We start from the raw sequence: 57,671 nt of genomic DNA, 5'->3' as shown, positions 1-57,671 counted from the left end.
AGTTCTCCATTTCAGAATTTTCATCCAACCTATCCTTTTCCAGCACCCAATTGTTGTGGGGTGTATATCCCCCACAAGCAGCTAAAACCAAAGCTGTGACAAAAAGAATTGTAACAATAAATGTTTTCTTCAATATTTTTTCCTTTCTTGCTGATTGTTACTTTATATAAACTAGGCCTTTTAAAGAACGTACACTATGAGCAAAACGCCCCTTATCTTCTACAAAGTCTTTAGTATTACAAGACATAATATAGTCTTACAAACGTTGATCTACGTTCCAGCCTTACGCTTTCCAGAGGGCGTGGCTTGAGCCGCTTCCTTCGCTTCGCTACGTCCAGGGTCTCAAGGCACACGCTAATCCTCCCGGAGTCGAAGGCTTGCACTCCAATCAACTAAGAGCGTAGTACCTAACAAAAGCCGCCGATTACGTTATAGTACAATCGCTTATGAAACAATTTTCGCGGTCAATTTAAACTTTTTAAAGAGTAGGAACTACTGTTTAGAGAGTTTTAATCTCCAAGTAAATGAAACTATGAAAGCTGATATTCCCCCAAAAACAAGAGCGTAAAATAATGAAAAGAATATAAAAGATCCATAATCTTCAAGTTCTAAAAAGGGATTATTAGATATATAAGGTTCGGAAATCACACCAATAGTAAAAATCGGTATAAATAAGATATAGAGTCTTTTCCAAAAGTACTTTTTGTAGTTAGGATCTTTATTCTGAAACACTTTTCAACATCTCCTTTTTTTATATTCAGGTGAAATTTGTGCAGATTGAAGCATAAACCATATGCATTAATAGCCTCCAATTATCTTATTAAACGAGTAATGTTGCGATATCTTTTTCAATTTCAAAAATCAAAAAATCATCATCTTCCTCAACTACTACTTTTTTTTATCTAACTTCTTTGTCAATTATCATTTCAAAGTAGTCCGTTTCATTATTCAAATCAAAAACTAGACATTGATCATATCTAACATCACCAATAAAAATTGCTCTTACTTTTTTCATTTTCTTTTCCTTTCAATGCGATATTATTCACCTAGCCATTTCAACTAATTGGTCTAATCCTAGTACAGCGTCGTCCGTCAAACGCCCCCGATTGCGGATTATCATTTACTATACATACGTCCTCGGCAACTGAATATACTGTTTAATTAAAACATCCCCAATTCAAATATAAACTTCAACTAACTTTTCTATAATAATTCCGGTGGTAAATCCTAGTATAATTATAAAAGCTCCAACCCATATAGGAACTTTCTTTTCATTCAGTCCGTATTTATGCAATAACCACAATACTCCAATTGCAATCATTGTTCCTATAACATACTTCCAAAATCCAAATCCCAATGCACCAAAAAAGTCAAATCCTGCAATAGATATAAACATCACACAAAGAATTAATGGATTCGACAGTCTCACCGGAAGTTCCATTTTCATTTTTGCATTTTCCTTTCTGTTGCTTTCTAATTAAAATTTCGCCTTTAAATGGCCCTGTTGCGGTATTGGTGAAAATTCACCAAAGTGGTGCTTCTTCGTTAGACAATTCAACAAACAAAGGAAAAACACATAAAAACAATGGAATTAAAACGATCGAAGAAATTACAGAGCTGTAAGAGGTACCAAAGAAAATATTAATAAGGCTTATTATTAACATAAGTGTGAAGGTAACTATCATACTTCTTTTTCTAAGGAAGCGGCTCAAGCCACGTCCTCCGGAAAGCGTGCACCGGAACAGAAAGCAACATTTAAAATACATCATAATGGCCTTATTTGCTGAACAAACAAACAAACAAACAAACAAACAATATTTAAACATCAAATCGCAACCTTTTCATTTATCTTATCACATAGTTATCTAAATTATTAAAACAAAATAATTTCGCATAATAGATCGATAAGGAATGCATATAAAACAGCAGTATAGCAATCCATAAAAAAAGGAGCCGCCATATCTTATACGAATGGCACTCCCAATAGTTTTGCTTATTAATATTTTATTTCCATCAAACACGTACTTATCCCCAGAAGTATTGTTTTCTCATATGAAAATCTCATACAAACCGATGATAATCAATAACAGTGCAGCGACACTATCGGCATTTTTCCCAAACCATGTCTTACCGATTCTATGACCTAGTTGAACGCCGATAATAATAGATATAATTGAGAAAGCACCGATGGAAAAAGCGGTTAATATGGGAGGGGCTCCTGTAATACCTGCACTAAAACCGATTGTCAGGCAGTTTAACGCAAGTACAAATCCGAGTAGTATAGCTTCCTTATAATCGATAGCGACCAACTCTTTGCTTGTTTGCGACTGTGCAAAGAATAACGTTTTAACTACAAGCCAAATTCCAATTGTAATTAAAAGAGAACCTCCAATCCAATTGGCAGTCTGCAATGAAAAAATATCTGCAAAATAATCTCCTGCTTTTAAAGAAAAGAATGCAAAGATAAATGAAATAATTGAGATGATCAAATTATATTTAAAAGGTATGCGATTAAAACGCAATCCATATGAAATACTAATGCCCACATTGTCTAAATTTGCTACAATGCCAATTAATAATACGGTAATAAATGTCATATAATCCCTCCGCACACATGACTATCATCATTTACTATATGTCATCTTGAAAGCTACTGTGCACATTGAGAATGAGTGTGATTTATTATCATGGAAAAAAATCAGCGAGGATTTTTACTTTTTAATGAGGTATACTGTAAAAGAAACTTAAGGAGAAGATGAGTATGGCAGAACACAAATTCCGTTTGCATGCCAATTGGCCAGGCTTGAGAAATGATATCGGGTCGATCGAGATGGAAAACTTGAAGACAAAAGTTTCAATCCCTCAAGAAATGGACGGTCCAGGAATCGGTACAAATCCCGATGAAATGTTGCTTGGTGCAGCGGCAACTTGTTATATTATTACGCTCGCTGCTATGATGGAACGAAGCAGCCTTGAAAAAACTAACTTACAAATGGAGTCAATTGGTATTGTGGATGTAACTAATGGAGTCATCACTTATAAAGAGATTATACATAAACCGACAATTACATTATTGGCGAACGCGGGTGAAAAAGAGTACTCTCTTGCCAAAAAATTAGCTGAAAAAGCAGAGTCTTCTTGCATGATTAGCCGTGCTCTACAGGGGAATGTTGGAGTAAAAGTTAAAGCAACTGTAATTTCACATTCCAAATAAAACTCGTCTATCACAATAACAGAACATAAAAAACATGCCACTGATTCAGAAATACTGATCTGTGGCATGTTTTTTCAAGTCCTCTGCCATTTTTGAATGAAATAAGATACGCCTGAGCGTAACTTAGGAGCAGACTGACTTTTTGTTAAAGCAAAGTATAACGTTTTCATAAATTGTAAAATATTTGTCCGTGCATGCAAGAATGAATGCGACTGACCGTGATGGTGCACTTCCCGGTCCATGCGGTCAAAGATCTGTTCCACCCACTCGAGTAATACATCTTCCGGATATCCTTCAGCAACTAACTTCGATATGATAGCGACTAATCTTTCATCTTCATCATCCTTATACACGCCGCCTTTATAGAAACAAGAAGAAATGCTACCTAACATAAGCGGAATCAACCGTTTTTCAACTGATGGATGACTAGCAATCATCATATATAAATCAGCCCCATGAGCAATTGCATGAGCCCATCCGTTTTCGGTAAACCCTCTAGTATCATTCTCTTTATATAAGTAATTTGCACATCTTTCCATTGCAAAATCCCTTAGCTCAGGTTCCAAATAGGGCTTTTCTGTATCGACCCAAAATAAGCCCGTCAACCATAGCGCAGAAAAAGATCGTATAAAAACACTATTTGTATCTCTTTCGCCAATCGAAGCAAAAAGGTAACGATCACTAATCAGCTCTTCAGTTGCATGCTTCATTTGAGCAGTTGTTACATGATTACCCGATAACAGCTTGACGAGTAGACGATATATGATTTCATCTCGAAGTTCACTGTCTGGAGTTCCTATATTTTCGAGCATATAAGTAAAAACGGCTTCCCCGCTAAGTTGCATGTGCAGTTGGATTTGCTCATCATCCATCGCTAACAAGTCCATCAATTGCTGTCTCATGATATACCTCTTTCTGTTGAATTGAACATACTACTTATTCTGATTCGTTGAACTCCGGTTCCAGTCGCTTCATGAACTCCTCAACCGCGCTGTATCCTTGTTGCTTTAAATACCAGTTATTCGCTGCAGCTTCTATCAAACCTGCTACATCTCTACCAGGTTGCAACTGGATTTGAATATGAGGAATTGGAACATCCAAATACGTTTTAAACTTTGAATCTAGTTCAAGTTCATTATTTAAGGCGTTATCCTTCCATTCCGTCAATTCAATATCAAGCGCGATTCTGCTTTCTTCTTGAAAAGCAGCCCTTCCGTACAGACGAACGACATTCAGTAATCCAATGCTCCGCAACGCAAGAAATTCTTTGTTCTTTTCGTCATGTGTTCCAAGTAGTGTTTGTGGGCTCAATTTCTTCAAAACGACAATATCATCAGCAATCAATCGATGTCCTCGGCCAATCAATGTATGGGCCGTTTCACTTTTCCCAACCCCCGATTTTCCGCGTAAAAGGATACCGATACCAGCCACATTGACGCATACACCATGAACTGCAATTTCAGGTGCCATTGCTTTTGTAACATACGCATCCAGTTTCGCACTCATTTCACTAGTTGAATCTTTTGTCCTCAACACAGGGATATGCTCTTCTGTACAATATTGACGTAACCCTAAAGGTTCTTCCTGATTGGATGTAATAACAATGCAAGGCGGATCGTATTGAACAATATTTGCTATCCGCATTTTACATTCTTCATCAGACAAAGTATGTAAATAATTAATTTCATTTTTACCGAGAATTTGCACATGTTCAGTTGCAATGAAATCAAATTTATCCATGAACTCAAGACCTGGTCTACGAACTTTTGTCTTTTTTAAAATACGATCCAATTGATCCTTGCCTATCAATACTTCCATATTGAAACGTTTTACGACTTCTTCTATTGTCACTGTCTTCAAAGCGACACCTCCTGCGACTTTTCCTACCTAATCATTACTTAAGTATAGCACGCTTAGGAACTCCTTCATCCATCCATAATCTAAAACGAGAACGTACCATTCATGGGAGCATGCTTTTTCTAATCGTCATTTTTTCATAAAGTACTTCTTTCCTAGCTTCTCGATTATACTCGGAGCGAGTGCATATAACTTACTCGTAATACCCATGATTCCAGGTAAATTCACTTCTCTCGCTGGCTTGTCAATAAGCCGTACAACAGCATTTGCGACCGTATCGACACTTAACAAGTGCCTGCCAAGAGAGTTTCGATAGTTTCCTGTCTGATCCGCTTCGTCGATAAATGGCGTGTCAATAGGTCCAGGATGCACGACAGACACGCTTATACCATATCCCGCAACTTCCATCCGTAATGCATTCGTATAGCCAATCAATGCATGTTTGGAAGCCGCATACACAGATGCTTTCGGAGTTGCCACTTTCCCAGCTTGCGAACCGATATAAATGAGTTGACCTTTATGCTTCTTCATCATTGCAGGAAGAATTCTTTTTGTCAGTTCAATTGGTACAATGACATTCAGATTCATCATACTTTGGACAGATTCGTCTGAAATTAGATGAGCTGATTCAAACAATCCAACGCCAGCTGAAACAATAACAATATCGGGAGATGGAATTTTCTCTAGCAACCTGTCCAATTCGCCTGGCACTGAAAAATCGGTACGAAGAGCTTCAGCTCCATCGTTTTGCAACTGCCAAATCTTATCGTGAGCCCTTCCAGTAGCATAGACCTTAAATCGATCAGTATCCGCCAACAGCCTCATGGCAACCGCATACCCGACACCGCTCGTCGCTCCTGTAATAAGAACGTTTTTAGGTTTGCTCATATTTCAAAATACCACCTTCACCAGCAGTTTGTTTGATGAGTCCTTTTGACAGTAGATAATCTGTCTGTCCGATTGTTTCTGACAATGTCAGACCTAACTCTTTCAAATAGACGGCCGGGAACAATTCCATCGTTAATTCGTAAATCGTTTTGCTTTCATTCACTAGCATACCGTGCACTTTCATTGCGCGCTCATGCTGTTTTTGAAGCCTTGATTCAATTAACGGATGAATATCAGTCACTTGATTGCCATGTCCACTATAAATTGTTTCAATTGGCAAACTTAACAACCGTTTCAATGAATCGTTGTATTGTAACAACGATTTTGGCCGTTCATCAGATGGATTGAATGGTGGTTCGATTAAAGGATTTGACGAAACTTTTTCGAGTACAAGGTCCCCGCCGATCATTTCTCCTGTCCGTTCATTGTATAGTGCTAGATGACTCTGTGCATGCCCAAGCGTCTCTAAAACTTTCCATCCTGGGTGGCCATGCCAGTCATCCCCTTCGTTCGTTTCTCGGTTTAAAGTCCTATCTCCCATTAGTTTAATGGGAAGTTTCATTTTTTCAATCCAGCTAAAATATTGTTCTGGGACCCCTTCTTCTTGCAAACGCTCTAAATAAAATCGATCATGAAACTTCATGAACTCCTCGTCTCTCTTTAACCAAAGATCTGTAAAAGGATGTCCGACTACTTCAGCTTTATCGAATGCATCCATCCAGCCCGCATGGTCAGGATGATGATGCGTCAAAAATACTTCTTCTATATCATTAAAAGAATAACCGAGCTCTTTCAAACCATTCTTCAATGCTTCGTAGGCAGCGGGTGTTTTTGGACCAGCATCTACAAGTGACAAACGATCACCTTTCACAACAAATGAATTTACATCACCGACTGCAAATGGCGTCGGGATTACAATTTTATGTATCATAGGAAAAACTCCTTTGGATTATCATCCTTTTTAAACAATGAATGAGTATTCAGTCCATTGTACCTTCTTTTCACGCTTTCGTCACCCTTTGAAAAAGACACTTTGCGAAACCTTTCCAAGAGATATCCGTATATATGTTATAATGACCATAACTTACGGGGGGGATGAATATGGGTATTTTTAACTTTTTTAAAGGTCAGTTCATTGAAGTCATTGAGTGGACAGATCAAAATTCAAACACAATGGTATACCGTTTTCCTGTTCAAAACAATGAAATTAAAATGGGTGCCAGTCTAATAGTACGTGAATCACAAGTAGCGATTTTTGTGAATGAAGGAGAAATTGCCGATGTGTTTCTTCCTGGACATCACATGTTGTATACACAAAATATGCCTATCCTAACGAAATTGAAGTCTTGGAAAACAGGATTCAACTCACCATTTAAGGCAGAAGTCTATTTTGTAAATACTAAACAATTTATCAATCAAAAGTGGGGAACCTCTAATCCAATTATGATGAGAGATCCCGAATTTGGAATGATTCGACTACGCGGTTACGGCATCTATTCGTATAAAGTGTCTGAGCCGGTTGTTTTCTTAAAAGAACTATTTGGAACGAACAGTTCCTTTGATACTTCAGACGTAGAAAGTCATTTGAAAAAGATGATTTTATCCGGCTTGACAGATTTGTTTGCAGAATCTCAAATACCAGCGCTAGATCTGGCTATGAACTATGACGAATTGAGTACGCAAGGTAAAGAGAAAATGAAAGAACGTTTTTCGAAATTCGGCTTTGAAATCACTTCTCTCTATATTGAAAATCTATCACTTCCTAAAGAAGTTGAACAAGCGATGGACAAGCGCACAACGATGGGTGTGCTTGGTGATATGAATACGTATACGCAGTACCAGGCTGCTGAAGCAATACGCGAAGCGGCTCGCAATGAAGGTGGCGGAATGGCCGCTACAGGTGCAGGGATCGGCGCAGGTGCAGCAATCGGTAATGCTATGGCTGGCGCATTCACAACCAATCAACAACAAGCCATTCCACCTGCATCCACGGAACCTGCGAAAATTTCATGTCCTCATTGTCAAGCACAAATTAGAGCAAATGCTAAATTCTGTCCGGAATGTGGCAAGACTGTCCAACAGCAAACCGTTCCATGCGTAAGTTGTAAAGTAGATATTAAAGAAGGCTCGAAGTTCTGTGGTGAATGTGGTGCACAACAATTGACAGAAAAAAAGTGTCAGTCTTGTGGCACTGTCAATGGACCAACAGCTAAATTCTGCGGAGATTGCGGAGAAACGCTTTAAGAAGTTAGCGAAGAGGTGAAAGCATGTCGAATGCAAATAATGAAATCGTTAGAGACCCGACTATTGAAGAGACGGAAGTGAACCAGTGTTCTTCATGTGGTGGAAACACAGTTTACGATCCATCCACAAAAGGATTGAAATGTCCTTTTTGCTCAACGGAAGTCGCTATTGAAGGTACACGTGAAAATACGACCGAGCATGATTACATCGAATCAGTAGATATGAAAAAGCACAGTTGGGATGATGAAAAAAGGGTTTTCCACTGTGATAACTGTGGCGCAGAGACACTATTGGATATGGATAAAGTAGCAGACTTCTGTACGTTTTGCGGATCTTCTCATATCGCCGTAACTGAACATGACGCAGGTATCAAGCCAGCTCTCGTACTTCCTTTTCAAGTGACAAAAGAGCAAGCTGTAGAGAAATTCAAAAAGTGGATCAAAAAACGGTATTTTGCTCCGAATAACTTAAAGAAAGACTATGAGTTACAAAAGATTACGGGTACTTATATCCCTTACTGGACATTCGATTCAAAGACACACTCAGCATATATCGTTAAAATCGGTACTTATTATTATGTTACAGAGACGAGAACGGTAACGCGAGACGGTAAGACTGAACAGATAACTGAGCAGGTTCGAAAAATTCGTTGGCGCACGGAGCGTGGTACATATAATAAATTCCATGACGATGTATTAGTAAAAGCGTCCAAAAATGTTGCTTCTGATTTGATTGGAAAAGTTGAACCTTTCCAGTTGTCAGGTTTGCTTGATTACCGTTCCGAATATTTGTCTGGTTTTCTTGCCGAACGCTATTCTATTCCCCTAAAAGAAGGATGGATGAATGCGAGAGCAATTATAGATAACAGAATACAGACAGGTATACTAAGACAGGAAACGGGAGATGAAGTGAGAATTGTAAGTGTAGATACTCAATATGATGCGATTACGTTCAAACATTTACTGCTTCCCATTTGGATTTCATCATTTCATTTCAATCAAAAGGTTTACCGTTTCCTTGTCAACGGACAAACGGGAAAAGTGAGTGGTAACGCGCCTGTCAGTGTTTGGAAAGTGGTGCTACTTAGTCTACTCGCAGTTATAGTGATCGGTATTATATTTTTATTTCAAGATGTGCTCTGATTATTGACTTTTATCAGATCACATGCAATAATCTTTTTAATATTTATGTAGCTATAATACAAAAATATATATAGTTAGAATATAGGAAATGCGGAGAAATGCGTTTTCGTTCTGAAATGTTCAGGATGAGAACGCTTTTTTATTTAATGTTGAAAGGATTGATTGTGATGGATAAAGTTATATTTGTAGGCGCAGGTTCAATGGCAGAAGCGATTATTGCCGGCATTGTAAACAAAAGTGTTATGAGAGCAAAAGATATCTATGTGATGAATAAATCAGATGAAGACAGACTTATCTACATGCAAAATACATATGGTGTATCTATTGTCAGCGCAGAACGTAACGAATTGAGTGATGCTGGCCTCTTTATTTTAGCGACCAAACCTAAAGATATCCACCAAGCAATGGCGGATATCGTTAATCATATGAATGACGATGCAGCAGCCCTCTCCGTCATTGCTGGCGTCTCGATTGCTACGATTGAATCAGGTCTTGGAGCTAGACCTATCGCTCGATCGATGCCGAATACGTCTGCCACTATCGGAAAGTCAGCTACTGGAGTATCGATGAACCAATCAGTCAATAATAATATGAATAAGAAAATCATTAGTCTGTTGTCTTCAATCGGAATTGTCAAAGAAGTGGTAGAAGATGAATTGCACTTAGTCACAGCGCTGTCAGGAAGCGGACCTGCATATGTCTATTATTTAGTAGAAGCACTCGAAGAAGCGGCAATTTCAAAAGGATTATGTGCGGACACTGCCAGGGAATTGATTATCCAGACTCTTGAAGGCGCAGCTTCCATGTTAAAAAAGACTGGTGAAGAGCCAAGTATATTGCGTAAGAATGTAACTAGCCCAGGTGGCACAACCGAAGCTGGATTGCGAGCGCTTGAAAAGAACTCCTTCAAGCAGACGATTTCACACTGTATAAATGATGCTGAAGCCCGTTCTCGTGAACTTGGAATTATGACAGATCCGAAAATCACATAAAATGAGCTTCAAAACAATTCATCTCTTTCATCTTTGTTATACTTTATATAGTTTCTAAAGGAGGTCATTCAATTGTCTATGTTATATTCTCCCTACACGATTCGTGGTGTAAAATTTAAAAACAGAATCGTCATGGCTCCTATGTGCATGTATTCAAGTCTTCATGCTGACGGATTCGTAGAAGATTGGCATAAAACCCATTATGCTACACGAGCTGTCGGCCAAGTAGGCTTGATTATTCTGGAAGCGACAGCTGTCCAACCGCAAGGAAGGATTTCAGCAGAAGATCTTGGAATATGGAGTGACGATCATATAGCTGGGCTGTCAGAAGTAGTTTCACTCATGAAACTACATGGTGCAAAAACAGGTATTCAACTGGCACACGCTGGCAGAAAAGCGACAGTAGATGGCGATATTCAAGCACCTAGCGCAATTCGCTTTAATGAACAATACAAACAACCGGTAGAAATGTCTCTAGCAGAAATCCAAGAGACTGTTAATGCATTCAAAGAAGCTACAATACGGACTAAAAAAGCAGGCTTTGATCTCATCGAATTGCATGGCGCTCATGGATATTTGATAAACGCGTTTTTGTCACCTTTATCAAATCATCGGAATGACTCATATGGAGGTTCTGCTGAAAATCGTTACCGTTTTCTAAGTGAAATTATTGATGCCGTTCGGTCTGAATGGGATGGTCCTTTATTCGTACGAATTTCAGCAGAAGACTATAGCGAAAATGGTATGACAACAACAGACTATGTTGAAATGGCTAAATGGATGAAAAAGCAAGGTGTTGACTTAATTGATGTCAGTTCTGGAGCACTCGTTCCCGCAAAAATAGATACCTATCCAGGCTATCAAGTACCTTACGCCGAACAAATCAAAAAAGAAGCTACTATCCCAACAGGCGCTGTCGGTCTTATAACATCTGGTTTGCAAGCGGAGGAAATCTTGAAAAACAATCGAGCGGATCTTGTATTTCTCGCACGCGAATTGTTAAGAAACCCCTATTGGCCATATACCGCTGCCAAAGAGCTTGGTGTTTCAATCGCAGCCCCGAAGCAATATGAACGTGGTTGGATATAAATGAAAAAGCTGACACAACAGAAAAAATCGTTGTGTCAGCTCTGTTTTTTTAGCAATTGTCCGTTTTTCCATTCGAATGAGGAGAAATCTTCAGCAATATGGAGTTCAGTGAAGAAGGTTCTGCCCTGCTCCTTCAGTCTCGAAATATCCCCCGGCATAAATCGCGCACTAATATGATTGGCAATCAATACTTTCACATTAGCTTTTTTTGCAGTCATTGCAGCATCTCCTATTGTGGAGTGGCCATAATCTTTCGCCAGCTCCCCAGTTTCCATATCAAATGTCGCCTCATGGACGAGAATATCAGCATGATCAGCTAAATCGACAGCTGACTTACAGATCCTCGTATCTCCCAAAATGGTTACTATAAAACCTTGTTGACTGTCACCTGTCATATTCGAGCTATAAACAATTGTCCCATCTTCTAGTGTCACGTCTTCGCCGTCTTTCAGCTTTTTCAACAAAGGTCCTTTTGGAACACCCGCTTCAAAAGCTTTATCTATGAGCAATTTTCCAGGTAACGGTTTTTGTTCAATTCTGTAACCGAAACACGGAATAACGTGTTGTAATTCTTTCGTCAATACTTTAAAACGGTCATTTTCGAAAACGACTCCTTCACTAATCTCTACAATAGTTAAAGGATACGTCAAATGGGTCTTTGTTAAGCGCAAAGTTGACAATATCCACTCTTTTAGGCCGGCCGGTCCATAAACGGTTAATTCTTCTTGACCACCTAAAAACGAGCGGGAACCGAGAAAACCCGGCAATCCGAATATATGATCTCCGTGAAGATGAGTAATGAAAATCCGATTGACTTTTCTTGGTTTTATAGATGTATGAAGCATTTGATGTTGTGTAGCTTCACCACAATCAAACATCCAATATCCTTCCTTTTCAGCGGAAAGGTTAAGAAGGAGTGAGGAGGTGTTTCGTTGTTTGGAAGGCATTCCTGCACCTGTCCCTAGAAATTCCAACTCCATTGTATGTGCCTACCTTTCATTAAGACCTCTCTTCACAGCATGAGGACCGAATTTTTTCTCAAGTTCCGAAACGAGTAAATCCATTTTTTCTTCTTTAGCATACTTCTCAAAATTATCAAAAGACAACTGCTCATATAATTCATGTATTGGGAAGACATTCGATACAGTAATACCTAATAGGCGTATCGGCTCCCCTTTCCAATGAAGTTTAAACAGACTAATCGCTTCTTTATAAATATCATCTTCTTTATAGACAGCGTTCATTACCGTTCTGCTTCTCGTTAAATTATGCCAGTCCGCCGTTCTAATTTGAATCATGACAACTTGACCTGCCAGTCCTTTATCATGAAGTCGCTTTGCTACTTTCTTCGCTAGAAATCGGAAAATCTTAAGACATGGCTCAAGCTCCGTCTCATCAATTGCTAACGTAGTCGAACTTCCAACACTTTTGCGTTCATCTGCAGCTTCAGGATCTACTGGTCGGTCATCAATTCCATTTGCCCTATTTCGCAGTCTAAGTCCATTTTTACCCAACTTAGCTTTAACAATTAATTCTTCAGCATTTGCAAGTTCTCCGATTGTTGAAATGCCTATTTCATGAAGACGTTTTTCAGTACTTTGTCCAATGCCATGCATTTCAATTACCGGAAGTGGCCAAAGCAAATTAGGAACTTGTCTTTTCCGCAAAATTGTAATTCCCATCGGTTTTTTCATATCTGAAGCGGTTTTTGCGAGAAACTTATTAGGGGCAATTCCAATTGAACATTGTAAGTCCAATTCATGGAGAATTCGTTGTTGCATATTAGTGGCAATCTGTACCGCATTTGTAAGTCCGCCTATATGTGTTATGTCAATATAAGCTTCATCTATTGAAACAGGCTCGACAAGATCAGTATACGTCCGCAAAATCGAAAATACCGCATTGGAAGCAATACGGTATTTTTCGAAATCCGGTGGAACAATTACAATGTCTGAACAAATTCGTTTCGCCTCACCGACAGACATCGTCGTGTAAATCCCTAAAGCCCTCGCTTCATATGAACAAGTGACAAGAATTCCTCTTCTCTCTTTCGGATTCCCTGCAACAGCCATCGGTATTCCTTTTAATGCCGGATTATAGGATTGCTCAACAGAAGCGAAAAAACTGTTCATATCCAGATGAAGGATGACTTTTACCGGCTTACGTTGGTCGTTTGTCATGAGAATCTCCTCCATGGCTTTAATGATTTGCACGGATAATATCAATCATTCGGTTTACTTTTCTTGCAGTTGTTGTGAAGAAACATACTCACCAATCTCATCCATACCCGCAAGAGTTTTGGAGAGAATTTCAGGGTCTACCACAGTGATCATCCGAGTTTCAAGATTGGCTATCGTTGTAAAATAGGGCGTTCTTGAATAGGCCATCAAGCCACTAGAAGTTAGTTTACTTTCAGGAATATCAATGATTTCTTTTGCATCAAGAACGAGTAATCCGATATGCAGACTTTCCGTTTTTAAGATGACAACTCGCGCGTTTTCATTATTTTTTGCAGAATTCCCATATAAAATCTGCTGGAAATCCAGAATCGGAACGAGCTCTCCCCTATTTTTCATTAGTCCTAACATATATTCGGGAAGGTGGGGAATTGGATTAACATGTTCCAATTTCTCAATTGTAATGACTGATTCTACAGGCAACGCATACTCTTCTTCACCACATTGTACAATAACCGCCTTCATATCACTCATCTGTCATGCTCCTTTCGATGCTGTTACCCGAACGATTTCAATTAACAGTTCAGTCAGCTTATCCAGTTCTTCTCTTGGCATACGCTCGTTTTTTGTATGTATTTCCTCATACCCTACGGAAAGCGTGACAGTCGGTACTCCATGTCCGTTAAAGACATTCCCGTCGCTTCCTCCACCACTCGTCATCAATTCAGGGTTTCTACCTATATTACGGATAGCAGTCATAGCTGTCTGAACGACTTCAGCGTCTTCATTGAAACTGAATCCGGGATACATCAGTTGTAGTTCTGTTTCTGCTGATCCACCCATAGCTTTTGCAGTTTTTTCGTATGTTTCAATCATATGTGTTGTTTGCTTATCTAACTTGTCTGGATTTATGGACCGCGCTTCTGCCAAAATCTTCACTTCATCACAAACAATATTCGTCGCCTGGCCACCTTCAAAACGGCCAATGTTTGCCGTCGTTTCCGTATCAATTCTACCAAGCGACATTGCAGAAATGCACTTCGCTGCGATATTGATAGCTGAAACGCCTTTTTCAGGCGCAACACCTGCGTGAGCTGTCTTTCCATGGATTGTTGTCCATAGCTTCGCCTGATATGGCGCTGCTGTCACGATTCCGCCGACTTTCCCGTCACTATCGACTGCATATCCGTATTTTGCTTTTAACAGAGATGCATCCATCGCTTTCGCGCCAACAAGGCCACTTTCTTCTCCAGCAGTAATGATGAACTGAATATCTCCGTGAGCAATATTTTCTTCTTTGAGAACTTTTGCCATTTCAAATAGTGCTGCAATACCCGCTTTGTCGTCTGCTCCAAGGATCGTCGTTCCATCTGAATAAATATAACCGTCTTCTTTTAGAACCGGTTTTATGCCTCGGCCTGGAACAACTGTATCCATATGACAAGTAAAGTAAATAGGATCTGCATGTTCAACTGTCCTTTTTATAGATGCAATAAGATTGCCTGCACCATGACCGGTTACTTTTTTTGAATCATCTTCCACAACAGTGAAGCCGAGCTTTTCCATTTTTTCTTTCAGAATGGACACAATACCGTCTTCATGTTTTGTTTCTGAGTCAATTTGTACTAATTCGAAAAACTCATCTAATAAGCGCTGTGAATTCATTACGTAGCTCCCCTTTGTTTGCGTTTTATTACAACGGAATATTTCCGTGTTTTTTTCGTGGTCTCGTTTCTTGTTTGTTGCGCATCATTTCAAGTGATTGAAGCAATTTAATACGCGTCTCACGTGGATCGATGACATCATCAACCATTCCGTGTGAAGCAGCAACATATGGATTTGCAAATTTCGTACGATACTCTTCGATTTTTTCGGAACGAGTAACTTCTGGCTTCTCACTGTTCTCAATTTCTCTAGCAAAGATAATATTCGCTGCACCTTCAGCTCCCATAACAGCAATTTCTGCATTTGGCCATGCGTAAACAACATCCGCTCCAATCGCTTTGGAGTTCAATGCAACATACGCACCACCGAAAGCCTTGCGGAGAATAACCGTTATTTTTGGCACTGTCGCTTCTGAATAAGCGTATAAAATCTTTGCACCATGACGGATAATTCCGCCGTGTTCCTGTTTGACGCCAGGGAAAAACCCAGTAACATCTTCAAATGTGATTAACGGAATGTTAAATGAATCACAAGTACGGATGAATCGTGCGATTTTATCTGAAGAATCGATATCCAACCCGCCAGCCATAACTTTCGGCTGATTACAAATCAAACCGACAGATTCACCTTTCATACGTGCGAATCCAACAACAGCATTTCTAGCAAATTCTGCTTGGACTTCCATGAAAGAATCTTTGTCAACGATTTGTTCAACGACCTTTCGGACATCATAAGGTCTAATAGTCTCATATGGAACGACATCAGTAAGATCACTGCGGTAATCATCTTCCATTTCGGTTGCAATAATCGGTGCTTTTTCGTCATTATTCTGAGGAAGATAAGACAGTAGATGTCTCACTTGCTGAAGAACAGTTTTCTCATCTTTCCCCCGGAAGTGCGCATTTCCACTGATTGAATTATGTACTTTTGAACCACCAAGATCTTCTGATGAAATCTTCTCGCCTGTCACTGTCTCAATTACTTTAGGACCCGTAATGAACATTTGACTCGTTTCATCTGTCATGAAAACAAAATCTGTAATCGCAGGCGAATAGACTGCTCCACCTGCACAAGGTCCTAAAATGACAGAAATCTGTGGGATGACACCTGAATAAATCGCATTGCGATAGAAAATTTCTCCATACCCATCCAGTGATACAACACCTTCTTGAATACGCGCACCACCCGAATCATTCAGTCCGATAAATGGCGCTCCGTTTTTAGCAGCAAGATCCATGACATTCGCAATTTTCATTGCATGCATTTCCCCTAACGCACCGCCGAAGACAGTGAAATCCTGCGAAAATAAGTAAATGGGACGACCTTCTATTTTACCATATCCTGTAACAACTCCGTCACCTGGCCCCACTTGTTTATCCATTCCAAAATCACGTGTTCGGTGGACAACAAATGGATTCAACTCGACAAACGAACCCTCGTCCACTAACAGATTAATTCGTTCACGGGCAGTCAATTTGCCTTTATCATGCTGCTTGGCAATTCTTTCATCGCCGCCACCAAGCTCGATTTCTCTCTTTTTATCGTATAGTTCATTAATTTTATCGTAAATATCCATTTACCTTACTCCCCTTTGTCACATAGTTCGTACAGTACACCATATGAAGATTTCGGATGCATGAATGCCACTTGCGCCCCACCTGCACCAGGCTTTGGCTCGTCTTGCAATAATCGGACACCCTTCTCTTTCAATTCCGCCATTCTAGAACGAATATCTGTTACTCCAAAAGCAACATGATGGATTCCTTCACCACGTTTTTCGATGAATTTGGCAACCGGGCTATCTTCGTTAGTCGGTTCAAGTAGTTCGAGTTTAATATTTCCTGCATCGATGAAAGCGACTTTCACTTTTTGACTTTCGACTTCTTCAATCCCAAGCAATGTCAAACTCAGTGTTTCTATGTAATATGGCAGTGCGCTTTCAATATCTTTAACAGCAATACCGATATGATCGACTTTTTTCATACAGACGCCTCCCTCTATCTATTGTAACGTTTTCTAATTAATTGTGCTACATGTTGAGAATTCCTGTATATCTGTTAAAATAGAAATAACTACAACGGTAAGGGGACCTGTCCGATGAGCAATAAGAAAGTACAAAAAACGGTAGTCTATTTAATGATCGCAGCAATGGTTGTGTCCAGTGTAATGATTGGACTTAGTGCGTTATTAGGATAAACAAAAAACAGTCCAGCGATTGGACTGTTTTTTCATTATACTTCTTCGCAATATTCTTCGAAGTGACTTTGAAGATTTGTTACAACAGACATCGGGTCATGTCCTTCAATTTCATAACGCCCGACTTCCGCTACCAGTTTTCCATCTTTTAATAGTGCAAACGATGGTGATGAAGGTAAATGGTCTTCACCGAAAATCATCCGTGCATAAGCAGTAGCTTCTTTGTCTTGTCCAGCAAACACTGTAACCAAATGGTCAGGACGCTTATCATAATGAACGGCATGAGCTGCTGCTGGACGAGCAATACCACCCGCACATCCACATACTGAATTGACCATAACGAGTGTCGTTCCAGGACGATTGAAGGCTGCTTCAATCTCATCCGGTGTTTTCAGCTGTTCGTAGCCACATGCCTCCATCTCATTTCTAGCCACTTTTGTAATATCATCCATATAAAAATTAAAATCCATAGTCATTGTATTTATCCCCTTTCACTATATGTGTTTATCATATCAGTTGCATGGATTACATGCAAAAAAGCGAGTTCAACTGCAACTTAGTCAGTATGCCCTCTTGCAGGAAGAATTCTATCTACAGCACTTGCCACAGTTGCTTCCCCGGTCAGCAACTGTTTTTCTAAATCAGCTACTTGTTCTTTCATCCCTTGTTCTGAGAAGAAATTGTCTATGAGCCTGTCACGAATCATTGAGTGGAACCAATCTTTCGTTTGGGCTTGTCGGCGTCCGTGCCAAATACCATTCGATTCCATCTTTTCTTTGAAGACATTAATTGTTTCCCACACCTCTTCAAAACCTGTGTTTTGTAATGAAGAGACAGGTATCGAATTTGACATCCAACCAGGAGTTGCTGGCTGCAAGAAATGCAATAGTTGTTTGTACTCTCTCACCGTTTTTTTCGCGAGTTTCAAATTGTCGCCATCCGCTTTATGAACAATGATTGAATCAGCCAATTCCATAATTCCTTTTTTCATCCCTTGCAGTTCGTCACCCGCGCCAGTAAGGACGAGCAGCATGAAGAAATCTACCATGCCCCTAACGACGGTTTCACTCTGTCCGACGCCTACCGTTTCGACAAGGATAATGTCGTATCCTGCCGCCTCACATAGAAGCATCGTCTCCCTCGTTTTTTTATGAACACCACCAAGAGTTCCCGATGACGGGGACGGTCTGATGAAAGCTCTTTGGTGCCTTGCTAGCACCTCCATCCGTGTTTTATCACCTAAAATACTGCCGCCAGTCACCGTTGAACTCGGATCGATTGCAAGGACAGCAACTTTATGTCCCTGTTCTGCCAAACGAAGTCCGAACGCTTCAATGAACGTGCTTTTTCCAGCTCCCGGAACGCCTGTAATTCCAATACGTATACTGTTCCCTGTTTTCGGTAGCAGTCTTCTAAGCAATTCCTGCCCCGCAATTTTATCAGTCGGGCGCATACTTTCAAGTAATGTAATGCCTTTAGAGAGATGGAGTCTTGAACCACCGATAATTTCTTCGTAAAGCTCATCAACAGCAATCACTTTTTTCGTTTTCACAAACTTCTTTCTAACTGAAGAAACCATACCGTCATGTCGGGATTCAATACCACCCATCACATTCAATGCACTGTCTTGCACATCACGGTCTTTTTCACTCACTCAATCACTTCCTCGTAACCGAGCGCGCGATAGATGTCTTCAATAACTTTCTGCGCTGCGACTGGTATGACGGTACCAGGTCCAAAGATCGCCGTAGCTCCATTTTTCCTTAAAAAGTCGTAGTCTTGGGCGGGTATTACACCACCTACAACAATTAAAATATCTTGCCTGCCGATTTTGGCCAGTTCATCTCGTAACGTCGGTACAAGGGTTTTATGTCCCGCAGCGAGAGAACTCACTCCGACTACGTGAACATCGTTCTCAGCAGCTTGTAGTGCGGTTTCTTCAGGAGTTTGGAACAATGGACCGATATCGACATCAAATCCTAAATCCGCAAATGACGACGCGATAACTTTTGCTCCACGGTCATGTCCGTCCTGCCCCATTTTTGCAATGAGAATTCGTGGACGACGGCCTTCATTTTCCATGAATTCCTCTGCCATCTGTTTTACTTCATCAATTTCTTCCGCATTTGAAAAGTTTGAACTGTAAACGCCGCTAACAGAGCGGATGACTGCTTTATGCCTGCCAGAAACTTTTTCAATGGCATCTGAAATTTCACCGATTGTAGCACGTGCTCTCGCGGCGTCCACTGACAGTTCAAGCAAATTGTCGCTTCCGCTACGCGCAGCTTCAGTAATTGCATCAAGAGCTGTTCGTACAGCTTCGTCATCACGACTATTTTTCATCTTATTGATACGTTCAATCTGCTTTTGCCTGACAAGGGTATTATCAATATCTAAAATATCGATAGGCTCCTCTTTGTCTAGACGGTATTTATTGACTCCGACAATCGTTTCTGCGCGAGAATCTATTTTCGCCTGACGTTTTGCCGCCGCCTCTTCAATTTTCATTTTAGGCAGGCCAGTTTCAATGGCTTTTGCCATGCCACCCAGTTCCTCGATCTCTTCAATCAATTCCCATGCTTTCTCCATCAATTCATCCGTAAGCTTCTCAACATAGTATGAGCCGCCCCAAGGATCGATCGTTTTTGTCATGAACGTCTCTTCTTGAAGGAACAATTGTGTATTCCTCGCAATCCTTGCCGAGAAATCTGTCGGTAAAGCGATTGCTTCGTCAAGCGCATTGGTATGGAGTGATTGCGTATGACCCATTGCAGCTGCATTCGCTTCTACTAGTGTTCGGGTTACGTTATTGTATGGATCCTGTTCTGTCAGACTCCATCCAGACGTCTGAGAATGGGTACGTAAAGCGAGTGATTTAGGGTTCTTTGGAGAGAACGTCTTCATCATATGCGCCCAAATCTTACGGGCAGCGCGCATCTTAGCAATTTCCATAAAGTAATTCATGCCGATTGCCCAGAAGAAGGATAGACGCGGAGCAAATAAATCGATGTCTATGCCAGCACGTAAACCCGTCCGTACATACTCAAGTCCATCTGCAAGTGTATAAGCAAGTTCGATATCAGCAGTGGCACCAGCTTCTTGCATATGATAGCCCGATATGGAAATCGAGTTGAATTTCGGCATTTTTGTGGATGTATATTCAAAGATATCAGCGATGATACGCATGGACATGTCAGGCGGGAAGATATATGTATTCCGCACCATATATTCCTTCAATATATCGTTCTGTATTGTGCCTGCGAGCTTGTCAGTTGTAACACCCTGTTCTTCAGCAGCTACGATGTAAAAAGCCATGACAGGCAATACAGCCCCGTTCATTGTCATCGAAACTGACATTTGGTCTAAAGGGATCCCATCAAAAAGGATTTTCATATCTTCAACAGAATCAATTGCAACGCCCGCTTTACCGACATCCCCTGTTACACGTGGATGATCAGAGTCGTAGCCTCGATGAGTTGCTAAGTCAAAAGCCACAGAAAGGCCTTTCTGCCCCATTGCCAAGTTCCGTCGATAAAAAGCGTTACTCTCTTCAGCTGTTGAAAACCCTGCGTACTGACGGACCGTCCATGGTCTGGCAACGTACATCGTTGGATAAGGACCTCTCGTATTTGGAGCTATTCCAGGAAGGTCATTTAAATGTCCGAGGTCTTTAACGTCTTCATAAGAATAACTGGATTTGATTTCAATTCCTTCGTTTGTTAGAAATGGTTTTTCTCCTGTAGTCGTTTTTAAAGAGGATGTTAATTTACTCATGTCGACTTTTGTGAAATCAGGTTTTTTCATTTTTGCTGACCTCCTTTACCTAACTCTTGGATGCTTTGCAGTTTAGCGATTTTGTCTTGACCGTTGTATATCATCCCAGCCAAGCCTTTCTCTTTCCATGCCTGCTCGGTAGTCTGATCCAGCTTACCTGCTACGTCGATCACTATTCCAGATGGAAGCTGATCAAGAAGTGGTCCCATGACGACTTTCGTCAAGTCATCATTCGCGCAAACGACCACATAATCTGGTTTTTCCGTCTGAAGCCACTCTATTGCTTCTTCAACTGTTGTATAAGCGGCACTTATTTGGGAATGAATGCCTCCTGTTGCTAAGAAACCTGTTACAAAATCCATTCGTGGTTTGAAGTCTTTTAGTTGTCCAAATGTCAGGACAACTGTTTTTGGTTGGCTGTTAGCAGATTTCTCCCGTACATGTTCGAACATCTCTGCTGGTCGTTTTACTTTTTTTATACCTTTCCAATCATTCAACTCCGTATCGATCAGTTGTGCATACGTATTTGTACCAATAAGTGATTTTTTACCAGTAGCGAGCTCATCATTTCGTTCTGTAGCTAGCTTGAGAAGGTGATCTTCCATTTTGAAAAGATCCACTCCGCCATTTGCTTCAATGTTCAAAAAAAGTGACCATGCTTTATGAACGAGTTCCTCAGTTAGCTCTTCAATGAAATACGAGCCTCCTGCAGGATCAAGCACTTTATCAATATGCGTCTCCTCTTTTAGAACGAGCTGTATATTTCTGCTGTAACGAATAGAGCTAGCACTAGGTCCTGTTAATATGTCATGTGGCTCGGTCGTAATAATATCTGCCCCACCAAGGATTGCAGCGAAGGTTTCATTGCCGCCTCTAAGCAAATTAACATAAGGATCAAGCTTGGAATAAGAACGGATCGATGTAACTGCAGCAATTGGAATTATTGGAGCTTTCTCTATGTCAAAAGCTCTTGCAAATGCAGTCCATAACAAACGGAATGCCCGTAATTTTGCGATTTCCATGAAAAAATGCGTATCGATAGCAAACCGGACAAAAAAGTCAGACGAGAAACTTGGGAATGAATGCGAACCGGCTGACAGTTTAGAAGCTAATGCTAAAGCAACCGCGAGTTCTGTAACTGCATCTGCTCCAGCGTGATGGAGGTCCCACATATCGACGCCTTTTGTCCGTAAATGGTTATATCCATCCGGTGCTGTCCAGCTTGTCGCATCTATCATTCCGACAACCTGTTCTCGCAATTCTTTATCTACGCAGTCAAATGCCTTTAATATCGCATCTTTCTCGTCAATATTGAACATATATACAGGATAGTCTATTAGCATTCCAGATAGTTTTGCGAGCTCATCCTCACTCCAGTTGAACTGTACTGTTCCGTCATAGACAATTGCTTCATTGCCCCGTTCAAATGAAGTTTGTAATTGTTCAAGAAAAATACTAGCACTTTCCGCAATTGTCTGTTGAGCAATGGTCCAACCTCGTTTCCCTATCATCTGTCGGATTGTAGAAGTATGGTATGCATTAGTTTTTTCGCTATATAACGGTTGTATATTGATACCTTCCAATGTTTTCGTCATTAATCGCTCGTATGGTTTACCTTTTAGCGAATCAATAGCAAGGGTTTTCCATTGTGCGTAATCCGCTTTGTCAAAAGTCGTTTGTTTCATGTTCTCTATCTTCATAACACTTGCTCCTTCCGTTCTTTGGAGTGGCGTTGCTCTGTCAATTAAGCCGAGCCGTATCTAACTCAAACCAAAAGTTATGTATTTCATGAAATTAGTAGACTGCTAATTTGCATTTAAAAAGTTAATTTCTCTTTATCTATTAGTGTACCCGACATACTGACCGTTTTAAAGTCAGACTATAGCAAGAAAATAATCATTGGCAAAAAAGCTGTCTCCCACTAAGAGAGACAGCTTTTTTTGATTATCAATAGATGGATGTATTATCTGCAGTAATATTTTCAAGAATTTCCTTAACGCGCGCAAGGAAATTCCCAGCAACAAGACCGTCCAATACACGGTGATCGAGTGATAGACACAAGTTAACCATATCACGTGCTGCGATCATTCCGCCATCCATGATGACAGGACGCTTGACGATCGATTCGACTTGCAAAATCGCAGCTTGCGGATAGTTGATGATCCCCATTGACTGGATGGAACCAAATGATCCAGTATTGTTCACAGTAAATGTACCGCCTTGCATTTCATCGGACTTCAATTTGCCAGAACGGACTTTTGAAGCTAGTTCATTAATATCTCTGCCGATACCTTTAATCGTTTTCTCATCCGCATGCTTAATGACCGGTACATACAATGCATCGTCCGTAGCAACTGCGATGGAAATATTAATATCTTTCTTCTGTATAATTTTATCGCCCGCCCACATGGAGTTCATCATCGGGAATTCTTTCAATGCTTGGGAAACAGCCTTCACGAAGAACGCGAAGTATGTAAGATTGAATCCTTCCTTCTGTTTGAAATCCTTTTTCAGTGAATCGCGGTATTGAACTAAGTTCGTAACGTCAACTTCGATCATTGTCCAAGCATGAGGCACTTCGTGTTTGGAGCGTAACATGTTCGTAGCAATGGCTTTTCTCACACCAGTTACAGGGATTTCAATATCTCCTGCAGCTGTCGGAATCGGTGTAGGTGCTGCTGGCTTCGTAGCTGGTTGTGCAGCCGGTGGAGATTGCATTTGAGTTTCAGAAGCTTTAGCAGTTTCTACCGGTGCAGCTGTCGGGATATTTCCGCTATCAATAATAGATTGAATGTCTTTACGAGTGATTCGCCCTTCTTTTCCTGATCCTTCAACTAGTGAAAGATCGATATCATATTCTTGTGCAAGTCTCATAACTGCAGGAGAATAACGGGATGCTCCAGCACCTTTTTTCATCGGCGATGCGGGCTTTTGCGAGCCTGCTGCAGGCATTTTATTACCAGGATCTTCTTTTGCAGGAGCTGCTACAGGCTGTTCAGCAGTTGTAGGTGTAGCTTCATTACCACCTTCAGTCTCGATTGTACAAACGACAATGCCAACTTCAACTGTTTCGCCTTCTTGCACAATAATTTCTTTAATGATTCCCGCAAATGAAGAGGGAATTTCAGCAGTTACTTTGTCCGTATTGACTTCTGCAAGCGGGTCATACTTATTGACCGTATCGCCAGGCTTTACAAGCCATTTTTCGATTGTGCCTTCTGTCACACTTTCGCCTAGTTTAGGCATTTCAATATTTTCAATAGCCAATTAAAATTCCTCCTTCCAAATCAATTGCGCCTCGGCGTAATTGCGTTGGGATTTTGAATTGTGCACAGTGTGGTGCCTGAAATACGGCAAATCGAACCCTTCGTTGTTCGATTCACAATTAACTCCCCTCAAAATCTCTAACATCCGCCGGAGGCTTAACTTGAATCAGCAGGGCGTTTGAACTCCCTATGATTGAAATATTTTTCTGACATTTATCCCACTACTTATAGAAGTGGGGAACTTCTGCTGAATCAAGTTAAAATTCAGCAAGTTCACGAGCCGCTTTCTCTACTTTGTCAGGATTGACCATGAAGAATTTCTCCATCGTCGGAGCATATGGCATTGCAGGGATATCAGGTCCTGCAAGACGCTTGATCGGTGCATCTAGTTCAAACAGACAATTTTCTGCAATGATTGCCGCTACTTCGCTCATAATACTTCCTTCCAAGTTATCTTCAGTCACTAATAGCACTTTACCTGTTTTTGAAGCCGCTTCAATGATTCCTTCTTTATCGAGTGGATAAACAGTACGTAGATCTAAGATATGTGCTGAAATGCCGTCTTCAGCAAGTCTTTCAGCAGCTTGTAAAGCAAAGTGGACACAAAGTCCGTATGTGATAATTGTAATATCCTCACCATCACGTTTTACATCTGCTTTGCCGATTGGCAGTACATACTCTTCCTCAGGCACTTCACCTTTAATGAGACGGTAAGCACGTTTATGTTCGAAGAATAGAACAGGATCATCATCACGAATAGCAGCTTTCAATAATCCTTTCGCATCATATGGAGTAGATGGAATGACGATTTTCAATCCTGGAGTGCTCGCAAACATTGATTCGACTGATTGTGAATGATAGAGAGCACCGTGTATACCGCCACCGAAAGGAGCACGGATTACGATCGGACAAGACCAGTCATTATTCGAACGATAACGGATTTTTGCAGCTTCAGACACAATTTGGTTGACTGCAGGCATGATGAAATCTGCAAATTGCATTTCAGCAATCGGCCGCATGCCATACATCGCAGCACCGATACCGACACCTGCAATCGCTGATTCAGCAAGAGGTGCGTCAAGTGCACGGTATTCCCCAAACTGATCGTACAAGCCTGTTGTAGCTTTGAAGACTCCACCTTTACGGCCGACGTCCTCTCCGATAACGAAAACATTCTCGTCTCGTTCCATTTCTTCCTTCATTGCAAGTGTAATTGCATCAATATAAGAAATGACAGCCATTACTCGTTGCCCCCTTCCTCTTTATAGACGTGTAAAAGTGCGGACTCCGCTTCTGCATAAGGTGCTTTTTCGGCATAGTCAGTTGCTTCATTGACAATCGCCATTATTCTTTCTTCCATCTCTTTTTCATAAGCGTCGTCTAATACGCCCGCTTCTTTTAAGTATGCCGAAAACTTAGGTAGAGGATCTAGTTTGCGTTCTGCTTCAAGTTCTTCTGCATCTCTATATAATCGTTGGTCATCATCAGAAGAATGGGCTGTTAAACGATAGCAGACCGCTTCTACTAAACTTGGACCTTCTCCGCTTCGAGCTCTGTCAGCTGCTTCTTTAACTACCCGGTACACTTCGAGAGGATCTGTACCGTCTACTGTAACACCAGGCATACCGTAGCCGATTGCACGATCTGATACATTTTCACAAGAAATTTGTTTCTCGTAAGGTACAGAAATTGCATATTTATTGTTTTCTACCATTATTACTGTAGGTAATTTGTGCACACCTGCAAAGTTCATTCCTTCATGGAAGTCCCCTTGGTTAGAAGAACCTTCGCCTAACGTAACGAAAGTGATGAAATCTTCATTTTTCATTTTCGCCGCCAATGCGACACCGACTGCGTGTGGCAATTGAGTAGTGACGGGAGATGAACCCGTTAGAATACGGTTTTTGCGTTGACCGAAGTGACCTGGCATTTGACGGCCACCAGAGTTCGGATCTTCAGCTTTTGCGAATGCAGATAGCATAAGCTCTTTAGGCGTCATTCCAAAATGAAGAACGACTCCCATATCACGATAGTACGGTGCTATCCAGTCTTTATCTTTATTAAGTGCATAGGCAGCCCCTGCTTGAGCAGCTTCTTGTCCCTGACAAGAAATGACGAAAGGAATTTTGCCTGCACGGTTTAATAGCCACATACGTTCGTCGAGTCGACGAGCCATAGTCATCGTTTCATAAATTTCCAACACATCTTCATTAGACAGACCTAATTCTTCATGACGCGTATTTGCCATTTTAGGAATCCCCCTTTTTTTATGCATGTCTGTAAATGGAAAGGTTTTTTTTCTTTCCATTTTGAGCTACTACGAATTACATATGAATTGCTATTCCATCTACAGCAAGTGAAGCTTCGCCCATTACTTCAGACAACGAAGGATGTGGATGGATTGTTGATGCTACTTCCCATGGAGTAGCGTCGAGTACCATGGCTAGACCGGCTTCTGATATGAGATCTGTTACATGCGCACCGATCATATGGACACCTAGCAGGTCATCTGTTTTCTTGTCAGCAATGATTTTAACAAACCCGTCGGAATTACCGTTGACAAGCGCTTTTCCAATTGCTGCGAATGGGAACTTCGCAACTTTCACGTCAAATCCTTGTTCCTTTGCTTGTGTTTCGGTCAAACCGACACTTGCAGCTTCAGGACTGGAATAGATGCACCGAGAAATAGTTGTATAATTCATCGGCTCGGTTTTATTACCTGCAATATGCTCAATTGCGGAAATCCCTTCATGAGATGCTACATGTGCAAGTTGGAGACCACCTATGCAATCCCCGATTGCATAAATATGGCTTTCTTTTGTTTGGAACGTCGGCTTTGTTTGGATATAGCCTTTGTCCAACTGAATTTCCGTGTTTTCAATACCGATACCTTCTGTATTTGCCTGTCTACCAACAGATACGAGCATCTTTTCAGCAGTAAACTCTGTAGTTTGATCTCCAATTTCAGCAGAAATCGTAACTGAATCATCTGATTTGGAAAGTGTTTCAGGTAACACTTTGGCACCTGTGACAAATGTAATTCCTTTTTTCGAAAGGATTTTTTTCATTTCCTTAGAGATATCTTCATCTTCAGTAGGAATGATGTGATCTGCATATTCAATAACAGTCACATCGACACCAAAATCATTAAGCATGGATGCCCATTCGATACCTATTACGCCACCGCCAACGATGAGAATCGATTTCGGAAGTTCCGACATTTTAAGTGCTCCGTCAGACGAAAGGATCTGCTGTTCATCGAGTTCCAGGCCAGGAAGTGTACGAGGGCGTGAACCTGTAGCAATAACGAGGTTTTTCAAGATAAGCATCTCATTTTCCTCGCCGTTGTTCATTTCAACAGAAATCGTTCCAGGCATCGGTGAGAATATAGATGGTCCAAGCATTCTTCCATATCCTTCATACACATCGATCTTGCCTTTTTTCATGAGGGATTTGACACCATTATAAAGTTGTTGGACGACTTCTTCTTTTCTCTCTTGAACTCTCGAGTAATTTAAAGTTGCACCTGTAGTATCCACTCCGTAATGTGCTGCTTCGTTCTTTGTCATCTGGAATACTTCAGCACTTTTCAGCAATGCTTTGCTCGGTATGCATCCTCTATGTAGGCACGTACCACCAAGTGCATCACTTTCTACTAAGGCTGTTTTCAAACCTAACTGTGCTGCGCGGATTGCTGCGACATATCCGCCCGTACCGCCACCTAAAATAACTACATCATATTCCTGTGCCATTTGAATTCACGGCCTCCTATCACTATCCATTCAAGCTGGATAGGTTTTAGCGTTCTCTTCGCCTATGAGGACACGGAGTGCCCCTTCAGCTAAAGCTTGCAACTCATCTTCACCAGGGTAGACGACTACATCAGCAATCCATTTAACTCTGGACGAAATCATTTCAACATAATCTTTTCCGTATGCGAGACCACCTGTTAGGATGATTCCATCTACTTTACCTTCGAGAACTGCGGCTGCACTTCCGATTTCTTTAGCAACTTGATAAGCCATCGCATCATAGATTAGTTCAGCTTCTTTATCACCTTTTTCAATCCGTTTTTCAACGGTGACAGCATCATTTGTGCCAAGATAACCTACAAGACCGCCTTGACCAACAAGTTTCGCCATAATTTCTTTTCGGAAATATGTCCCTGAATAACAAAGCTCTACTAATTCTCCTGAAGGAACGGTTCCTGCGCGTTCGGGACTAAAGGGACCGTCACCATGCAAGCCGTTATTAACATCGATCACTTTGCCGTAACAATGTGTACCTACGGTAATCCCTCCGCCCATGTGTGTTACGATCAACCGCAAGTCCTCATACTGTCTACCAGCTTGCCTGGCAAATCTTCTGGCAACCGCCTTCTGATTCAATGCATGGAAAATCGATTTCCGGCTTATTAAAGAGAATCCCGATACTCTGGCAACTGGTTGCATCTCATCAACTACAACGGGATCGACAATGAATGCTGGAACGTCTATAGACGTCGCAATTTCATTGGCAATAATCCCGCCTAAGTTAGATGCATGCTGTCCTGAATAGCCTTTTCTCAAATCATCAATCATAATTTCATTCACTTTATACGTACCGCCTGATATTGGTCGAAGTAATCCTCCTCTGCCACAAACGGCATTCAGCGTATCTAGTGTAAATCCTTCTTGTTCAAATGATTGAAGAATAGCATCCTTACGAAAATCGTACTGGTCACTGATGGATGGAAATTGTGCAAGCTCCTCGTTTGTATGCCGCAATGTCTTTTCCATAACAAGTTTGTCGTCATCATAGATACCAAACTTTGTCGATGTGGATCCGGGATTTATAACAAGGATTCTATTAATGTTTTCTTGCACTGTAATTCCTCCTATCACAACAATGAAACGGTAAATTTTTACTTCTTCTGCGTTAAGACGCTTTTTTCGTTTTGAAGAAATTGGCTTCGTGATTTCGCAACGCGAGCAATTCGCTCCTCAGCAAGTCTGTCTGCAGCAACATAGGAAGGAATATTGTCACGTTTAGAAATTGCGAAAATCTTCTCGATTGTATCGTAGATTCCAGCAACACGTTTTAATGCGCGTTCACTGTTATACCCTGCAAGTTCATCTGCTACGTTAATGACTCCGCCTGAGTTGATAACATAGTCCGGTGCATATACAATTCCCATTTCATGGATTGTATCTCCGTGTTCAGGATTTTTCAATTGGTTATTTGCAGATCCTGCAATAACTTTTGCTTTCAATTGAGGGATTGTATCATCGTTAATGATTGCGCCTAAAGCACATGGTGCGAAAATATCCGCTTCTTGTGAATAGATTTCATCAGTTCCGACCGCAATTGCACCAAAAGCATCGACCGCACGTTGTACAGCTTCTTTATTAATATCAGTAACGATCAGTTTTGCGCCTTCTTCATGCAAATGTTCGCAAAGCGTATAAGCAACGTTACCGACTCCTTGGACTGCAATTACTTTACCTTCTAATGAATCAGAGCCGAATGCTTCTTTAGCAGCCGCTTTCATCCCTTTATATACGCCAAAAGCCGTTACTGGAGAAGGATTGCCTGATGAACCGAATTCAGCAGACACGCCTGTAACATAATCCGTTTCCAAGTGAATCAGATCCATATCTTCTTCAGTTGTCCCTACGTCTTCAGCTGTAATGTATCTGCCATTCAGACCTTCGATAAAACGGCCGAAAGCACGGAACATTTCATCATTTTTATCTGTTTTTGGATTCCCGATAATAACTGTTTTTCCGCCCCCAAGATTCAATCCAGCAGCAGCATTTTTATAAGTCATCCCTTTTGCAAGGCGAAGTGCATCTTCAATCGCTTCTTCTTCACTTGCATACGTCCACATGCGCGTACCGCCTAAAGCAGGTCCAAGCGTAGTGTCGTGAATTGCGATGATTGCCTTTAAGCCTGAAGTCTTGTCCTGACAGATGACCAGTTGTTCATAATCGTGTGATTCCATATATTTGAATAGTTCCATGATGAAGTTCCTCCTTCGGATTGTCCGATTTTAGTTTTTTGATGTTTGTATTGCAAGTGCTAGAGAATAAAGTTTACTTTCAGCGCTATCCGATCTGGATGTGAGGACAATTGGTGCCTTCGCGCCTTGTATGATACCGCCAACTTTAGCGTTAGCGAAATACATAAGTGATTTATACAGGATATTACCTGATTCAATCGACGGCACCATTAGGATGTCCGCCTTTCCTGCTGTTTCGCTTATAATCCCTTTATGATGCGCAGATTCGATTGAAACTGCATTATCCAGTGCGAGTGGACCATCAACGATACAGTCTTTTATTTGACCCCGTTTGTTCATTACGGTGAGCATCGCAGCATCCGTTGTAGGTGCCATATTAGGATTAACTGTTTCAATCGCTGCAAGAGGTGCAACAATCGGTAACTGAACGCCGCAAGCTTTTGCTGTAGCTACAGCATTACGGATAATTTGTGCTTTTTCGTGCAAATCCGGAGCAATATTCATACCTGCATCTGTGACGAATAACAACCGATTATATCCATTCACTTCAAATGCTGCCACATGAGAAAGCACTTTGCCTGTGCGTAATCCATAGTCTCCATTTAAAACGGATTTCATAATTACTGCCGTAGGCAAGTTACCTTTCATGAGTACATGGGCTTCTCCACTTGAAACAGCACGTACCGATTTTTCTGCCGACTCCAACATGGATTCAGTGTGCCTGATCTGGATTGATGGGTGATTCGCCAATTCAGGGAATCGTCCGTTGATGAGTTCACTGATTTTACCTTCATCGTCAAATAAGATGAATGATGCAATCCCTCTCATCATCGCCATTTCTACAGCTTCCAGCACTTCCTCATCAGCAGCGCAGGCGACTGAGACGATACGGCTTGTGCTGATGACTGCTGCTTGTTCAACTAAAGCGTCTAGTGTAGTCATGTCTTGTCTCCTTTGGTTTAGATGAGTTTGAATTTCTCCAACTTATAATATAACGAACGCAATGATATACCTAGACGACTTGCCGTCAGCGATTTATTACCATCGTGTTCTTCCAAAGCCTTTGCAAGTACTGCTCTTTCATACTCATCCATGACAGAAGCCAGAGTACTCTTTTCTGGAAGAACGTCTGCAACAGCTTTCACCTCGTTTGTATACAGTGAACGTTTAATGTCATCATCATTAATCGTTGCAGAGCCTGATTTCATATAAATCATTGCCCTGCTCAAAACATTTTCCAGTTCGCGAACATTTCCTGGCCACTCGTATTGTTGCAGTCGTAGAAGTGCTTCTGGTGTCAATGTTTCGACATTCATACCAAACTCTTGGTTCAGTTTCACTAATAGATGGTGGACGACTAATGGAATATCAGTCTTTCGTGTACGAAGTGGCGGTATACGTATCGACAATCGATTCAAATCGTAATACAGTTCCATGTTAAACGTGCCGTCATGGATCGCCTTTTCCAAGTTTTTAGATGAGGCAACGATGATTCTCGCACTCTTCCCACTGCCTTCTTCATGATTGCCGACAAAACGTAACTGATTTTGCAAATAAGATAATAATCTTGTTTGCACTCCCATCGTCAAGTCCGTAACTTCATCGAGAAATAGCGTACCTTCACCGACTTCAGCCAATAAACCCGATTTCCCGTCATCTCTTTCGCCAAATAATTCCGTTTCCATCGTAGAAATATCAATTGCACTGCAATTGACGCGAATGAATTTTTTTGACTTCCTTGTACTACCGCTATGAATAGCATTCGCAAACAATTCCTTACCTGTTCCTGGTTCACCACGCAACATGACAGGTATATCGGATTTCGCAGCGATCTTTCCTTGGTCTATTGCAAGACTTATATCACCCGACGTACCTTGAATATCAGAAAATGTATACGTGGACTCGAGTTTGCGGATAATCTGTCTTGCCCAGTCCAATTCTTTCATTAGACTTCGCATTTCAGTGATATCGTGAATGACTCCTATACTGCCTTTCACTTGATGATCGACAATAATTGGAGCGACGTTCACAATGACATCACGGTTGTCTTCACCGATCCGCATATTAACACCACGGACAGGCTTCCCTGTCGTCAATACTTTCATATGAATACTTTCGCCTTCATTAATATCAACAGTAGCAGGTTTCCCGATTACTTCGTCTTCACTCAGTCCAGTTATACGAGTGTACGCAGGATTGACAAGTATGCCATTCCCTTTTTCATCTACAACCGATATTGCATCATCGCTCGAATGGATGATTGCTTCCAGCATTGTTTTCACTGATTTCAAATCCGTAATTTCTTCAGCCAATTTGACAACTTCGGTAACATTCTTAAACACTGCGAACGCACCGAATGTTTCGTTCTTTGTAGAAATTAGCGGATATCTAGAACTAACGATTTCCAATCCGTTCGGAAGTGTAAGAGCATCATTTAATTCCGCTTTACCCGTTTGTAAAACTCTCATCAGTTTACTTTCTGGGATAATGTCTTGTATCGTTCGTCTGAGTGCATAACTATCAGAAACTTCTAACATCATGCAAGCGCTTTCATTGATGAAATTTATTTCACCTTCACGATTAACTCCAATCATGCCTTCGTCGATTGAATTGAATATTAATCGTTGACGTTCTGTTTCATTTTGAATTTTATTGATAAACTGATCATTTTCATTGAGAAGGTCTACTAAAAGATTTGCAACCGATCCTGGTACAAGTAACGTGTGGGCGGGAACTTTTTTTAGAAGTTCTTTAAACACTGTTTCCTCACCGGTTAAATCAAATACGATATCAACTTCATCTGTCAGATAAAAATTCCAATCTGGGCCGTAGGAAATTCCTCTATCTTTAGCGATATGCAATCCTGGCGCTTGTGCATCTTTGTCAACAATCGCCATTACATTCATAAAATCCGAGTTGCGAAGCAAATTCAAGATTTTAGTACCACCGGAACCTGCTCCAATAATGAGAACATTTTGCAAGGATATTCATTCTCCTTTTGCTACCATGCAATCTTTTGCAAATCTATTTATATCATACACGATAGCACTGTTCTTGACAATATTTGTTGAGGAGGTAAAATAAAATTATGTAAGGAGATTGATAATATGGCTAGATTGGCCGCATTTATCGTTCTTTTAATACCGATTGCTATAACGGCTGGCGGGATAAAATTGATGCGTGATTCTTTTTTCGCTTTTCAAGGTGGAGCTTGGTTTCAATTTATTGGCGGACTACTCATGTTCCTAGCTGGTCTAGGTTTTCTAGCTGGTTTCCTTCTGCGACGTGATCGAAGAACTGGAAGAGTGAAAGAACAGTTCAAATAAACCGTTATCGGTATTACGATAAGAACAAGTGAAAAGGGCACCTAGGGAAATTTCCAGGTGCCCTTTTTTTATATATTCTGTTGTTAATTACACATTTAGAATCTCGTCGACAACTTCAAATACACCTTTTGTCGTTTTGTTCAATATGCTAGATTTATTACCAATTTGTATGATAACTCCAGCATTCGCTTCCTGGGTAATCTCAATTTGTGGAGGGATAGCTGTTTTAATTTTATGTAATCCAAGCTGTATTTCATGATCTAGTTCAAACATTCTTTCCCTTGATGCATTTAGAGCATCGCGTAATTTTTCATACGCTTCAGCTTGGCTACCTAGCAATTGTGAATCTGACTTACTATCGATTAGTGAAAGCTGACTTTCTAATGTCGACGATGTCGATTGAAGCTCTTTTAAATCTATTGCCATTTGCTGAATTTCTCGATAAATCATGTCTTTATCGATCCCTTTTGCATGCAAATGAGTTGTGCGTTCATGTGAGTTGCCAGCATAGCCACATTCTATACGATAAAGCGCTTCAACTCTTCCGCCTATTATTTTACCTTTATTCTTATCCACAAACACTTTTTGAGCCACTACTTCTGATCCTAAAATGTAAAGGCCAACATGGAGCTCCCTCGCATGTAGTTTGCAGTTATTTGCATGTTTAATATAAATATCGCCACTCGCCTCAATAACTGAAAGATCGCCGCCAAATACTCCACCTTTTATGTATAAGTCGCCTTCTGCCGAACAAATTTCTTTTGCATTCGTTACGCCTTCGTTTCCTTCTATGGAAATATCACCTGAAGCATTTACAGCATAGCCTGCAAGTACAGTCCCGTACACTGTAACAGCTCCGTCAAAATTAATCGATCCTGTCTCTGGTCCTACATCTCCATTAATTATCAATTGCTTACTCACGCTAACGATGTTACCGTCAATAAACTCTAAAGAACCTCCATATAGTGCACGAAGCACAATTTTCCCTGGTTCTTCTACTTCCACAATGGATTTTCGATCGTACCGTAATATACCATCTGTGCCTCTGAGAGCTTGAATCGGATTTCCGAAAATATCTTTACCGGGCTTTCCTTCTTGAGGAGGAATCTTTTCGCCTAGCCATTCCCCTTTTTTTATATGGGTCACGAAATTCATTTCGTAGTAATCTGCAAGACCATCTTCACGTATAATCGGTTTCTTTTCTGGTTTTTTAATATATGTAATTTGTGCATCCGCACCTTGGCGAGGTTCCAATCCGACAGCGGCTAATGTCAACCTACCCGGAACGATATCGTCTTTGTCAATGTCTAGTCTTCCAAAAAGAATACTATGCGCATCTAGCGCCATTTCAATTTCCTGAATCATTAGGTCTTTGTTTTTTTCAAATTCAGTAACTGTAGTATTTAAAATGAATTCTGCTCTCATATTATTAGTAGAAATGACTATATCAATTAAAGGTGAATACGAACCAATTTTTTGTTCATTTCCAATTTCAGTAAGCGCTTTCCTTAACGCGGGAAAGGAGGTCAATTTCACACGTGGATGTTCTCTCGTTATCATATCGAATGATTTTAATGGATAACCCGTTTTCTTTAAATTCAATAGAACTTCGTTATCTTCTACATACATATCAAAATAATCATTTTGTACTAACATTATTTCCACCTCTATTTTTCTAAAACTCGCCTCTCTTCATTATAATCATATGAAATTCAATTTGATAGACGAAAAATTATAATGTTGGTTAAATTAAAAAAAAGAGGCGATAGGTCATTGAAAATGAATACCGCTTCTTCGTTTAATTAGTCTCAAGGTAATATGATTTTTAAGAGGAATTACAAATCCTCCTTCCAAAGCAGGACTTTATTAACTAGCCATATGTTCTAGACGAATTTTGTCCGCTATCATTGCTATGAACTCTGAATTAGTAGGTTTGCTTTTCAGGTGATGTACTGTGTAGCCAAAAGTCTTCGAAATCACTTCATAATTCCCACGATTCCAGGCAACTTCAATTGCATGGCGGATTGCTCTTTCAACGCGCGACGGAGTAGTTTTAAATTTCTCAGCAATATCAGGATAAAGGATTTTGGTAACTGAACCGAGTAAATCGACGTCTGTGTAAACCATTTGGATTGCTTCCCTCAGAAATGCATAACCTTTTATATGCGCAGGAACGCCAATTTCTTTAATTATTGAAGTGATTGTCGAATCTAATGCACGTTGGGTCATTGCTGTATCTTGTGCAACAGGTTGTTGATTCATAATTGGACGTGCTTGTTTTTGTGTTCCTGCAATTTGATAAATCTGAGTCACTAACCGATCAAATTCAAATGGTTTTAACATGAAGTAGGATGCTCCGAGACTACCTGCCTGTGCCATTACGTCTTCTTGACCAAATGCTGTCAACATAATAATATGCATATTAGCAATTTCCGGATTACCTTTTATTGTGTCCAGCACTGCTATTCCGTCAAGATGAGGCATAATAATATCAAGTAACAACAAATCCGGTTTTTCCTGTTCAAGCATTGACAGACAAACTTTACCGTTATTAGCCGTCCAAATTACTTCCAAGTCCGGATGTTGTTCAAAATAGACAGACATTGTCTTAACAAGTTCTTTATTGTCATCAGCGATTGCAATTTTCATCTTCCCCATATAAATTCCCCCTACTCAATTTTCGTCCATGACTTTTTTGGCTTCTGACTCCATTATTCGCATGAACATCGACTTCTGTAAAGGAAAATTTCGACAAAAACAGTGAAATCCCTTTATTTATGTGAAAAATGAATCTTCTGTATTACGGTTTCCCTAAGATTCGACTAAATTCATCGAAAAAGACCAATCCCAAAATAGGATTGGTCTTTTTCCAGATTTATCAATTTAGACATTTTATTACTTTTCGCCTCCACGCATTGTCTCAAGGAATAGACCTGCACCTTTAGTCGGCTCATCAACAAACATATGCGTTACAGCGCCAACAAATTTACCATCTTGAATGACAGGGCTACCACTCATACCTTGCAAAATTCCTCCTGTTGTTTCAAGCAGCTTAGAGTCCGTAAGAACAAAATGAAATTGATCTTCTTCAATTTGCACGATTCGGATGGAGAATTTTTCGACTTCAGTTCCTTTTACTGTCGTAAAAATCTCCGCGCTTCCTACTTGCAATTCAGTCGCCTGCATAATATCTAATGGTTTCGCTAACACTTTCTTATATGCATCGTTCCACATGCCGAAAATGCCGTAAATTCCATTCTTTTGAATCGTACCTAAATAATCTTCATTCTCAATAATTGTGGAGATTTTATAACCTGGAGTACCTGGCGTGCTTTTCTTAATTTGTTCTATTTCTGAGAGGTAAATTGCACCATTTTTAAATGACGGCGGCGATTTCAACGAACTATCGATAATCTGATGCCCCAAAGCACCATATGTGCCCTTCTTCGGATCCACATACGTTAACGTCCCAGTTCCTTCTGTACGGTCTTTCAGGAATGGAAGGAGACGTTTAATCGCATCCCGATCAGCAAGCAGTTCAATCGCAAGTCCATTACGGTCAATATGCAATACTTTTTGACCGTCTGTTAAAGAGGACACTTTTTTTTCAAAGTCATTCAACGCAACTATCGGCATTTTGTCGATCCGGTTAATGGCGTCACCGGCTTTTAACCAATTACCCTCATTTATGAGGACATCGTTTGTGACAAAAACACCTGCCAGCTCCATTTGAATTCCAATTGAATGTCCCATCGGAATAACCTGCTCGCGCTCTGACGCGTAAATCGCTTCGTGTAAAGGTAAAAAGAACAACAACGCGGCTAACGAAACGGACAACTGCAGTCGTCTACTCCATCCCATGGTTCACCTCCTCGACTGAAAGATACTATTGGTATGTCCTTTCAGACCGAACTTATGAAAGGGTAAATAAAGAAAAAACACGCATACTTGTTGTATGCGCGCTACATAACCTATTCAGGTTTTTTCTTCTTTTAACGGAAAGTTTTTTTCCTTTCAACGGCCATATTTAACAGCTCGTCTGCATGTTGAAGTGTGAGTGAAGTAATTTCTGCGCCTGATAACATTCTGGACAATTCTTTTGTGCGTTCTAAATCACTAATATCTTCAACCGCAGTCGTCGTTCGCTTTCCCTTCACTTCTTTCTTTATTAGAAAATGATGATCAGCCATAGCAGCTACTTGTGGAAGATGAGAAATACACAGAACTTGGGAATTAACTGCAATCATGGCAATTTTATCTGCGATCGCTTGAGCTACGCGTCCACTCACTCCTGTGTCAACTTCATCAAAAATTATTGACGTAACACCTTGATGCTTTGAAAAAATCGTTTTTAATGCAAGCATAATTCTCGATAATTCACCGCCTGAAGCAACACGCACTAAAGGTTTCAATGGTTCTCCAACATTTGTTGATATGAGAAATGATACTTCATCAAACCCATTAACATCAAACATCGTTGCGGATTTCCGAATAATTTGTGCTTTAAAAGTAGACTTTTCCATATGTAATTCTTTCAACTGAGTCATTATAGCTTTCTCTAAGCGAATCGCAGCTTCATGTCTAATAATTGATAATTCATTCGCTTCCACATCAAGATCTTTCATAAGCTGATCTAATTTCTCCTGCTCACGTTCGACACGTTCATCACGATTAAGCAATTGATCTAGATCATCCGCAATTTTGTCACGGTATAGTAAAATGTCTTCAATCGATGCCCCGTATTTACGTTTCAAAGAAATAATTAATGCAAGACGATCTTCAACGATAGAAAGTCGAGACGGATCAAATTCCATTCTGTCAATAACACTTTTTAAGTCATGCGCAGTGTCTTGCAAAGAATAGAAGCTTGAAGATACAACTTCTGAATGGGAAAGTAAATCCTTATCAATAGAAGCTGCCTCTTCAAGATCACTCATCGCCGACCCTACCCAATCAAGCGCGTGACCATCTCCACTAATCGATTCGTACGCTGTATTTAGACGTTCAAACAACCGGTTAAAGTGTTGTAACTTAAGCTTTTCTTCTTCCAACGATTCTTCTTCCCCAACACTAAGTTCAGCAGCATTAATTTCTATTAGTTGGAAAGAATACAGATCAATCCGTTGAGCTACTTGTTGCTCATTTTGAGAAGATGCCTCAAGTTTACGTTTAAGTTTACCGTACTGCTCAAATATGTCTAAGTAATTCTCATGTGCTACTGCCAATTTTCGTCCAGCAAACTGATCCAACAGCCGAATATGCCTTCTTTCGTGCATAAGTTCTTGATTGTCATGTTGACCGTGTATATCAATGAGTTGAGAGCCAATTTCGCGTAATGTCGCAATCGTAACAAGCTTTCCATTTACTCTGCATGTTGTCTTTCCCGATGCATTTATATCACGACGCAAAATGATAATGCCATCTTCAGCTTCAATCCCAAATTCCGCTAACTTATTGAAAACGGGATGCTGTCCATCTTCTATTGTAAACATCCCTTCAAGTTCAGCCTTTGTTGCTCCATGGCGGATAAATTCCTGAGAACCTCTACTGCCTGCGAGCAATTGAACAGCATCGATAATTATCGACTTACCTGCCCCTGTTTCACCCGTAAGCACAGTAAGCCCATCATCAAAACCAACTTCAAGATGCTCGATAATGGCAAAATTATGAATGGAAATTTCGCTTAACATACAATCTTGCACCTCCTTCATCGAACACCCAGTTTAGATTAACGCCAATAATCTGGACTTCACTTCAACTGTTTTTTCTTCATCTCTGCAAATAATCATACACGTGTCATCTCCACAAATTGTACCAAGCATCTCGTCCCAGCCAAGATTATCTACAAGGGAACCGACAGCATGGGCATTACCCGGTAAAGTTTTAAGGATGATGAAATGACTTGCACTATCGACTCCTACAAAAGCATCTGTCAATATTCTGCTAAGCTTCTCTTCTGTGTTGAATTTATGGACAGTCGGTAAACTATATTTGTATCGACCATCTGCCAATGGGACCTTAATGAGATGCAATTCTTTAATATCGCGCGAGACAGTTGCTTGTGTCACATCAACACCAGCACTCTTAAGTTTATCTACAAGATGGTCTTGAGTTTCAATTTCCCCATTCATAATGATGTCCCGGATTCGTAAATGTCGTTGTCCCTTATTCAATATAATCACTCCAATGCATAGTTATCACATTTCTTCCCATTCCTCAAATTACGTCAAATTAGCATGCGCTTCATTAATAAGAATTGCATATGCCGATTCATCAAATGTATTGATTGGAGTATTTTCAGATTTCAAATGGAAAAGAAACTCAATGTTTCCTTCCCCACCTGTCACGGGAGAAAAAGCGATTGCTTTCAATGAAAACCCTTCATTCACAGCCATATCTGCTACTTTTTTCAGAACTTCCATGTGAACTGCCTTATCTCTTATTACCCCTTTTTTACCCACTTTTTCCTTACCCGCTTCAAACTGCGGTTTAACTAAAGCGACTACGTCACCATTCGGTTCCAATATCTGTTTTAAAGGGGGCAAAATTAGTTTTAAAGAAATGAAGGATACGTCAATTGTCGAAACATGCGGCAATCCTTCTTTAAACATGCTTCTTGTCGCGTTACGGAAATTAGTCTTTTCCATAACAGTTACACGTTCATCGCTTCGTATTTTCCAAGCAAGCTGATTTGTGCCGACATCGAGCGCATAACAATGTTGAGCTCCGTTTTGTAAAGCGCAATCCGTAAACCCTCCAGTTGAAGATCCGATGTCAAGTATAGTCTTGCCTTCTACGGAAAGATCAAATTGCTCAAGCGCTTTTTCCAATTTCAAACCACCGCGACTAACATATTTTAGTGCAGAACCTTTAACTAGTAGCGGAGCATCGATTTTAATCTTTTCCCCAGGTTTATCCATTCTCGTTTCAGCAGAAAAAACAATGCCTGCCATAATTGATCGTTTAGCCTGCTCTCTCGTCTCTACAAGGCCTCTTTGAACGAGCAGAACATCGACACGTTCTTTTGATTGTCCGTTTGTCATACGTTCTCCTTTTTGACAGCAGGCTTATTGACTATAGATTCTTCCATCACTTTCACAACTTGTTCAGTCGTCAGATGAATTTCTTCCAACAGTTTGTCAACGCTTCCATGCTCAATGAACTCATCGGGAATACCAATTCGTTTAATTGTTATATCCGAAATGGATTTTTCCTCTGCGTATTCAAGCACACCACTACCAAAGCCACCTGCAAGAACAGCCTCTTCCAGCGTCACTATCGGTTTACCTGAAAGGAATAGCAAATCTAACATATCCGTATCAAGCGGCTTAATGAATCGTGCATTGATGACTTTTATATCAATACCTTTTCCAGTAAGGATTTCAGCTGCTTCAAGCGCCATAGGGATTGTAGTACCGAACGTCAAAATCGTGCCGTCTGTACCTTCTCTCAGTACTTCCCATGTGCCGATCGGTATTGTATGCAATTCTTCATCCATTTCGACACCAAGTCCATTTCCTCTCGGATACCGCATAGCAATAGGACCGTCATTGTATTCAATAGCTGTCTTGACCATATGCTGCCCTTCATTTTCATCTTTTGGCATCATGATTACGAGGTTTGGTAAATGTCTCAAAAATGCAATGTCAAAGACCCCTTGATGTGTTTCACCATCTGCACCGACTAGACCTGCACGGTCAATCCCGATGAACACATTCAATTTCTGTCTCGTTATATCGTGCAACATTTGATCGTATGCCCGTTGAAGGAATGTGGAATAAATGGCAAGGAAGGGCTTCATACCTTGCGTCGCCAATCCTCCTGCCATCGTTACTGCATGTTGCTCAGCGATACCGACATCAAAAAAGCGTTCTGGAAACTCTGTCGCAAATGATTCCAACTTTGAACCAACTGGCATTGCAGGAGTAATCGCTGCAATTCTTTTATCTTCACGTGCAAGCTTTCTCACAGTTTCAGCAACTAAACCACTCCAAGAAGGAGCTGTAGTTGTAGACTTTACGAAATCTCCTGTTTCAATTTTATATGGTCCAGTTCCGTGCCATGTCCCGATTTTATCGTCTTCTGCAGGTCTATACCCTTTTCCTTTTTTCGTAATGACATGCAATAATACAGGACCTTCCATCTTCTTCGCATAGAGAAGATTTCGTTCCAAATCATTGAAATCATGTCCGTCAATTGGTCCTAGATAGGTGAATCCAAGTTCCTCGAAAAACACTCCTGAAACGAGTAGGTATTTCAAACTGTCTTTTACGCGTTCTGCAGCTGCCGCAACTTTACCTCCGACAGCCGGTATTTTCTTAAGAATATATTCGAGTTCGTCTTTAGCACTATTATATTTTCCGGCTGTTCTTAATTTCCCGAGAATCTGATGGAGTGCACCAACGTTAGGCGCGATTGACATTTCGTTATCATTCAGAATGACGATCATATTCGTCTTTTGATGGCCGATATGATTAAGAGCTTCCAAAGCCATTCCACCGGTTAACGCTCCGTCACCGATGACAGGCAATACATAATTCGAGCCCCCTTGCATGTCTCTAGCTAGAGCCATTCCCATTGCAGCAGAGAGTGACGTGGAGCTATGACCTGTTTCCCACACATCATGTTCACTTTCGGCCATTTTCGGGAAACCACTTAATCCTTTATATTGACGTAATGTATTAAATTGGCCAGCTCTTCCTGTAAGAATTTTATGCACGTACGCCTGATGTCCGACGTCCCAAATGAATTTATCCTCTGGGCTATCAAATAATTTATGCATCATTATTGTCAATTCTACAACTCCAAGGTTTGGTCCAATATGCCCACCTGTCGTCGATAGATTTTCAATAAGAAACTTTCGAATATCCGCTGCCAATTCCGTCATTTGTTCTTTCGTCAGGCTTTTGATGAAAGACGGATTGGTAATCTGAGTGAGATCCAACACTATCACACACCTTCATTAATTAATAAGCACGTTTGGTTCAGTATTGTTTTCATTATAACAAGTTGGTCCTTCAATAGGAACTATGGACGCATGTTGCGTTAACTCATCGACACGGGATTTACAACTATCATATATCCCTTTGGACGATATAATCCGCAAAAAGTTCTAACAAGGAGCCTTCCTTGTCCAGAAATGACAAACTTTCCAAAGCGTTTTCATGATATTTCTGAAGTTGTTGCTTGGCTCCATCAAGCCCCAATAGTGAGGGATATGTTGACTTCTGACTAGCTGTGTCACTGTTTACTGGTTTTCCAAGTAGTTCCGTCGTGGAGGTAATATCCAAAATGTCATCTTTAATTTGAAAAGCAAGTCCGATATTTTTCGAGTACTCGCGAAGTTGACAAGTTTCTAATTCAGTCGCATTCGCTAAAACAGCACCGGCTTCAATGCAGAAGGATAGCAATGCCCCAGTTTTATGCAAATGTACTTCTTCCAATTGTTCTAATGTCAATGAAACTTTTTCACCTTCCATATCGAGTATCTGTCCGCCAACCATGCCTTTTGCGCCTGAAGCACTCGCCAATAGCCCAACTAAGCGAATCGCCTTAGAAGAATCAACTTCTTCTAGAGAAGCCAAAATGGTGAAAGCAAGCGTTTGAAGTGCATCACCTGCTAGGACGGCTGTCGCTTCTCCGAACACTTTATGGTTTGTCAGTTTACCTCTTCTATAATCATCATCATCCATGCATGGCAAGTCATCATGAATGAGTGAATACGTATGGATAAGTTCAACTGCACAGGCAACTTTCAATGCATCTTTTGACGTCTTCATGAAATCTTCTAAAACAGCTAATACAAGTAGAGGACGAATCCGTTTACCTCCTGCGTTAACGGAATAGATCATAGACTCTTTTAATTGTGGAGTCGGATTTTCCTTTTGAATAAGCTTATGCATTTCTGCATCTATTTTCGGGACGTTTTCTGAGATGAACGATTGTAAACGATTATTCATTGGCTTCAGTACCTTTTGATGGATCGAATGAAGTCGATTCACCGTCCTTATCGATAATTGTTATAAGTTGTTTTTCAGCATCCTGCAATTTCCCATGACAGTAGGCTGACAATTCCATTCCTTCTTTATATAAATTAATAGCTTCTTCAAGTGGCACATCGCCTGATTCTAATTTTTGAACGACACCTTCCAATTTAGTCATCGCTTCTTCAAAATGGAGTTTTTCGTTACTCATTTTTCATCCTCCTTAACATCTGCCTTGATGGCTGTAATTACAGAATCCACTAAACCGTCTTGTAGCTTGATTTGAACTCCTTCTCCTATATGTAAATCTGTAACGGAATTTGCGACAGAGCCGTCCTTATAGACAATAGAAAAGCCACGATCCATTATATCCATTGGATTGACTGCTTTCATCATTCTTACAAACGTATTAAAGCGTTCGTTTTTGTTACGTAGTTCTTGGTGGATTGCTCTTGTTAGTCTTTCAGTTAATAAAGAATTATTACGGATACCTTCTCTAATTTTATGATTAGGAGAATAAAACAGAAGCATTCGCTCCAACCGAGCATGGTCAGCTAATCTGGCACTCGTCAGTTCACTTCTCATCCTTACGAGTCGATTATCAAGACCGCTCAACCTTTCTGTGAAAGGACGATATAATCTCTCAGGGAATTGTAAAGGATATGATTGTTTATAATGTGTCAATCGCTTTCGTTCATGCTTAATCTGATTAGAGAAAGCTGTATATATAGAACGTTTTCTATCGAGAATGCGTTCAAATAGCTCTTCTCTTGACGGGACAGCAAGTTCTGCAGCTGCGGTCGGTGTAGGTGCTCTCATGTCGGCTACTAAATCTGCAATCGTTGTATCTGTTTCGTGGCCAACAGCGCTTATGGTAGGAATCCTACAGGAGAAAATGGCCCGAGCTACTTGTTCCTCGTTAAAGGCCCATAAATCTTCGATGGACCCTCCGCCTCGACCGATAATAAGTACGTCAATCGAACCATGTTCTAAAGCCTGCCTAATCGATTGAACAATGGAAGGGGCTGCTTGAGGCCCTTGAACGATTGCAGGAAAAAGAACGATAGATGCCAATGGATAGCGCCGTTGTATTGTCGAGCATATATCACGTAACGCCGCACCTGATTGAGCAGTAATGACACCAATAGTTCTTGGCAACAAAGGTAAGGACTGCTTCCATTTCATATCAAAAAGGCCTTCTTTTGCTAATTCCGTCTTTAACTGTTCGTATGCCAGATACAACGAACCTACACCATCTGGTTGCATCGATTGAACATATAATTGATATTGGCCGCTCGCCTCATACACACTCACATCACCCGTAATTAATACATTCATTCCCTCTTCAGGTTTAAACTTCAAATTACTTGCTGCTGTTCGAAACATGGCAGATTGAATTCGGCTTTTATCGTCTTTTAACGTGAAGTATATATGACCACTTGGATGGATTTTGACATTCGAAAGTTCTCCCTTTACAAAGACATTTCGTAAATAGGGATCAGCGTCAAATTTTCGTTTTATGTATTTCGTTAATGAGTTTACAGATAAGTAATTATTGCCAATCAAAACGAGCACCTCCAAAATCCGTACGTATAGAAACGCTGCCTTTCGTGTGAAAAACAGCGTCTGCAAATCATATATCAGTTACTCTTGAAGTAAACTACATTTCCCTTCACGTTGTGCAATTTCAGCACTCAACAATGTGTTCTTTAAAAGCATCGTAATTGTCATCGGACCAACGCCGCCTGGAACAGGTGTAATAGCAGAAGCAACTTCCTTGACGCTATCGTAGTCCACATCACCACAAAGTTTACCGTTCTCGTCACGATTCATGCCGACATCAATGACAACCGCTCCTTCTTTCACATATTCGTCCGTAACGAATTTCGCTTTACCAATTGCAGCAATTAAAATATCCGCCTGCTTCGCAAATGATGCGAGGTTCTTCGTTTTCGAATGACAATAGGTAACCGTCGCATCTTTTTGCAATAGGAGTTGTCCCATAGGTTTACCGACAATATTGCTTCTGCCGATGACTACAGCATGCTTCCCTGCAATGTCAATACCGCTCCGTTCTAACATTTCCATAATACCATGTGGTGTACATGGCAAGAATGTCTCTTGTCCAATTATCATTTTCCCGACGTTTTGTGGATGAAATCCATCTACATCTTTATCAGGTGAAATGGACTTTATGACAAGATCTTCATCAATATGAGATGGTAAAGGAAGCTGAACGAGAATTCCATGTATTGAAACATCATTGTTCAGTTTTTCAACATGTTCCAACAGTTCTTTTTGTGAGATTGTTTCAGGCAGTTTAATCTGCTCGGATTTCATCCCTGCTTGGATGCTTGATTTTTCTTTATTTTTCACATATGTCTGCGATGCAGGATCTTCTCCTACAAGAATTACAGCGAGTCCAGGTTTACATCCTGAATCAATCAATTTGTCTACGCCGACTTTTATCTCATCTCTGATTTCCTTGCCGATTTCAACACCACTGATCACTTTTGCAGTCATCCTATTCCCCTCCACAAGACAATTATTTTTCTTCTTCGAATTTGGATAGGACACCATTTACAAAGCGTCCTGATTTTTCATCTCCGAAATGTTTGCATAACTCGATAGCTTCGTTCAATATGACTCTGTGTGGAACTTCTTCTTGATAAAGCAACTCGTAAACTGCAAGTCGAAGAACCGTTCGTTCAATTTTCGGTAGCCTGTCAAGGGACCAGTTCTCGAGCTTACCTACAAGTACTTTATCGATTTCCTCGCGATTTTCAAAAGTTCCTTTAACAAGTGACTCATAAAATGGATTGATTGGTCCATCCATAATATACGTGATGGCTTCCGCTAGTGTCATTTCTGAGTTATCCAATTGAAAAAGGGTTTGCACCGCTTTTTCACGCGCTTCTCTTCGTTTCATTAATTTGTCTCCTCCACTACTGAATCTCTTGGGGTATATCATAGCATATTCACCTAGGGAATATATAGCAGAACAAGCTGAAAAGCATCATCCTATGGACGATGCTTTCGAATCACTCTTGTTCTATAGTTGTTTCAAAATCAATTCCTGTAACATGAACATTCACTTCTTTTGTGTTAAGAGATGTCATGTTGAAGATTGCTTGTCGGATTTGTTTCTGAATTTCCAAAGCGATAGTTGGAATTGAGTAGCCATACTGCACGACACAAAATACATCGATGACTAGTTTGTCTTCTACCCATTCTGTTTTTACGCCTTTTCCATGAAACACTTTGCCGAATTTCTCAGCTACCCCTGTCGCAAAGTTACCTTGTGTTGTTGCGACACCTTCAACTTCATTTGTCGCAATTCCAATGATGACTTCTAACACTTCAGGTGCCAGCTGAACACGGCCTAACACAGCGTCACCTTTTGAACTCATTCCTGCGAATGAAGGATTTGTTTTGTCAGCCATTCCACTTCTCCTCCTTATTATGGATGATGATGAATGTTACTGATTTACAGCATTACATGACGTCATATTTTTCAAGGAACTTTGTATCAAAATCCCCTGATTTAAATACTTCATGATCCATCAAATTCAGATGGAAAGGAACTGTTGTGTGGACGCCTTCAATGATAAATTCACCAAGCGCTCTTTTCATGCGCGCGACAGCTTCTTCACGCGTGTCTGCATGGACGATAAGCTTAGCGACCATAGAATCATAAAATGGTGGAATCGTGTAGCCTGTGTAAACGGCTGAGTCTACCCTAACTCCAAATCCGCCTGGTGGCATGTACATTGTCACTTCTCCTGGTGAAGGCATGAAGTTTTTGGAAGGATTTTCAGCATTTATACGGCACTCGATTGAGAATCCGTTAATTTTTATATCTTTTTGACGATAAGTCAACTCTTCGCCCGCAGCCACTTTTAATTGTTCCTTAATCAAATCAATTCCAGTAATCATTTCAGTAACAGGATGCTCAACTTGAATTCGCGTGTTCATTTCCATGAAGTAGAATTTTTGGTTGATATGGTCAAAGATGAATTCAACGGTTCCTGCATTTTGATAATTAACCGCCTGTGCAGCTTTGACTGCAGCCTTCCCCATCTCTTCCCGTAATTTGGGCGTAAGAGCTGGGGAAGGTGCCTCCTCAACAAGTTTCTGCATTCTTCTTTGAATCGAACAATCACGCTCTCCAAGATGAATCGTGTTACCGTGTTTATCTGCAATTACTTGAACTTCAACGTGACGGAACACTTCGATAAACTTCTCTAAATAAACGCCAGGATTACCGAATGCAGCAGCAGCTTCTTTTTGGGTAATCTTTATACCTTTAATAAGCTCATCTTCATTCATTGCAACACGGATACCTTTTCCGCCCCCGCCTGCTGTTGCTTTAATAATGACTGGGAATCCAATTTCTTTTGCTACTTTAAGTGCTTCTACTTCATCCGCAACGATACCATCAGAACCCGGTACAATCGGTACACCCGCCTGTCTCATCGTTTCTCTAGCGACATCTTTCGTTCCCATCTTTGAAATCGCTTCAGATGTAGGTCCAATGAATTCGATATTCACTTCTTCACATAGCTCAGCAAAACTTGCGTTTTCAGCAAGGAACCCGTATCCGGGATGAATGCCGTCACAGCCTGTTAGCTTAGCAACACTAATTATATTAGAAAAATTTAAATAGCTGTCTCGAGATAATTTCGGTCCGATGCAATACGCCTCATCAGCGAGTTCAACATGTAGTGCTTCACGATCCGCTTCAGAGTAAATCGCTACCGTTTCAATATCCATTTCTTTACATGCTCGAATAATCCGAACGGCAATTTCGCCTCTATTTGCTATTAATATTTTCTTCATCTTTTCATTCCTCCTCAATTCTGTTTGACGAGGAAGAGAGGTTGTCCATATTCAACCAATTGACCGTCTTCCACGAGGATCTCCACAATCTCGCCAGATACTTCCGCTTCGATCTCGTTGAATAGTTTCATTGCCTCAACGATACAAACGATTGCATCTGGTTTTACGGAATCGCCTTTTTGTACATAGGCAGGTGAATCCGGTGATGAAGATTTATAGAAAGTACCGACCATTGGTGAGGTGATTTTATGCAATGATGAATCTTCTGTAGTAGCTGGAGCGCTTGTTGACGACTCTTGAGACTCTTCAACAGCTGCTTTTACAGGTTCTTCTCTTTTCACTTCTTGTTGCACTGGAGTTGCTTGTTGAGCGGGTTCTTCATTTTTTGGTTCTGTTTGGTGAAGAGTAGGTGATGTATTGCTCTTTTTTTCCAATTTTATTTTCGTACCTTCTGATTCAAAAGAAAACTTTTCAATAGATGATTGATCGATTAATTTAATGATTTCACGGATTTCTTGAATTTTTAACATTGTCTATTCTCCTGACTCAATATTATTTACGTACTTCATTCCTATTTTAGACGTTTTCCGTCCATATTGAAACAAATATAGTGGATTTAGTGTAAATAACAAGTGAATACAAAGAAAAAGACCCATAATGGGCCTTGATTTTACTTGATTTATTCCATGAAGACAACTTGTACAGTACGCGCATCTTCCCAGCTCGTCATTACAAATTGGGTAATCTCCGCTGCCATCTTCGAAGAATGACCACCGTCATCAGAAATAACTGTAATCGTCACTTTCCCGCTATCTTTTCTTACAAAAGCTTCCGGATAGCCTAAATTTCTGATTTGCATTTCCATTAAAGTTTCTGCGGAGTCGCGTTTTATGAGTTCATCAATTTCATCATATGCCGCATTTTTTTCTTCCGCCGTCGAATCTGCAGATAAGATTTTAGTAGTAAGCTGATCTTTCAAATTACTACGCTCATTTTGTACTTCCATTCTCATTTCCTCAAATTTCATGGAATCTGCATAGACTGTCTGTTTCGCGCTATCTGAATCTCCTTGTTTCGTAACTGTCAATTTATCGGGCTCACCGAAAATCGCCATTCCATCTAACTCCATTGGTGCTTCTTTTTTTAAATAATAAATTGAAATTACCGCTACAAGACTAAGTAATGTCAAGAACCACACTGTCCGTTTGTTCGCTTTCATTAAGTATCCCCCTAATTTCGCATTTTTTCAATGACAATCCGATGTTCTGGTAATTGAAGAACTGCAGATAAGATCCGTTTTAGTTCAATTTTAGTCCTGGGGTTATCTGCTCCTTCCGCTACGACCAATATGCCTTGCAGTGGATTTTTTTTACCTGTGGATCCGCCACTGATTGAAAAATAATTAGCAAGCGGGCTTTCCGCTTCAACTTGATCATAATGAAAGTAGATCACTACCTCCCCGATCCCTTCGATCTTCATCAACGTAGCTTCAAGTGTGGCTACATTCCGGCTCTCTTCTCCGTTTTTCTTCTCCCCTCCATTCGAACCCAAAGCCGTATTGATGAAAATGATGAAAATCGCAAGAGCTGTACCGATGAATAGAATATGAAGCTTCTTTTTTGGTTTTTGCATATGATCACCATTTCACCCCTTCGAGCCTGATTTGGTTCGCGTCATCTATGATGCATAATATGCTTGTTCAAAAGAGGCTATGACCAAAAATTCTTGTTATGGAATGAATAATCCAAATTCCCATCGCAATTTTCAGTAATGGTATGAACTCACCTTCCAGTTCATCCGGCAGAAGCAGCGTCAAAATTGTAGACATGACTGTCAAAAGCAAAACACCAGTCAAAAACTCCAACAATTCTTTTCCTCATTTCACTGCTGTAATCAATTTAATAAGAATGACAGTAAATAGTGCTGTGTAGATGAAGGCAAATGCAACAAGAAAAGACACTGCACAAAGGACAAATAGCGTCTTCCCTATATCATCCAATACTCCAGTAATTTCTTCATTTGCAAACGGTTCAATTAAAGCAGCTGTCCATCGGTACAAAAAGCCGGTTAACAATGTCTTAATCGTCGGTAAGAGGGCGACTGTCCAAATCGTCATAATGAGCCACGCGCCAACGAATACACTTGCCCCCGAGGAATACCTGCCGATCGCTCCCATACTATCTGTTATGAACGATCCGATAATCGGTATGTTTTGACTAATGAGCTCTTTAATGGGCTCGCTCGTAACTCCGCTCAACGCCCAGGAGATAGTGCCCCCTGCAGTAATGAAAATCGAGTAAGCCGCGACTAATGCCGAAACGATTCCTAGTAAGGTTGTTCGTAGCAAGTCCGCCATTTTGGAAAAAGAAACGGATGGAAATAATCTTGAGATGATATCAAATAAAATTGCCGCTGCGAGCATTGGAATTAATACTTTATCTGCAAGGAGTACGGCTCCATTTGCAAACAACAGCATAGCGGGTTGAAAATTCAACATAGTGAAAGAGCCACCGGAAGCAATAATGCTTGCTGTCAATAACGGATAAATTGAAATGAAAATCGTAGAAATCGTTTGAGTGATAGACCTTATCATTTCAAGATGTTCAAAGGCAGGTTGAAGAACGACGGTTAGAACGATAAAGAACAAAAATATTCTCGTCCACTTTTTAAAAGCCGGAAAAAGAAAATCAACAACAAGCACCATGAATGATGAAATGATAACTACAATGAAACTCGATAGGACTGTCCCAAGTACAGATTCAAGCATGGATATCATAATTTCTTCATCCGATCATTTAATGATTAGTCTGGATAATGTTCCGATTATCTGTGAAAAATGAGGAAGCCACATCATTATAATAGCGATTTTAACTGCCACTTTTGCAATTTCACCAATTGATCCGTATCCAGCTTCACTTATGTGATTAATAATTAGTTCCGAGAAGTAAAACAAGATTACACTTCCGATGATCAGCTTCGCAAAAGGGCTTGGCAAATGTTCAAATAGATCGATGAATGTTCTTCCAAACGGAATAATAATCATCATTGACACGTAAGACAGAAAGATGAAAAATAAGGCTGCATAGATGATAGGTTGTAAACTTTTGGAAGCGAAAGTTACTACTAGCAACAGAAGATAGATGACAATGAGTTGAAAAACTGTTGCCATCAAAATGCCAGAGATAGCCATTGGAAAAACTCAGCGATTTCCGAAAAGAAAATCCTTAAAAAGCGGAGCATTTCTGCAGCTATGTAAATATAGGCCACGAAGAAGAGAAAGAAAGAGAACTCTTTCTTACCGGTCTGTTCAAAGAAAACATGCAAAAAACCTAACACTAAGCCAATACCGGCAATTCGCAATAAATCATTCAATTCCACTTCGGGTTTCCCCCTTCATGTAATAACTTATGATGCGTCCATTAGAAATATGAGAAGAATTTTTAAGAACAAAAAAACTCCACCATAACCATAGTAGGTTAGGATGGAGTTTATCGTTTGTCTATTAGGCTCTTGAAACGTATTCGCCTTCATCAGTATTAATGATCAGTTTATCACCAATATTTACGAAGAATGGAACTTGGACGACAAGACCCGTTTCCAATGTTGCAGGCTTAGATCCACCACTTGCAGTATCGCCTTTTATGCCCGGCTCTGTTGCAGAAACTTCTAAAATGACCGTAGATGGCAATTCAACACCTAAAATTTCGTCTTTATAAGAAACAACATGCACTTCCATGTTCTCTCTTAAGTAGTTTAATTCCTCTTCGATTTGTTTTGATGGCAATTCTATCTGTTCGTATGATTCATTGTCCATGAAAACATGCTCGTCTCCGTTTGCATAAAGATATTGCATGCGTCGATTGTCAATTTGTGCCTTTTGAACTTTCTCTCCTGCACGGAACGTCTTTTCATTTACGTTTCCTGAGCGTAGGTTACGTAGTTTTGAACGGACAAAAGCAGCGCCCTTACCCGGTTTAACGTGTTGGAAATCCATGACGCGCCAAATGTCGCCGTCCACTTCTATTGTAAGACCTGTTTTAAATTCGTTAACTGAAATCATTCGTGTTCCTCCATTATGTTCATTATAAGATAATAAGTTCTTTTGGTGAATGCGTCAGACGGTAATTGCCGTCTTTAGTAATGATGATGTCGTCTTCGATACGAACACCACCGATTCCTGGAAGATAAATGCCCGGCTCGACTGTAACTGCCATATTAGGCTCAAGTTTAGTTTCAGAACGGAATGATAATGCCGGACTTTCATGCACTTCCAAGCCGATACCGTGTCCAGTAGAATGCCCGAACGCTTCTCCATATCCTTTGGACTTAATATGATCGCGCGCGATTGCGTCAGCCTCTATCCCTGTCATACCCGATTTAATCTGTTCCAAAGCAAGTTCCTGAGCAAAACGTGTTACTTCGTAAATTTCTTTCAATTTCTCTGAAACTTCTCCAACTGCCACTGTACGCGTGATGTCAGAAATATATCCATTGTAAAGTGCACCGAAGTCAAGGGTCACTAGTTCCCCTGATTGAATCACTTTGTCAGATGCTACGCCGTGCGGCAATGCACCTCTTTCACCTGAAGCGACGATAATATCGAATGACGAGGAAGTAGCACCCTCGTTTCGCATAAACATTTCGAGTTCGTTTGATACTTGTAGTTCAGTAACACCCGGTTTAATAAATGTGCAAATATGAGCAAATGCATCATCAGCAATTTTAGCCGCTTGTTTAAGCACTTCAATTTCATCTTCAGTTTTCACAAGACGCAATTTCTCTACAATCCCTGAAACTGGAATGAGTTCTGCGTCGACTTTTTCATCATACATTTCAAACATACCATATGATAAATCATCTTTTTCAAAACCTAGCTTTTTTATCCCCATATCTTTTACTTGAGCTGCAACCTCTTCGATAATCGTCTTTTCGTGTTTAACAATGCGGAAATCTTTCACTTGAACAGCTGCCTGCTCAGTATATCTGAAATCCGTAATGAATACAGCATCATCAGCAGAGACGATTGCTACACCAGCACTACCGGTAAATCCAGTAATATATCGCCGATTATAAGAATTAGTGACTAGAAGAGCATCTATCCCTTTCTCTTTAAGCATTTCACGTAATTTTACAAGTTTCATAACTCTACCCCATTTCTGCGGAGAAGGAATGCTTGGAGTGCTAGCTCATACCCATTTGTTCCAAAACCCGCTAATTGCCCAATGCACACCGGAGCAATGACAGAAGTATGCCTGAAAGGTTCACGACTATGTATATTGGAAATATGGATTTCAATCACAGGCACGTCAACAGATGCAATTGCATCGCGTAATGCTATGCTCGTATGCGTAAATGCACCCGGATTGAAGATGATACCATCCATGTCGCTATCTTGAGCTTCGTGGATTTTATCAATCAAATAGCCTTCAACATTCGACTGATAAAATGATATATCTACAAAATGTTCTTTCGACACTTTAATTAGTCTGTTTTCAACATCCTGTAGAGTTTCAGCACCATAGATTCCTGGTTCCCTTTTCCCTAATCTGTTCAAATTCGGTCCATTCAGAACGAGCACTTTCACAGCCACACCATTCCCCTCACCATTTTCTTTCTCATTTTATCATATCGTTCCATAGTCGCAACCTATTTATATGTCTTAACTGAAAGATTTCTTCATATAGACGGCCGTTCCTGTCACAAATCTGCTGACGATGGCCAATATTGAGAAGAATGGAATGGATAGGGATTTAATCCCTTCGGTAAATGAATTCGGCAAAAAAATGGTCCATTCAATTGCCACTGCTACAATTATACTCATAGCTAAAGCCATAACGGAAGGCGGGACACGGTTAGCAAAATGGGATATTCCATAAAGTAGCATATATGCTAACAAAATTACAACGAAAAGAATGACCCACTTCCACCATTCATGGGAGGAGCCAAATAGCAACCATCTTTTCCCCCAGCCAACTGGAGACCATTTTATAAAATTGAAAAAATAAAGTGCTTTTAATGAAATTAATGTAAAAATTGCTGCAACAATAGACGTCCAAAAAATCGTTCGTATAAACATAATAATCCCTCCTGACGACAGTGTCGGGAATGGATGATTTTTTTAAACCTTTTTAATGGTGAAGTATTAGGTTTTTTTGTACACTGTTAAGATAGGATATTTGTTATACTGATAGAAAGAGAATATATTTTCGAAAAAGTTACTATTCATTTGAAAAAGAGAAGGTGTTGACGTAGACATGAGTAAAAAACAACAACCGCCCACTTATGGCGGTCAAGCTTTAATAGAGGGTGTCATGTTTGGAAGCAAAAATCATACAGTTACAGCGATTAGACGGAAAGATGATTCACTCGACTATTTCTACGTACCTAAAGAACAGAAGCCGTTATCCGCTAAACTGAAAAGAATTCCATTTATACGTGGAATTGTCGCTCTTGTGGAATCAGCAGGAATCGGGTCTCGTCATCTTACGTTCGCAAATGAACGCTATGATGTAATGCCCGGTGAAGAAGTCGAACCTACTGAAGAAGAGACATCGAAGCTCGGAATGATCATAGGAGTAGCAGCGATCGGGGTTCTATCTTTCCTTTTCGGTAAATTTGTCTTTACGCTAGTTCCTGTTTTCCTGGCACAAATGCTGGAATTCATGGCACCGGGAAAGACCGCTCAAATCCTTTTGGAAAGTTTCTTCAAACTTGCATTGCTGCTCATCTATATTTCACTTATCTCGATGACTCCACTTATCAAGCGGGTATTCAAGTATCATGGTGCTGAGCATAAAGTGATTAATACGTATGAGAACGGTTTACCTTTGACTGTGGAAAATGTCCAATCACAATCTCGTCTTCATTACAGATGCGGAAGTAGTTTCCTTCTGTTCACTGTAATTGTCGGCATGTTCATCTACTTCTTTGTACCATACGATCCGTTCTGGTTGCGCATCGTGAACAGAATTCTATTGATACCTGTCGTTATTGGTGTTTCATTCGAAGTTTTGCAGTTCACGAACAGCCTACGCAACATTCCTGTATTGAAATATCTTGGATACCCTGGACTATGGCTTCAGTTGTTAACGACAAAAGAACCTGAAGATGATCAAGTCGAGGTGGCCATTGCATCTTTCAATAAATTACTGGAAATCGAAGAACGCGGCATCGAGAATGTCGAAATTCTGAAATCGACTGATGGGAAAGAACAGGAAACTACAGTTCCAGTAAATTGATCAACTTTTAAAACGCGCGTCGGCGTGATAATCTCATGCCGACGCGCTTTTTCATTTTACAGACCGCATTTCAATTGTGCGTTACAGTTCGTGCATGTATTACAACCGCCGATTTCTTCAACTGTCCCTTGCCTGCATACCGGGCAAGTGTTTCCGATTTCAGAACCGATTGTGACATTAGTTGAACGCAAGTCTTGAATTGTATTAATCAACACTACTTTCCGCTGTTCGATAACCTCTTCTACCATTTCAGTTTCCATGGTGTTTTCTTCTGCTTTCAACGTCAGCACTTGTGCGTCACGACTACCGTCTACATAAACCGTTCCACCTTTTGCTCCGCCTTTATAAAGACGTTCGTAGACGCTTTCCACCTGTTTCACAGAATAACCCCGTGGTGCATTCACCGTTTTAGATATTGAACTGTCAATCCAGCGCTGGATGATGCATTGCACGTCGGCGTGAGCTTCAGGAGACAGGCTCATGGATGATACAAACCATCCGGGAAGATTGTCAGGATCAGCTTCAGGATGGCGTTGCAAATATTCTTCAACGATGCTTGCTTTCACCTCGATAAACTTACCAAGACGACCGCTGCGATAATAAGAAAAGGAAAAATAAGGTTCTAATCCAGTACTGACTCCTACCATGGTTCCAGTGGACCCTGTTGGCGCAACGGTTAGTAAATGCGAGTTACGGATTCCATGTTGAAGCACGCCTTCACGTATATCTTTAGGCATCTTTTTCATGAATCCTGTGTTGATGTATGCGTTACGCAAAGCTTTTGTCTCTTCGTCCGTCTTACCGATAAGGAATGGGAAACTCCCCTTCTCTTTAGCGATTTCAATCGACTCACGATAGGCAGTCGTGGCAATTGTCTTAAAGACATTTTCAACGAGTTCATTACCTTCAGAGGATCCGTATTCTTTTTCACAATAGATCAGCAAATCGGCAAGACCCATGACGCCTAATCCTACACGTCGTTCACCTAATGCTTGGACTTTATTGTCTTCAAGGAAGTATGGAGTTGCGTCGATGACGTTGTCTTGCATGCGCACACCGACTTGGACCGTGTCAATCAGTTTGTCATAATTAACTTGGTTGGTATCTTTGTTAACCATCTCAGCAAGGTTGACTGCAGCCAAATTACAGACGGAATAGGGAGCAAGTGGTTGTTCCAGTTTGTTATCCTAAAGGCTTTTTATCCCTTAGTTCTTACAGTTCTTCTTCCTGTAAGTTCAGCATACATTTTCACTACATAATCTCTTCATATATTTCAACAATTCTTTTCTTCCTTTATCAATTCCGAAAACCGCTCTGGAGATAACTCTGAAATCTTTTACGTCAAATCGGTAAAGAATTTCTTCTGTCATCGGTTTAATAGTTGAATTAATTTTATTGAAAGGCGTAGAGAGTACTATCTCTTTATTTTCTAATGACCATTGAATCACATATTTTTTGATTTCACTATGAATATTCTTCCTTTTCATAACGTATACATTAGTTGCGTTTTTCATGGCTACTGTACCGGAACATTCTCGACTACAATAAATACGTGTAGAAGTTTGAATCACAGTAAACGTTTTAGTACATAAACTACAAAATCTATTTTCACGAGGGATTTTCATTTTTCCTTTTTGTGATAAACCAGAGTTTCGTAATCCTGCAACCATACGTTTTTTTGCTTCGGTATTGCTATTCCACAACTTTTTTGTATGTTCACCAATTTTTCTCTTAGATTCTTCAGAGTGTTTTAGGCCGTAATGAGGGTTTAGACTTCCTT

General features: G+C 40.5%; 59 protein-coding genes and 1 pseudogene (2 of these 60 only partly in view). 8 read left to right on the top strand and 52 right to left on the bottom strand.

Annotated elements, in window-relative coordinates; all coding sequences use genetic code 11:
- The 3 genes from H9649_RS01470 to H9649_RS01460 form a co-directional block, all read right to left on the bottom strand.
- A protein-coding gene (locus tag H9649_RS01470; RefSeq protein ID WP_191692868.1) for a hypothetical protein crosses the window boundary here: on the bottom strand, window positions 1–133 show its 5' portion. It extends 116 nt beyond the left edge of the window; only the first 133 of its 249 coding nucleotides appear in the window; the start codon lies at window positions 131–133; its stop codon lies beyond the left edge, outside the window.
- Window positions 134–1,177: 1,044 nt separating this feature from the next.
- A complete protein-coding gene (locus tag H9649_RS01465) occupies window positions 1,178–1,447 on the bottom strand; it encodes a hypothetical protein (RefSeq protein ID WP_191692867.1) in 270 nt (89 codons plus the stop codon).
- A gap of 601 nt (window positions 1,448–2,048) precedes the next feature.
- Entirely contained in the window at window positions 2,049–2,597 is a 549-nt protein-coding gene (locus tag H9649_RS01460; protein ID WP_191692866.1) for a manganese efflux pump MntP, read from the bottom strand.
- 164 nt (window positions 2,598–2,761) lie between these two features.
- On the opposite strand from H9649_RS01460, the gene H9649_RS01455 reads away from it, so the two are divergent.
- On the top strand, window positions 2,762–3,214 hold the full coding sequence (locus tag H9649_RS01455) for an OsmC family protein (RefSeq protein WP_191692865.1): 453 nt from the start codon (window positions 2,762–2,764) through the stop codon (window positions 3,212–3,214).
- Between the two features lie 74 nt (window positions 3,215–3,288).
- Here H9649_RS01455 and H9649_RS01450 read toward each other — a convergent pair whose 3' ends face one another.
- The 4 genes from H9649_RS01450 to H9649_RS01435 form a co-directional block, all read right to left on the bottom strand.
- On the bottom strand, window positions 3,289–4,116 hold the full coding sequence (locus H9649_RS01450; RefSeq protein ID WP_191692864.1) for a DUF2785 domain-containing protein: 828 nt from the start codon (window positions 4,114–4,116) through the stop codon (window positions 3,289–3,291).
- A gap of 34 nt (window positions 4,117–4,150) precedes the next feature.
- Window positions 4,151–5,074: an HPr(Ser) kinase/phosphatase gene (hprK, locus tag H9649_RS01445; RefSeq protein ID WP_191692863.1), complete on the bottom strand. Its 924-nt coding sequence runs from the start codon at window positions 5,072–5,074 to the stop codon at window positions 4,151–4,153.
- 126 nt (window positions 5,075–5,200) lie between these two features.
- Complete coding sequence (locus H9649_RS01440) at window positions 5,201–5,959, bottom strand: SDR family NAD(P)-dependent oxidoreductase (protein ID WP_191692862.1); 759 nt, start codon at window positions 5,957–5,959, stop codon at window positions 5,201–5,203.
- Window positions 5,946–6,890 (bottom strand): MBL fold metallo-hydrolase, encoded by a 945-nt coding sequence (locus tag H9649_RS01435; RefSeq protein ID WP_191692861.1) that lies wholly within the window; start codon window positions 6,888–6,890, stop codon window positions 5,946–5,948. The genes H9649_RS01440 and H9649_RS01435 overlap by 14 nt, the downstream gene beginning before the upstream one ends.
- A gap of 170 nt (window positions 6,891–7,060) precedes the next feature.
- On the opposite strand from H9649_RS01435, the gene H9649_RS01430 reads away from it, so the two are divergent.
- The 4 genes from H9649_RS01430 to namA all read left to right on the top strand — a co-directional run bounded on the left by H9649_RS01430 (window position 7,061) and on the right by namA (window position 11,426).
- Entirely contained in the window at window positions 7,061–8,203 is a 1,143-nt protein-coding gene (locus tag H9649_RS01430) for an SPFH domain-containing protein (RefSeq protein WP_191692860.1), read from the top strand.
- Between the two features lie 23 nt (window positions 8,204–8,226).
- Entirely contained in the window at window positions 8,227–9,345 is a 1,119-nt protein-coding gene (locus H9649_RS01425) for a hypothetical protein (protein ID WP_191692859.1), read from the top strand.
- Between the two features lie 167 nt (window positions 9,346–9,512).
- Window positions 9,513–10,337: a pyrroline-5-carboxylate reductase gene (gene proC / locus H9649_RS01420; RefSeq protein ID WP_191692858.1), complete on the top strand. Its 825-nt coding sequence runs from the start codon at window positions 9,513–9,515 to the stop codon at window positions 10,335–10,337.
- Between the two features lie 78 nt (window positions 10,338–10,415).
- Window positions 10,416–11,426: an NADPH dehydrogenase NamA gene (gene namA, locus H9649_RS01415; protein WP_191692976.1), complete on the top strand. Its 1,011-nt coding sequence runs from the start codon at window positions 10,416–10,418 to the stop codon at window positions 11,424–11,426.
- A 35-nt stretch (window positions 11,427–11,461) separates the two neighbouring features.
- On the opposite strand, the gene rnz is transcribed toward namA, so the two are convergent.
- The 6 genes from rnz to mce are packed head-to-tail and all read right to left on the bottom strand — an operon-like array spanning window position 11,462 to window position 17,251.
- Window positions 11,462–12,406: a ribonuclease Z gene (gene rnz / locus H9649_RS01410; RefSeq protein WP_191692857.1), complete on the bottom strand. Its 945-nt coding sequence runs from the start codon at window positions 12,404–12,406 to the stop codon at window positions 11,462–11,464.
- 9 nt (window positions 12,407–12,415) lie between these two features.
- Window positions 12,416–13,606, bottom strand: coding sequence for a DNA polymerase IV (locus H9649_RS01405; protein WP_191692856.1), 1,191 nt, complete (start codon window positions 13,604–13,606; stop codon window positions 12,416–12,418).
- Window positions 13,607–13,660: 54 nt separating this feature from the next.
- On the bottom strand, window positions 13,661–14,137 hold the full coding sequence (locus tag H9649_RS01400) for a chemotaxis protein CheW (RefSeq protein WP_191692855.1): 477 nt from the start codon (window positions 14,135–14,137) through the stop codon (window positions 13,661–13,663).
- Window positions 14,138–14,140: 3 nt separating this feature from the next.
- Window positions 14,141–15,268 carry a M20/M25/M40 family metallo-hydrolase gene (locus tag H9649_RS01395; RefSeq protein ID WP_191692854.1) on the bottom strand — a complete coding sequence of 376 codons (1,128 nt, stop codon included), beginning with the start codon at window positions 15,266–15,268 and terminating at the stop codon, window positions 14,141–14,143.
- A 28-nt stretch (window positions 15,269–15,296) separates the two neighbouring features.
- A complete protein-coding gene (locus tag H9649_RS01390) occupies window positions 15,297–16,844 on the bottom strand; it encodes an acyl-CoA carboxylase subunit beta (protein WP_191692853.1) in 1,548 nt (515 codons plus the stop codon).
- Between the two features lie 5 nt (window positions 16,845–16,849).
- Entirely contained in the window at window positions 16,850–17,251 is a 402-nt protein-coding gene (gene mce / locus H9649_RS01385) for a methylmalonyl-CoA epimerase (protein ID WP_191692852.1), read from the bottom strand.
- A gap of 114 nt (window positions 17,252–17,365) precedes the next feature.
- Between mce and prli42 the strand changes: the two genes are divergently transcribed.
- On the top strand, window positions 17,366–17,464 hold the full coding sequence (gene prli42 / locus H9649_RS01380; protein WP_191692851.1) for a stressosome-associated protein Prli42: 99 nt from the start codon (window positions 17,366–17,368) through the stop codon (window positions 17,462–17,464).
- 35 nt (window positions 17,465–17,499) lie between these two features.
- Here prli42 and H9649_RS01375 read toward each other — a convergent pair whose 3' ends face one another.
- From H9649_RS01375 to H9649_RS01320, 12 genes are all read right to left on the bottom strand, one after another.
- Window positions 17,500–17,940 (bottom strand): BrxA/BrxB family bacilliredoxin, encoded by a 441-nt coding sequence (locus H9649_RS01375; RefSeq protein ID WP_191692850.1) that lies wholly within the window; start codon window positions 17,938–17,940, stop codon window positions 17,500–17,502.
- Between the two features lie 80 nt (window positions 17,941–18,020).
- Window positions 18,021–19,073 (bottom strand): methylmalonyl Co-A mutase-associated GTPase MeaB, encoded by a 1,053-nt coding sequence (gene meaB / locus H9649_RS01370; protein ID WP_191692975.1) that lies wholly within the window; start codon window positions 19,071–19,073, stop codon window positions 18,021–18,023.
- 41 nt (window positions 19,074–19,114) lie between these two features.
- On the bottom strand, window positions 19,115–21,268 hold the full coding sequence (scpA, locus tag H9649_RS01365) for a methylmalonyl-CoA mutase (protein ID WP_191692849.1): 2,154 nt from the start codon (window positions 21,266–21,268) through the stop codon (window positions 19,115–19,117).
- Window positions 21,265–22,938 carry a methylmalonyl-CoA mutase family protein gene (locus H9649_RS01360; protein ID WP_191692848.1) on the bottom strand — a complete coding sequence of 558 codons (1,674 nt, stop codon included), beginning with the start codon at window positions 22,936–22,938 and terminating at the stop codon, window positions 21,265–21,267. The genes scpA and H9649_RS01360 overlap by 4 nt, the downstream gene beginning before the upstream one ends.
- A 247-nt stretch (window positions 22,939–23,185) precedes the next feature.
- Window positions 23,186–24,505: a dihydrolipoamide acetyltransferase family protein gene (locus H9649_RS01355; protein ID WP_191692847.1), complete on the bottom strand. Its 1,320-nt coding sequence runs from the start codon at window positions 24,503–24,505 to the stop codon at window positions 23,186–23,188.
- A gap of 256 nt (window positions 24,506–24,761) precedes the next feature.
- The gene (locus H9649_RS01350; RefSeq protein ID WP_191692846.1) at window positions 24,762–25,745 is read right to left on the bottom strand and encodes an alpha-ketoacid dehydrogenase subunit beta; all 984 of its coding nucleotides are present in this window, start codon (window positions 25,743–25,745) and stop codon (window positions 24,762–24,764) included.
- Window positions 25,745–26,752 (bottom strand): thiamine pyrophosphate-dependent dehydrogenase E1 component subunit alpha, encoded by a 1,008-nt coding sequence (locus tag H9649_RS01345; protein WP_191692845.1) that lies wholly within the window; start codon window positions 26,750–26,752, stop codon window positions 25,745–25,747. The genes H9649_RS01350 and H9649_RS01345 overlap by 1 nt, the downstream gene beginning before the upstream one ends.
- Before the next feature lie 76 nt (window positions 26,753–26,828).
- The gene (gene lpdA / locus H9649_RS01340; protein WP_191692844.1) at window positions 26,829–28,256 is read right to left on the bottom strand and encodes a dihydrolipoyl dehydrogenase; all 1,428 of its coding nucleotides are present in this window, start codon (window positions 28,254–28,256) and stop codon (window positions 26,829–26,831) included.
- Between the two features lie 30 nt (window positions 28,257–28,286).
- The gene (buk, locus tag H9649_RS01335; protein WP_191692843.1) at window positions 28,287–29,369 is read right to left on the bottom strand and encodes a butyrate kinase; all 1,083 of its coding nucleotides are present in this window, start codon (window positions 29,367–29,369) and stop codon (window positions 28,287–28,289) included.
- Between the two features lie 38 nt (window positions 29,370–29,407).
- The gene (bcd, locus tag H9649_RS01330) at window positions 29,408–30,505 is read right to left on the bottom strand and encodes a branched-chain amino acid dehydrogenase (protein WP_191692842.1); all 1,098 of its coding nucleotides are present in this window, start codon (window positions 30,503–30,505) and stop codon (window positions 29,408–29,410) included.
- A 30-nt stretch (window positions 30,506–30,535) separates the two neighbouring features.
- Window positions 30,536–31,447, bottom strand: a complete 912-nt coding sequence (gene yqiS, locus H9649_RS01325; protein WP_191692841.1) for a phosphate butyryltransferase — start codon at window positions 31,445–31,447, stop codon at window positions 30,536–30,538.
- 17 nt (window positions 31,448–31,464) lie between these two features.
- Complete coding sequence (locus tag H9649_RS01320; protein WP_191692840.1) at window positions 31,465–33,486, bottom strand: sigma 54-interacting transcriptional regulator; 2,022 nt, start codon at window positions 33,484–33,486, stop codon at window positions 31,465–31,467.
- Window positions 33,487–33,612: 126 nt separating this feature from the next.
- On the opposite strand from H9649_RS01320, the gene H9649_RS01315 reads away from it, so the two are divergent.
- Window positions 33,613–33,831 (top strand): DUF2627 family protein, encoded by a 219-nt coding sequence (locus H9649_RS01315; protein WP_191692839.1) that lies wholly within the window; start codon window positions 33,613–33,615, stop codon window positions 33,829–33,831.
- Window positions 33,832–33,918: 87 nt separating this feature from the next.
- Here H9649_RS01315 and H9649_RS01310 read toward each other — a convergent pair whose 3' ends face one another.
- The 25 genes from H9649_RS01310 to H9649_RS01190 form a co-directional block, all read right to left on the bottom strand.
- A complete protein-coding gene (locus tag H9649_RS01310) occupies window positions 33,919–35,487 on the bottom strand; it encodes a DUF342 domain-containing protein (RefSeq protein ID WP_191692838.1) in 1,569 nt (522 codons plus the stop codon).
- 210 nt (window positions 35,488–35,697) lie between these two features.
- Window positions 35,698–36,489: a sporulation transcription factor Spo0A gene (gene spo0A, locus H9649_RS01305; RefSeq protein ID WP_191692837.1), complete on the bottom strand. Its 792-nt coding sequence runs from the start codon at window positions 36,487–36,489 to the stop codon at window positions 35,698–35,700.
- A gap of 237 nt (window positions 36,490–36,726) precedes the next feature.
- Window positions 36,727–37,692: a SpoIVB peptidase S55 domain-containing protein gene (locus H9649_RS01300; protein WP_191692836.1), complete on the bottom strand. Its 966-nt coding sequence runs from the start codon at window positions 37,690–37,692 to the stop codon at window positions 36,727–36,729.
- A gap of 131 nt (window positions 37,693–37,823) precedes the next feature.
- Entirely contained in the window at window positions 37,824–39,521 is a 1,698-nt protein-coding gene (gene recN, locus H9649_RS01295; RefSeq protein ID WP_191692835.1) for a DNA repair protein RecN, read from the bottom strand.
- Between the two features lie 33 nt (window positions 39,522–39,554).
- Window positions 39,555–40,004, bottom strand: coding sequence for a transcriptional regulator AhrC/ArgR (gene ahrC, locus H9649_RS01290; protein ID WP_191692834.1), 450 nt, complete (start codon window positions 40,002–40,004; stop codon window positions 39,555–39,557).
- 48 nt (window positions 40,005–40,052) lie between these two features.
- Window positions 40,053–40,874 carry a TlyA family RNA methyltransferase gene (locus tag H9649_RS01285; RefSeq protein WP_191692833.1) on the bottom strand — a complete coding sequence of 274 codons (822 nt, stop codon included), beginning with the start codon at window positions 40,872–40,874 and terminating at the stop codon, window positions 40,053–40,055.
- Window positions 40,871–42,775, bottom strand: a complete 1,905-nt coding sequence (gene dxs / locus H9649_RS01280) for a 1-deoxy-D-xylulose-5-phosphate synthase (RefSeq protein WP_191692974.1) — start codon at window positions 42,773–42,775, stop codon at window positions 40,871–40,873. The genes H9649_RS01285 and dxs overlap by 4 nt, the downstream gene beginning before the upstream one ends.
- A 130-nt stretch (window positions 42,776–42,905) precedes the next feature.
- A complete protein-coding gene (locus H9649_RS01275) occupies window positions 42,906–43,790 on the bottom strand; it encodes a polyprenyl synthetase family protein (protein ID WP_191692832.1) in 885 nt (294 codons plus the stop codon).
- Complete coding sequence (locus H9649_RS01270) at window positions 43,783–44,025, bottom strand: exodeoxyribonuclease VII small subunit (protein WP_191692831.1); 243 nt, start codon at window positions 44,023–44,025, stop codon at window positions 43,783–43,785. Before H9649_RS01270 ends, H9649_RS01275 begins: the two co-directional genes overlap by 8 nt.
- Complete coding sequence (xseA, locus tag H9649_RS01265) at window positions 44,022–45,380, bottom strand: exodeoxyribonuclease VII large subunit (RefSeq protein WP_191692830.1); 1,359 nt, start codon at window positions 45,378–45,380, stop codon at window positions 44,022–44,024. Before xseA ends, H9649_RS01270 begins: the two co-directional genes overlap by 4 nt.
- Window positions 45,381–45,458: 78 nt before the next feature.
- Complete coding sequence (folD, locus tag H9649_RS01260; protein ID WP_191692829.1) at window positions 45,459–46,337, bottom strand: bifunctional methylenetetrahydrofolate dehydrogenase/methenyltetrahydrofolate cyclohydrolase FolD; 879 nt, start codon at window positions 46,335–46,337, stop codon at window positions 45,459–45,461.
- 22 nt (window positions 46,338–46,359) lie between these two features.
- A complete protein-coding gene (nusB, locus tag H9649_RS01255) occupies window positions 46,360–46,743 on the bottom strand; it encodes a transcription antitermination factor NusB (RefSeq protein ID WP_191692828.1) in 384 nt (127 codons plus the stop codon).
- Between the two features lie 112 nt (window positions 46,744–46,855).
- Complete coding sequence (locus H9649_RS01250; RefSeq protein ID WP_191692827.1) at window positions 46,856–47,257, bottom strand: Asp23/Gls24 family envelope stress response protein; 402 nt, start codon at window positions 47,255–47,257, stop codon at window positions 46,856–46,858.
- A gap of 52 nt (window positions 47,258–47,309) precedes the next feature.
- The gene (gene accC / locus H9649_RS01245) at window positions 47,310–48,653 is read right to left on the bottom strand and encodes an acetyl-CoA carboxylase biotin carboxylase subunit (protein WP_191692826.1); all 1,344 of its coding nucleotides are present in this window, start codon (window positions 48,651–48,653) and stop codon (window positions 47,310–47,312) included.
- A gap of 14 nt (window positions 48,654–48,667) precedes the next feature.
- Window positions 48,668–49,183, bottom strand: a complete 516-nt coding sequence (accB, locus tag H9649_RS01240) for an acetyl-CoA carboxylase biotin carboxyl carrier protein (RefSeq protein WP_191692825.1) — start codon at window positions 49,181–49,183, stop codon at window positions 48,668–48,670.
- A 149-nt stretch (window positions 49,184–49,332) separates the two neighbouring features.
- The gene (locus H9649_RS01235; RefSeq protein WP_191692824.1) at window positions 49,333–49,872 is read right to left on the bottom strand and encodes a SpoIIIAH-like family protein; all 540 of its coding nucleotides are present in this window, start codon (window positions 49,870–49,872) and stop codon (window positions 49,333–49,335) included.
- An 11-nt stretch (window positions 49,873–49,883) separates the two neighbouring features.
- Window positions 49,884–50,285 (bottom strand): hypothetical protein, encoded by a 402-nt coding sequence (locus H9649_RS01230; RefSeq protein ID WP_191692823.1) that lies wholly within the window; start codon window positions 50,283–50,285, stop codon window positions 49,884–49,886.
- A 67-nt stretch (window positions 50,286–50,352) separates the two neighbouring features.
- On the bottom strand, window positions 50,353–50,520 hold the full coding sequence (locus tag H9649_RS01225; RefSeq protein ID WP_191692822.1) for a hypothetical protein: 168 nt from the start codon (window positions 50,518–50,520) through the stop codon (window positions 50,353–50,355).
- A gap of 9 nt (window positions 50,521–50,529) precedes the next feature.
- Complete coding sequence (locus H9649_RS01220; RefSeq protein ID WP_191692821.1) at window positions 50,530–51,429, bottom strand: stage III sporulation protein AE; 900 nt, start codon at window positions 51,427–51,429, stop codon at window positions 50,530–50,532.
- 15 nt (window positions 51,430–51,444) lie between these two features.
- Window positions 51,445–51,843, bottom strand: a complete 399-nt coding sequence (locus H9649_RS01215; protein ID WP_191692820.1) for a hypothetical protein — start codon at window positions 51,841–51,843, stop codon at window positions 51,445–51,447.
- Window positions 51,822–52,031, bottom strand: coding sequence for a SpoIIIAC/SpoIIIAD family protein (locus H9649_RS01210; RefSeq protein ID WP_191692819.1), 210 nt, complete (start codon window positions 52,029–52,031; stop codon window positions 51,822–51,824). The genes H9649_RS01215 and H9649_RS01210 overlap by 22 nt, the downstream gene beginning before the upstream one ends.
- Before the next feature lie 124 nt (window positions 52,032–52,155).
- A complete protein-coding gene (efp, locus tag H9649_RS01205) occupies window positions 52,156–52,713 on the bottom strand; it encodes an elongation factor P (RefSeq protein WP_191692818.1) in 558 nt (185 codons plus the stop codon).
- Between the two features lie 22 nt (window positions 52,714–52,735).
- A complete protein-coding gene (locus H9649_RS01200; RefSeq protein ID WP_191692817.1) occupies window positions 52,736–53,794 on the bottom strand; it encodes a M24 family metallopeptidase in 1,059 nt (352 codons plus the stop codon).
- Window positions 53,791–54,237 (bottom strand): type II 3-dehydroquinate dehydratase, encoded by a 447-nt coding sequence (gene aroQ / locus H9649_RS01195; RefSeq protein ID WP_191692973.1) that lies wholly within the window; start codon window positions 54,235–54,237, stop codon window positions 53,791–53,793. The genes H9649_RS01200 and aroQ overlap by 4 nt, the downstream gene beginning before the upstream one ends.
- A gap of 75 nt (window positions 54,238–54,312) precedes the next feature.
- Window positions 54,313–54,729 carry a hypothetical protein gene (locus H9649_RS01190; protein ID WP_191692816.1) on the bottom strand — a complete coding sequence of 139 codons (417 nt, stop codon included), beginning with the start codon at window positions 54,727–54,729 and terminating at the stop codon, window positions 54,313–54,315.
- Window positions 54,730–54,907: 178 nt separating this feature from the next.
- Between H9649_RS01190 and H9649_RS01185 the strand changes: the two genes are divergently transcribed.
- Complete coding sequence (locus tag H9649_RS01185) at window positions 54,908–55,891, top strand: DUF1385 domain-containing protein (protein ID WP_191692815.1); 984 nt, start codon at window positions 54,908–54,910, stop codon at window positions 55,889–55,891.
- Window positions 55,892–55,947: 56 nt separating this feature from the next.
- Here the strand turns inward: H9649_RS01185 and H9649_RS01180 are convergent.
- Window positions 55,948–57,066, bottom strand: a pseudogene (locus H9649_RS01180) (vitamin B12-dependent ribonucleotide reductase); the annotation flags it as partial.
- Window positions 57,067–57,126: 60 nt separating this feature from the next.
- Window positions 57,127–57,671, bottom strand: the 3' portion of a protein-coding gene (locus tag H9649_RS01175) for an NUMOD3 domain-containing DNA-binding protein (protein WP_191692814.1). It continues 391 nt past the right edge of the window; only the last 545 of its 936 coding nucleotides appear in the window; its start codon lies off the right edge, out of view — the gene reads right to left on this strand; it ends in the stop codon at window positions 57,127–57,129.

This window comes from Sporosarcina quadrami, from assembly GCF_014836615.1.
Lineage (GTDB): Bacteria > Bacillota > Bacilli > Bacillales_A > Planococcaceae > Sporosarcina > Sporosarcina quadrami.
The sequence above is the reverse complement of the archived record's forward strand: the minus strand, read 5'-3'. Positions and strand labels throughout refer to the sequence as shown.

Excerpts from the sequence above, each read along its gene's own strand:
- H9649_RS01350 (WP_191692846.1), bottom strand. The coding sequence starts at position 25,745 with ATGGCTGTCATTTCTTATATTGATGCAATTACACTTGCAATGAAGGAA.
- accB (WP_191692825.1), bottom strand. The coding sequence starts at position 49,183 with ATGTTAAAAATTCAAGAAATCCGTGAAATCATTAAATTAATCGATCAA.
- H9649_RS01250 (WP_191692827.1), bottom strand. The coding sequence starts at position 47,257 with ATGGCTGACAAAACAAATCCTTCATTCGCAGGAATGAGTTCAAAAGGT.
- recN (WP_191692835.1), bottom strand. The coding sequence starts at position 39,521 with ATGTTAAGCGAAATTTCCATTCATAATTTTGCCATTATCGAGCATCTT.
- H9649_RS01465 (WP_191692867.1), bottom strand. The coding sequence starts at position 1,447 with ATGAAAATGGAACTTCCGGTGAGACTGTCGAATCCATTAATTCTTTGT.
- H9649_RS01215 (WP_191692820.1), bottom strand. The coding sequence starts at position 51,843 with ATGGCTATCTCTGGCATTTTGATGGCAACAGTTTTTCAACTCATTGTC.
- H9649_RS01345 (WP_191692845.1), bottom strand. The coding sequence starts at position 26,752 with ATGGCAAATACGCGTCATGAAGAATTAGGTCTGTCTAATGAAGATGTG.
- accC (WP_191692826.1), bottom strand. The coding sequence starts at position 48,653 with ATGAAGAAAATATTAATAGCAAATAGAGGCGAAATTGCCGTTCGGATT.
- nusB (WP_191692828.1), bottom strand. The coding sequence starts at position 46,743 with ATGAAACGAAGAGAAGCGCGTGAAAAAGCGGTGCAAACCCTTTTTCAA.
- H9649_RS01435 (WP_191692861.1), bottom strand. The coding sequence starts at position 6,890 with ATGATACATAAAATTGTAATCCCGACGCCATTTGCAGTCGGTGATGTA.
- H9649_RS01300 (WP_191692836.1), bottom strand. The coding sequence starts at position 37,692 with ATGGGATGGAGTAGACGACTGCAGTTGTCCGTTTCGTTAGCCGCGTTG.
- H9649_RS01460 (WP_191692866.1), bottom strand. The coding sequence starts at position 2,597 with ATGACATTTATTACCGTATTATTAATTGGCATTGTAGCAAATTTAGAC.
- H9649_RS01425 (WP_191692859.1), top strand. The coding sequence starts at position 8,227 with ATGTCGAATGCAAATAATGAAATCGTTAGAGACCCGACTATTGAAGAG.
- H9649_RS01400 (WP_191692855.1), bottom strand. The coding sequence starts at position 14,137 with ATGAGTGATATGAAGGCGGTTATTGTACAATGTGGTGAAGAAGAGTAT.
- H9649_RS01430 (WP_191692860.1), top strand. The coding sequence starts at position 7,061 with ATGGGTATTTTTAACTTTTTTAAAGGTCAGTTCATTGAAGTCATTGAG.
- H9649_RS01185 (WP_191692815.1), top strand. The coding sequence starts at position 54,908 with ATGAGTAAAAAACAACAACCGCCCACTTATGGCGGTCAAGCTTTAATA.
- bcd (WP_191692842.1), bottom strand. The coding sequence starts at position 30,505 with ATGGAACTATTCAAATATATGGAATCACACGATTATGAACAACTGGTC.
- prli42 (WP_191692851.1), top strand. The coding sequence starts at position 17,366 with ATGAGCAATAAGAAAGTACAAAAAACGGTAGTCTATTTAATGATCGCA.
- H9649_RS01235 (WP_191692824.1), bottom strand. The coding sequence starts at position 49,872 with ATGAAAGCGAACAAACGGACAGTGTGGTTCTTGACATTACTTAGTCTT.
- meaB (WP_191692975.1), bottom strand. The coding sequence starts at position 19,073 with ATGGGTGGTATTGAATCCCGACATGACGGTATGGTTTCTTCAGTTAGA.
- spo0A (WP_191692837.1), bottom strand. The coding sequence starts at position 36,489 with ATGGGGAAGATGAAAATTGCAATCGCTGATGACAATAAAGAACTTGTT.
- scpA (WP_191692849.1), bottom strand. The coding sequence starts at position 21,268 with ATGAAAAAACCTGATTTCACAAAAGTCGACATGAGTAAATTAACATCC.
- H9649_RS01315 (WP_191692839.1), top strand. The coding sequence starts at position 33,613 with ATGGCTAGATTGGCCGCATTTATCGTTCTTTTAATACCGATTGCTATA.
- folD (WP_191692829.1), bottom strand. The coding sequence starts at position 46,337 with ATGACTGCAAAAGTGATCAGTGGTGTTGAAATCGGCAAGGAAATCAGA.
- H9649_RS01275 (WP_191692832.1), bottom strand. The coding sequence starts at position 43,790 with ATGAATAATCGTTTACAATCGTTCATCTCAGAAAACGTCCCGAAAATA.
- H9649_RS01360 (WP_191692848.1), bottom strand. The coding sequence starts at position 22,938 with ATGAAGATAGAGAACATGAAACAAACGACTTTTGACAAAGCGGATTAC.
- yqiS (WP_191692841.1), bottom strand. The coding sequence starts at position 31,447 with ATGACTACACTAGACGCTTTAGTTGAACAAGCAGCAGTCATCAGCACA.
- lpdA (WP_191692844.1), bottom strand. The coding sequence starts at position 28,256 with ATGGCACAGGAATATGATGTAGTTATTTTAGGTGGCGGTACGGGCGGA.
- H9649_RS01285 (WP_191692833.1), bottom strand. The coding sequence starts at position 40,874 with ATGACAAACGGACAATCAAAAGAACGTGTCGATGTTCTGCTCGTTCAA.
- H9649_RS01190 (WP_191692816.1), bottom strand. The coding sequence starts at position 54,729 with ATGTTTATACGAACGATTTTTTGGACGTCTATTGTTGCAGCAATTTTT.
- H9649_RS01395 (WP_191692854.1), bottom strand. The coding sequence starts at position 15,268 with ATGAATTCACAGCGCTTATTAGATGAGTTTTTCGAATTAGTACAAATT.
- efp (WP_191692818.1), bottom strand. The coding sequence starts at position 52,713 with ATGATTTCAGTTAACGAATTTAAAACAGGTCTTACAATAGAAGTGGAC.
- namA (WP_191692976.1), top strand. The coding sequence starts at position 10,416 with ATGTTATATTCTCCCTACACGATTCGTGGTGTAAAATTTAAAAACAGA.
- H9649_RS01455 (WP_191692865.1), top strand. The coding sequence starts at position 2,762 with ATGGCAGAACACAAATTCCGTTTGCATGCCAATTGGCCAGGCTTGAGA.
- proC (WP_191692858.1), top strand. The coding sequence starts at position 9,513 with ATGGATAAAGTTATATTTGTAGGCGCAGGTTCAATGGCAGAAGCGATT.
- H9649_RS01375 (WP_191692850.1), bottom strand. The coding sequence starts at position 17,940 with ATGACTATGGATTTTAATTTTTATATGGATGATATTACAAAAGTGGCT.
- H9649_RS01310 (WP_191692838.1), bottom strand. The coding sequence starts at position 35,487 with ATGTTAGTACAAAATGATTATTTTGATATGTATGTAGAAGATAACGAA.
- H9649_RS01220 (WP_191692821.1), bottom strand. The coding sequence starts at position 51,429 with ATGATATCCATGCTTGAATCTGTACTTGGGACAGTCCTATCGAGTTTC.
- mce (WP_191692852.1), bottom strand. The coding sequence starts at position 17,251 with ATGAAAAAAGTCGATCATATCGGTATTGCTGTTAAAGATATTGAAAGC.
- H9649_RS01440 (WP_191692862.1), bottom strand. The coding sequence starts at position 5,959 with ATGAGCAAACCTAAAAACGTTCTTATTACAGGAGCGACGAGCGGTGTC.
- H9649_RS01230 (WP_191692823.1), bottom strand. The coding sequence starts at position 50,285 with ATGCAAAAACCAAAAAAGAAGCTTCATATTCTATTCATCGGTACAGCT.
- rnz (WP_191692857.1), bottom strand. The coding sequence starts at position 12,406 with ATGGAGTTGGAATTTCTAGGGACAGGTGCAGGAATGCCTTCCAAACAA.
- H9649_RS01270 (WP_191692831.1), bottom strand. The coding sequence starts at position 44,025 with ATGAGTAACGAAAAACTCCATTTTGAAGAAGCGATGACTAAATTGGAA.
- H9649_RS01405 (WP_191692856.1), bottom strand. The coding sequence starts at position 13,606 with ATGACAAACGACCAACGTAAGCCGGTAAAAGTCATCCTTCATCTGGAT.
- H9649_RS01450 (WP_191692864.1), bottom strand. The coding sequence starts at position 4,116 with ATGAGACAGCAATTGATGGACTTGTTAGCGATGGATGATGAGCAAATC.
- H9649_RS01390 (WP_191692853.1), bottom strand. The coding sequence starts at position 16,844 with ATGGATATTTACGATAAAATTAATGAACTATACGATAAAAAGAGAGAA.
- H9649_RS01200 (WP_191692817.1), bottom strand. The coding sequence starts at position 53,794 with ATGAAACTTGTAAAATTACGTGAAATGCTTAAAGAGAAAGGGATAGAT.